The 57,671-nt window shown below is 70.6% G+C and carries 36 protein-coding genes, 1 tRNA gene and 6 pseudogenes (1 of these 43 running past the window's edge); 30 read left to right on the forward strand and 13 right to left on the reverse strand.

What is annotated here, in order from left to right:
• Positions 1–95: 95 nt before the first annotated feature.
• Positions 96–807: pseudogene (locus M2271_RS37450) on the forward strand (transposase); the annotation flags it as partial.
• A gap of 33 nt (positions 808–840) precedes the next feature.
• Here the strand turns inward: M2271_RS37450 and M2271_RS37455 are convergent.
• Positions 841–1,152 (reverse strand): annotated as a pseudogene (locus M2271_RS37455) (transposase); the annotation flags it as partial.
• A gap of 1,024 nt (positions 1,153–2,176) precedes the next feature.
• Between M2271_RS37455 and M2271_RS37460 the strand changes: the two are divergent.
• Complete coding sequence (locus M2271_RS37460) at positions 2,177–3,169, forward strand: aldo/keto reductase (protein WP_280891938.1); 993 nt, start codon at positions 2,177–2,179, stop codon at positions 3,167–3,169.
• 238 nt (positions 3,170–3,407) lie between these two features.
• Here the strand turns inward: M2271_RS37460 and M2271_RS37465 are convergent, their stop codons facing one another.
• Complete coding sequence (locus M2271_RS37465) at positions 3,408–4,613, reverse strand: site-specific integrase (protein WP_280891939.1); 1,206 nt, start codon at positions 4,611–4,613, stop codon at positions 3,408–3,410.
• A gap of 255 nt (positions 4,614–4,868) precedes the next feature.
• Between M2271_RS37465 and M2271_RS37470 the strand changes: the two genes are divergently transcribed.
• Positions 4,869–8,780, forward strand: coding sequence for a carboxypeptidase regulatory-like domain-containing protein (locus M2271_RS37470; RefSeq protein ID WP_280891940.1), 3,912 nt, complete (start codon positions 4,869–4,871; stop codon positions 8,778–8,780).
• Between the two features lie 357 nt (positions 8,781–9,137).
• Here the strand turns inward: M2271_RS37470 and M2271_RS37475 are convergent, their stop codons facing one another.
• A complete protein-coding gene (locus tag M2271_RS37475; protein ID WP_280891941.1) occupies positions 9,138–9,575 on the reverse strand; it encodes a hypothetical protein in 438 nt (145 codons plus the stop codon).
• Between the two features lie 130 nt (positions 9,576–9,705).
• On the opposite strand from M2271_RS37475, the gene M2271_RS37480 reads away from it, so the two are divergent.
• Positions 9,706–9,891 carry a hypothetical protein gene (locus M2271_RS37480; protein WP_280891942.1) on the forward strand — a complete coding sequence of 62 codons (186 nt, stop codon included), beginning with the start codon at positions 9,706–9,708 and terminating at the stop codon, positions 9,889–9,891.
• 183 nt (positions 9,892–10,074) lie between these two features.
• Entirely contained in the window at positions 10,075–10,629 is a 555-nt protein-coding gene (locus tag M2271_RS37485) for a hypothetical protein (protein ID WP_280891943.1), read from the forward strand.
• Positions 10,630–10,662: 33 nt separating this feature from the next.
• Here the strand turns inward: M2271_RS37485 and M2271_RS37490 are convergent, their stop codons facing one another.
• Together M2271_RS37490 and M2271_RS42670 are read right to left on the reverse strand one after the other, a co-directional pair.
• Complete coding sequence (locus M2271_RS37490; protein ID WP_280891983.1) at positions 10,663–10,797, reverse strand: hypothetical protein; 135 nt, start codon at positions 10,795–10,797, stop codon at positions 10,663–10,665.
• Positions 10,798–10,839: 42 nt separating this feature from the next.
• A pseudogene (locus M2271_RS42670) lies at positions 10,840–11,130 on the reverse strand (hypothetical protein); the annotation flags it as partial.
• 135 nt (positions 11,131–11,265) lie between these two features.
• On the opposite strand from M2271_RS42670, the gene M2271_RS37495 reads away from it, so the two are divergent.
• The 16 genes from M2271_RS37495 to M2271_RS37570 all read left to right on the forward strand — a co-directional run bounded on the left by M2271_RS37495 (position 11,266) and on the right by M2271_RS37570 (position 31,743).
• Positions 11,266–12,447: an ROK family transcriptional regulator gene (locus tag M2271_RS37495; protein ID WP_280891944.1), complete on the forward strand. Its 1,182-nt coding sequence runs from the start codon at positions 11,266–11,268 to the stop codon at positions 12,445–12,447.
• A gap of 190 nt (positions 12,448–12,637) precedes the next feature.
• Positions 12,638–14,155: a sugar ABC transporter ATP-binding protein gene (locus tag M2271_RS37500; RefSeq protein WP_280891945.1), complete on the forward strand. Its 1,518-nt coding sequence runs from the start codon at positions 12,638–12,640 to the stop codon at positions 14,153–14,155.
• Positions 14,152–15,171 (forward strand): ABC transporter permease, encoded by a 1,020-nt coding sequence (locus tag M2271_RS37505; RefSeq protein WP_280891946.1) that lies wholly within the window; start codon positions 14,152–14,154, stop codon positions 15,169–15,171. Before M2271_RS37500 ends, M2271_RS37505 begins: the two co-directional genes overlap by 4 nt.
• 17 nt (positions 15,172–15,188) lie before the next feature.
• The gene (locus M2271_RS37510; protein ID WP_280891947.1) at positions 15,189–16,238 is read left to right on the forward strand and encodes a substrate-binding domain-containing protein; all 1,050 of its coding nucleotides are present in this window, start codon (positions 15,189–15,191) and stop codon (positions 16,236–16,238) included.
• A gap of 379 nt (positions 16,239–16,617) precedes the next feature.
• Positions 16,618–17,766: a Gfo/Idh/MocA family oxidoreductase gene (locus M2271_RS37515; RefSeq protein WP_280891978.1), complete on the forward strand. Its 1,149-nt coding sequence runs from the start codon at positions 16,618–16,620 to the stop codon at positions 17,764–17,766.
• Between the two features lie 14 nt (positions 17,767–17,780).
• Complete coding sequence (locus M2271_RS37520; protein ID WP_280891948.1) at positions 17,781–18,785, forward strand: sugar phosphate isomerase/epimerase family protein; 1,005 nt, start codon at positions 17,781–17,783, stop codon at positions 18,783–18,785.
• 87 nt (positions 18,786–18,872) lie between these two features.
• A complete protein-coding gene (locus tag M2271_RS37525; protein WP_280891949.1) occupies positions 18,873–21,464 on the forward strand; it encodes a PQQ-dependent sugar dehydrogenase in 2,592 nt (863 codons plus the stop codon).
• 15 nt (positions 21,465–21,479) lie between these two features.
• The gene (locus M2271_RS37530) at positions 21,480–22,922 is read left to right on the forward strand and encodes a ThuA domain-containing protein (RefSeq protein WP_280891950.1); all 1,443 of its coding nucleotides are present in this window, start codon (positions 21,480–21,482) and stop codon (positions 22,920–22,922) included.
• A gap of 90 nt (positions 22,923–23,012) precedes the next feature.
• Positions 23,013–24,227, forward strand: coding sequence for an inositol-3-phosphate synthase (locus M2271_RS37535; RefSeq protein WP_280891951.1), 1,215 nt, complete (start codon positions 23,013–23,015; stop codon positions 24,225–24,227).
• Positions 24,224–25,363 (forward strand): UbiA family prenyltransferase, encoded by a 1,140-nt coding sequence (locus M2271_RS37540; protein ID WP_280891952.1) that lies wholly within the window; start codon positions 24,224–24,226, stop codon positions 25,361–25,363. The genes M2271_RS37535 and M2271_RS37540 overlap by 4 nt, the downstream gene beginning before the upstream one ends.
• Entirely contained in the window at positions 25,360–26,454 is a 1,095-nt protein-coding gene (locus M2271_RS37545; RefSeq protein ID WP_280891953.1) for a sugar phosphate isomerase/epimerase family protein, read from the forward strand. The genes M2271_RS37540 and M2271_RS37545 overlap by 4 nt, the downstream gene beginning before the upstream one ends.
• Positions 26,451–27,167, forward strand: a complete 717-nt coding sequence (locus M2271_RS37550; protein ID WP_280891954.1) for an EboA domain-containing protein — start codon at positions 26,451–26,453, stop codon at positions 27,165–27,167. The genes M2271_RS37545 and M2271_RS37550 overlap by 4 nt, the downstream gene beginning before the upstream one ends.
• Entirely contained in the window at positions 27,167–28,015 is an 849-nt protein-coding gene (locus M2271_RS37555) for a TatD family hydrolase (protein WP_280891955.1), read from the forward strand. Before M2271_RS37550 ends, M2271_RS37555 begins: the two co-directional genes overlap by 1 nt.
• A 3-nt stretch (positions 28,016–28,018) precedes the next feature.
• Positions 28,019–29,188 carry a metabolite traffic protein EboE gene (gene eboE / locus M2271_RS37560; RefSeq protein WP_280891956.1) on the forward strand — a complete coding sequence of 390 codons (1,170 nt, stop codon included), beginning with the start codon at positions 28,019–28,021 and terminating at the stop codon, positions 29,186–29,188.
• Positions 29,185–30,630 (forward strand): alkaline phosphatase family protein, encoded by a 1,446-nt coding sequence (locus M2271_RS37565; RefSeq protein ID WP_280891957.1) that lies wholly within the window; start codon positions 29,185–29,187, stop codon positions 30,628–30,630. The genes eboE and M2271_RS37565 overlap by 4 nt, the downstream gene beginning before the upstream one ends.
• A gap of 57 nt (positions 30,631–30,687) precedes the next feature.
• On the forward strand, positions 30,688–31,743 hold the full coding sequence (locus M2271_RS37570) for a sugar phosphate isomerase/epimerase (protein ID WP_280891958.1): 1,056 nt from the start codon (positions 30,688–30,690) through the stop codon (positions 31,741–31,743).
• A gap of 70 nt (positions 31,744–31,813) precedes the next feature.
• On the opposite strand, the gene M2271_RS37575 is transcribed toward M2271_RS37570, so the two are convergent.
• From M2271_RS37575 to M2271_RS37590, 4 genes are read right to left on the reverse strand one after another with little or no spacing between them, the layout of a single operon-like run.
• A complete protein-coding gene (locus M2271_RS37575; protein WP_280891959.1) occupies positions 31,814–33,217 on the reverse strand; it encodes an OFA family MFS transporter in 1,404 nt (467 codons plus the stop codon).
• Between the two features lie 42 nt (positions 33,218–33,259).
• Positions 33,260–35,392 carry an acetate--CoA ligase family protein gene (locus M2271_RS37580; RefSeq protein WP_280891960.1) on the reverse strand — a complete coding sequence of 711 codons (2,133 nt, stop codon included), beginning with the start codon at positions 35,390–35,392 and terminating at the stop codon, positions 33,260–33,262.
• 4 nt (positions 35,393–35,396) lie between these two features.
• Entirely contained in the window at positions 35,397–36,647 is a 1,251-nt protein-coding gene (gene frc / locus M2271_RS37585) for a formyl-CoA transferase (protein WP_280891961.1), read from the reverse strand.
• 10 nt (positions 36,648–36,657) lie between these two features.
• Entirely contained in the window at positions 36,658–38,355 is a 1,698-nt protein-coding gene (locus tag M2271_RS37590) for a thiamine pyrophosphate-binding protein (protein WP_280891962.1), read from the reverse strand.
• A gap of 438 nt (positions 38,356–38,793) precedes the next feature.
• Here M2271_RS37590 and M2271_RS37595 point away from each other — a divergent pair, with 438 nt between their 5' ends.
• A complete protein-coding gene (locus tag M2271_RS37595) occupies positions 38,794–40,335 on the forward strand; it encodes an aldehyde dehydrogenase family protein (RefSeq protein ID WP_280891963.1) in 1,542 nt (513 codons plus the stop codon).
• A 24-nt stretch (positions 40,336–40,359) separates the two neighbouring features.
• Here the strand turns inward: M2271_RS37595 and M2271_RS37600 are convergent.
• Positions 40,360–40,736, reverse strand: a pseudogene (locus M2271_RS37600) (DUF2254 family protein); the annotation flags it as partial.
• Between the two features lie 194 nt (positions 40,737–40,930).
• Here M2271_RS37600 and M2271_RS37605 point away from each other — a divergent pair.
• The 5 genes and pseudogenes from M2271_RS37605 to M2271_RS37625 all read left to right on the forward strand — a co-directional run bounded on the left by M2271_RS37605 (position 40,931) and on the right by M2271_RS37625 (position 44,254).
• Positions 40,931–41,015 (forward strand) — tRNA-Leu (locus tag M2271_RS37605).
• A 64-nt stretch (positions 41,016–41,079) separates the two neighbouring features.
• Positions 41,080–41,247 (forward strand): annotated as a pseudogene (locus M2271_RS37610) (alpha/beta hydrolase); the annotation flags it as partial.
• Between the two features lie 86 nt (positions 41,248–41,333).
• Entirely contained in the window at positions 41,334–41,456 is a 123-nt protein-coding gene (locus M2271_RS37615) for a hypothetical protein (protein ID WP_280891964.1), read from the forward strand.
• A gap of 387 nt (positions 41,457–41,843) precedes the next feature.
• Entirely contained in the window at positions 41,844–43,088 is a 1,245-nt protein-coding gene (locus tag M2271_RS37620) for an MFS transporter (protein WP_280891965.1), read from the forward strand.
• Positions 43,089–43,384: 296 nt separating this feature from the next.
• Positions 43,385–44,254, forward strand: coding sequence for a LysR family transcriptional regulator (locus tag M2271_RS37625; RefSeq protein ID WP_280891966.1), 870 nt, complete (start codon positions 43,385–43,387; stop codon positions 44,252–44,254).
• A gap of 467 nt (positions 44,255–44,721) precedes the next feature.
• On the opposite strand, the gene M2271_RS37630 is transcribed toward M2271_RS37625, so the two are convergent.
• Positions 44,722–47,247: a carboxypeptidase regulatory-like domain-containing protein gene (locus M2271_RS37630; RefSeq protein ID WP_280891967.1), complete on the reverse strand. Its 2,526-nt coding sequence runs from the start codon at positions 47,245–47,247 to the stop codon at positions 44,722–44,724.
• A gap of 520 nt (positions 47,248–47,767) precedes the next feature.
• Positions 47,768–48,808 carry a LuxR family transcriptional regulator gene (locus M2271_RS37635; protein WP_280891968.1) on the reverse strand — a complete coding sequence of 347 codons (1,041 nt, stop codon included), beginning with the start codon at positions 48,806–48,808 and terminating at the stop codon, positions 47,768–47,770.
• A gap of 234 nt (positions 48,809–49,042) precedes the next feature.
• Between M2271_RS37635 and M2271_RS37640 the strand changes: the two genes are divergently transcribed.
• Both M2271_RS37640 and M2271_RS37645 read left to right on the forward strand, forming a co-directional pair.
• Positions 49,043–52,807 carry a S8 family serine peptidase gene (locus M2271_RS37640; RefSeq protein ID WP_280891969.1) on the forward strand — a complete coding sequence of 1,255 codons (3,765 nt, stop codon included), beginning with the start codon at positions 49,043–49,045 and terminating at the stop codon, positions 52,805–52,807.
• A gap of 170 nt (positions 52,808–52,977) precedes the next feature.
• Positions 52,978–56,877 (forward strand): carboxypeptidase regulatory-like domain-containing protein, encoded by a 3,900-nt coding sequence (locus M2271_RS37645; RefSeq protein ID WP_280891970.1) that lies wholly within the window; start codon positions 52,978–52,980, stop codon positions 56,875–56,877.
• A 169-nt stretch (positions 56,878–57,046) separates the two neighbouring features.
• Here M2271_RS37645 and M2271_RS37650 read toward each other — a convergent pair.
• A pseudogene (locus M2271_RS37650) lies at positions 57,047–57,187 on the reverse strand (oxidoreductase); the annotation flags it as partial.
• A 290-nt stretch (positions 57,188–57,477) separates the two neighbouring features.
• On the opposite strand from M2271_RS37650, the gene M2271_RS37655 reads away from it, so the two are divergent.
• On the forward strand, positions 57,478–57,671 hold the 5' portion of the coding sequence (locus M2271_RS37655) for a serine hydrolase domain-containing protein (protein WP_280891971.1). 919 nt of this gene lie beyond the right edge of the window; 194 of the gene's 1,113 nt are visible here — the first part of the coding sequence; it begins with the start codon at positions 57,478–57,480; its stop codon lies beyond the right edge, outside the window.

Raw genomic sequence — 57,671 nt, forward strand, 5'->3', positions numbered from 1 at the left:
CTGGCCCATGGGGCGAGCTTGAGCCGTGTGCATTGAAAGGTGCACGCACGGTTCTGAGGGGGCCGGGATGCAGTAATGCATCCCGGCTACCCGACGTGTACCCGGACACCGGCCGGCGCATCGCATTGGCGAGGGCGTTCGGGTGCGCCCGCGTCGTCTTCAACGACGCCGTGCGCGCCCGCGAGGACGCCCGTGCGGCGGGGGAAGCCTTCCCGAAGGCGGGTGATCTCTCGAAGAAGCTGATCACTGCCGCGAAGCAGAGCCCGGCACGGTCCTGGCTGGGCGAGGTCTCCTCGGTCGTCCTTCAGCAGTCCTTGCGGGACGCCGAGACGGCCTACCGCAACTTCTTCGCCTCCCTCAAGGGCACCCGGAAGGGCCCGAAGCTGGGCCCGCCTTGTTTCAAGTCCCGCAAGGACAAGCGGCAGTCGATCCGGTTCACCGCGAACGCCCGTTGGTCCCTCACCGACCATGGTCAGCTGAGCCTGCCCAAAATCGGGGCGGTGAAGGTCAAGTGGTCGCGCACCCTGCCCGCCACCCCCACCACCGTCACCGTGATCAAGGACGCGGCGGGCAGGTACTTCGCCTCCTTCGTCATCGACACCGACCCCGCCGCCGACGCTGCCCGCATGCCCGACACGGACCAGGTCATCGGTATCGACCTGGGCCTTGCCCACTTCGCGATCCTGTCCACCGGCGAGAAGATCGACTCCCCCAGGTTCCTGCGCCGGGCGGAGAAGAAGCTCAAAAAGGCCCCAGCGGGAGCTGTCCCGCAAGAAGAAGGGAAGCAAGAACCGGGACAAGGCCCGTCGGGACTTCGGAGTCGTCCTTGTCGAACCTGGGCGGCCGGCCACGCTGGGAGCCGCGCTTCTTGCGGTTGGCGATCTGGTCGCGCTTCTCCGGGATCGTGCAGCGGATACCGGGCTTGCGCAGGTAGGCGCGGTTCGCGCGCGAGCCGCACGCCTTGTCGGCACGAACCTTGTCCGGCCGGGTGCGCGAACGGCCCGGCCCGGGTCTGGGCACCCGGATACGTCCCAGGACCACCTGGAACTGCGGGGAGTCACCACGTTGCCCCGCGGTGATCACCAGCGACATCGGCTTCTGGGCCTGCTCGACCGCCAAATGGAACTTGGTCGTCAGCCCGTCCCGGGAACGAGGTGTTGGCCGGACTACCGGACGACACGCCGGACGTGAGCGCATCCCTCGCACGGCCTAGTCGGTAGACCCTGCGCATCCGAACGACGAAGGAGCGCAAGGAAGTTGGACGCAGCCTCTCGTGACATCCAGTCGATCCGTTTGCCGCGATGGGGACGGGTAGCCGTCGGGGCCGGGGCAGTTCCCTGGCTGGTCTTCAACGAGGAGGGAAGGGCGGTGGACCCGATTCGCAGGTTCCTGATCGACTTCGTCGCTCGTGACAACCGGCCGGGCAGCGTCCGCAGTTATGCCTTCGATCTTCTGCGCTGGTGGCGGTGGCTTCTCTGCACCAAGCAAGACGGCACGCCGAGGAGATCTGTTCAGGAGCTTCCACAGCGTCCTGTCACGGCTACGGCCAGAACGACCCAACTCCCAGGTGATCGACAGGGTGCGCCGGGCAGCGCCGGCACTCCACCGTGCCTGACGGGGACGAGCGTGGACGGTCTAATCCAGTACCAGACGTCCGTTATGGACTCTGGTCCCGGCCTGCTTGAGGCGATGCAGAACCGGCACGACTTCGACTTGGCGCACGGCGGGGAGCACGCCGACCTTGGTAGTGATGAAGGTGTACAGGTCCTCGGTGTCCCTGCAGGTGACAGTGACCAGCAGATTGGCCGCGCCGGTGGCAGCGGCCGTGAACGTGGTCTCGGGATGCAGCGATAGTGCGGTGCCGGTCGCATCGAGATCGCCCGGGTGACGGTGAGCCAGAGGTATGCGGTGGCGTGAAAGCCGAACTGGGCCGGCGCGAGGTCCACCGCGATGTGCAGTGCCCCGGAGGACAGCCCTATGGCGACCTGTTGCCGGTGGACCGTTTCACCCGCCCCCGCCCCCGCCCCCGCCCCCGCCCCGCCCCCGCCGCGCCTGACCCGCCGGCGGGGGCCGGTCCTCCGGCTTGACTTCGAGCGCGCTCCAGGGCCTAGCGTCGGAGGCGTTCGTCAGCCCTCGAGGTACCGCCCGGTCCGCCGGGCAGGAGGAGTATCCGCGCATGATCACCCGAACCACGCTCGGCTCGCCTGGTCTCACCGTCAGCGCGATGGGCCTGGGGTGCATGGGGATGAGCGAGAGCTACGGCGCCGCCGACTGGGACGGCGGCCTGGCCACCATCAACCGGGCCCTGGAGCTGGGCATCACGTTCCTGGACACCGCCGACGCCTATGGCACCGGGCACAACGAGGTGCTGGTGGGCCGGGCCATCCACGGCCGCCGGGACCAGGTGCAGCTAGCCACCAAGTTCGGCATCGACCGCAGCGCCGGCGACCGGGCACGCCGCATCCGCGGTGCCCGGGACTACGTGCTGCGCTCCTGCGACGCCTCGCTGCTGCGGCTGGGCGTCGAGGTGATCGACCTGTACTACGCCCACCGCCCGCCCCAGGACGTGGAGATCGAGGAGACCGTCGGGGCGATGGCCGAGCTGGTCGAGGCGGGCAAGGTCCGCCATCTGGGCCTGTCCGAGGTCGACGGTGAGCTGCTGCGCCGGGCGCACGCGGTGCACCCGATCACCGCGGTGCAGAGCGAGTACTCGCTGTGGACCCGCGACGTCGAGGCGGTCACCCCGGTGATGGCCGAGCTGGGGGTCGGGTTGGTGCCGTACTCGCCGCTGGGGCGGGGGTTCCTGACCGGCGCCCTGGACCGCTCCACGCTGGGCGAGAAGGACTTCCGGCGCACCAACCCCCGCTTCGCCGGCGAGGCGGGCGAGGCCAACGAGAAGATCGCGCAGACCGTGCGCGAGGTGGCCGACCGGCTGGGTGCCACCCCGGCCCAGGTGGCGCTGGCCTGGGTGTACGCCCAGGCCGAGCGGCTCGGGGTGGCGGTGGCGACCATTCCGGGCACCCGCAGCCCTGCCCGGCTGGAGCAGAACGCGGCCGCGCTGGAGCTCACCCTGGACGCCGAGGCGCTGGCCGCGCTGGACCCGCTGAGCGACCGGGTGATGGGCGAGCGCTACACCCCTGCGCACACCGCTGAGGTTGCTCGGGGTTAGCCGGTGGGCCCGACGCGCACGACGTCCAGCTCGACGACGTCGTTGACGTCGCGCCCACCGGTGACCTCGCCGGTCACGACCAGCCGGGGTCGGGCCGGCGGTGCCCCGTCCTGCTCGACGGCCAGGATCGCCCCGGTTGCCGGAGCCCGGGGCGATCTCGCCGTAGGAGACCAGCGCCCGGTACCCGTCCGCGCCCACCGCGAGCACGCCGACGCTCAGCTGGGGTGTCGTCAACCGATCACCTGGCCGCTGAACGCGGCGCGATGCCGGGTATGCCGAGGTCGACCGGCGCGACCCTGGCGAGCCGACGGGTCTGGTCTCGCTTCTGGCACAGGAAGGACAGGGTGAGGTCGATCCCTTCGATCTCACCGAGCCACCCCTCTGCTTCGGCTCGGGCCCGGCGGGCCAGAAGGTCGACTTCAATCTCGTCGAGGCGGGACAGCATCTTCGGATTGATGTTGATCATGGGACATCTCAGACAGGCGTGCTCATGCTGGCAAGGTGTCGAGTAGGGGCGGGCGCATCCTCCCAGCTCGACTTTTGCGCTGGTCGAAGTGCTCCTCGAAGCCGAGCCATTCGGGTTCGGTGACCGGCCGGTACTCATCGGTGGCCTGGCCTGGCGGCGCCGGTCGAGAAATCCCTGGTAGTGCCGGACGACGTCCTCGTTGAACACGGCGACGTATCCACGAGTCGTTTGAAGATTCAAATGTCCGAGTGGGGCTGCTCCGATGTGGATCGGAAGCCCGCTGTTCACCAGCTCCGTGGCCAGGAGTCGGCGAAAATCGTGCGGGGTGAAGCTGGTCGCAAGGAAGCCAGGGTGTTGTTCGGCGAGCTCGACGCAGTGGCGCTTCAGCATGTTCACCACGGTGGTATCTGACATGACCTCGTGCTTGGTGCCGATCTTGCGTTGGAACAAGAACGGCATGGGTGCGCTGCTCTGCCGTTCCTTCGGGTCGTAACGAGGCAAGAGCGGGATGGTCTGGCCGCCGGTGGTGTGGCGGCGGACGATGGCCGCGACGACGGCGAACAGCTCGGCGGACATGGGGATGACGCGTTCTCGGTCGCTCTTCGAGGGAGCGACCACCAGCAAGGCGATGACCTCGCCGTTGGGCCGTTGATACTGCCGGATGCTGAGATGGGTGAGTTCCAGGGCCTCTTCTGTGCGCACGCCTGAATGCCGCAGGACCTCAACGATCGCCCACTCCCAGAAGGCGGCGTCCTCGGCATGCGTGACATTGATGTGCTTGCCGCTCTCCAGATCGAGGACGCGGACGTTCGCCAGCCCTCCGAGCCGGACGCGGCGTTCATCCACAACGAGCACCGCACCCACCGCTCCCTGCAGGCAGCCGCGCCGCTGCGCGCACTCCCCGAAACCATCACCGACCCCAGGGAGATCGCTCGCCTCGACATACGTCGACACGACCGCCTCGGCGGAGTGATCCACGAGTACCAACACGCCACTTGAGCTGCACGGACGTGATTCTCGGCACGCACAGCGACCACGGACGTGGACACCACCTCGGCCACCACTGACGATGCCCGGGCCCTGGCGAGCATCTGCAGGTCGGCGGTGCCAGTGCGGCGGGTGCCGTGGAATCGATCAATCAGGAGCGCACAATTTCACACACGTGACATGTGCATGAATTACGCTCCCGCCTGATCGTTTCCCTGCTACCCATGAAGGTCTGAAAGGACCCAGATGATCAAGGTGGGACTGTTCCGTACCCGACTGGCCGCGTTAACCGCCCTGTTCGGCATCCTGATGACACTGGTCTGGGCACTCCCCCAGACCGCCACCGCCACCGCCACCGCCACCACCGAGGCAACCACCACGACCGCCACCGCCTCGACGGCCTCGACTGTGCCGACGCACCCCCTCTGCGCGAGACCCGACAAACCCAACCAGATGGCCTGCTTCGCGGTCGCCCGCGATGATGTCCGGCAGACCGGCAAAGGCTTCCAACCCCTGCTGGCCCCCGCCGGGTTGGGCCCCGCCGACCTCCAGAGCGCCTACGACCTGCCGTCCGACGTTGCCGGGGCCGGGGTCACGGTGGCCATCGTCGACGCCTACGACAACCCGAACGCCGAGGCCGACCTGGCCGTCTACCGCTCCCAGTTCGGCCTGCCGCCCTGCACCACCGCAAACGGCTGCTTCCGCAAGACCGACCAGCGCGGCGGCACCGAGTACCCACAGCCCGACGCGGGCTGGGCCGGCGAGATAGCCCTCGACCTCGACATGGTCAGCGCCGCCTGCCCGCTCTGCCACATCCTGCTGGTCGAGGCCGACGAGCCGTCCATCGAGGGCTTGGGCGAGGCGGAGAACACGGCGGTCGCGCTCGGCGCCGCATACGTCTCCAACAGCTGGGGCGGGAGCGAGAGCGCGTTCGGCGACCTGCCCGATGACGACTACTACAAGCACCCGGGCGTGGCGATCACCTTCAGCACCGGCGACAACGGCTACGGCAACAGCTACCCGGCCACGCTCCCGTACGTCACGGCCGTCGGCGGGACGGCGCTGAGCCGGGACGCCGGGACGATCCGGGGCTGGAACGAGTCCGCCTGGACCGGGGCGGGCAGCGGCTGCTCGGCCTACTCCCCCAAGCCGTCCTTCCAGACCGACCGGGGCTGCGCCAACCGCGCCAACGCGGACGTGTCGGCCGTCGCCGACCCGGCGACAGGCGTCACCGTCTACAACACCTACGAGGACCGCGGCTGGGGCGTCTACGGCGGTACCAGCGCGTCCGCCCCGATCATCGCCGCCACCTACGCGCTCGCCGGGAAGCCGGGCGCGAAGACCTACCCCAACGCCTACCCGTACGCCCACACCGGTGCCCGCGACGGCGCGCCGAGCGGCGCTCTGAACGACGTGACCAGCGGCACCAACGGCACCTGCGCCACCGCCTATCTGTGCACCGCAGGCCCCGGCTGGGACGGCCCCACCGGCCTCGGCACCCCGAACGGCACCGCCGCCTTCACCACCGGCCCGTACGGCAGGTTGACCGGCAAGGTCACCGACCCGTCCGCCGGCGGCCCGGTGGCCGGAGTGCGGATCACGGCCGGCGCGAACGCCACGACGACCGGCACCGACGGCACCTACGACATGACGCTCCCGGCGGGCACGTACGACGTGACGGCCGCCAAGTTCGGCTACGGCAGCACCACACCGGCCGCCGTCGGGGTCGGCGACGACGCGACCGTGGCCCGGGACTTCACCCTCACCGCCCAGCCCCTGGTCACCGTCAGCGGTCGGATCCGGGACGGCTCCGGACACGGCTGGCCGCTCTCCGCGGGCATCCAAGTCACCGGTGAGCCGTCCACCCGGACGTACACCGACCCGGCGACCGGCCGCTACACCCTCGAACTGCCCGCCAACAGCACCTACACCCTGCAGGTCGACCCGGTCTACACCGGTTACCAGGTCACGACGGCCGACCTGACGGTGGGCGCCAAGGCCGGCCGCAAGGACTTCGGCATCCCGGTCGACGCGGCCGCCTGCGTGGCGCCCGGCTACAAGCAGACGTTCAGCGAGGCCACCGAGACCTTCGACGGCACTCAGGCGCCCGCCGGGTGGAGCGTCACCGGCAGCGGTCACACCTGGCGCTTCGACGACCCGGCCGGGCGCGGCAACCTCACCGGCGGCTCGGGCGACTTCGCCATCGCCGACAGCGGCTACTCCGGCGACCGGCAGAACACCTCCCTCCTCTCCCCGGTCCTCGACCTGACCGGCCACGACACGCCCGCGGTCCGCTTCGGCACCTTCTACAAGCCGTTCGACGACGACTCCAGGGCCGACGTCGACCTCAGCGTCGACGGCGGCACGACCTGGTCCACGGTCTGGCACCGCGACACCGACTCCGCCGGCCCCGGGACGCAGAGCATCGCCCTCCCGGACGCGGCGGGGAAGTCCGCCGTCCAGGTGCGGTTCCGCTACAACGGCGACTACGCCTACTACTGGCAGGTCGACGACGTCGCCTTCGGCGGCATGACCTGCAAGCCGGTGCCGGGCGCGCTGCTGTACGGGACGGTGACGGACCGCAACACCGGCCGGCAGCTGAGCGGTGCGACGGTGAGCGGCAGGACCGGCGCCAAGGCGCCCAAGGCGACCACGGCGGGCGACGGTTCGTACGTACGCTTCGCGCCGCGGACGGGCCGTCAGCAGGTCGCGTTCAGCGCCGAGCACTACACCACGGCGACGAGGAAGGTGAACGTCAAGGCCGACCACGCCGCCCGCCTCGACGCGGTGCTGCGCGCCGGACAGCTGGCGATCAGCCCGGCGGCGGTCGACAAGACCGTACGCAAGGGGAAAGCCACCACCGCCCAGTTCACCCTGCGCAACACCGGCTCGGCCCCGCTCACCGTCAGCCTCACCGAGCGGTCCGGGGACATCCCGACGGCGAAGACGGCCGGCGCGGCAGCTCCGAAGTACGTCCCCGGTGACTACACCCCAGACCGGCTGACGAAGACGAAGCCGAAGACGAAGACGAAGCCGAAGCCGAAGACCCCTTCCGCGTCCACGTCCACGGATGTGACCCCCGCCGCCTCGGCCTGGACCTCCCTCGCCGACTACCCCACCCCCGTCATCGACAACGCCGTCGCCACCGGCCCGGACGGCCGCGTCTACTCGGTCGGCGGCACCGACGGCACCTCCGTCCTGTCCGGCGGCTACGTCTACGACCCCGTCACCGCCGCCTGGACGGCGATCCCCGGCGGTCACCCCACCCCCCGTGAGTCACCCCAGTCCGCCTTCCTGAACGGCAAGTTGTACGTCACCGGCGGCTGGACAGCGGACGGCGACACCGTGACCACCACCGAGGTCTACGACCCGCAGCACCGCACCTGGTCCACCGCCGCCCCGGTGCCCGCCGGGTACGCGGCAGCGGCCTCCGCCACGCTCGACGGCAAGTGGTACCTGGTCGGCGGCTGCGGCCAGGGTTACTGCACCGGCGCCACCGCAGTGCAGGTCTACGACCCGGCCACCGACACCTGGGCCACCACCACGCCCTACCCCGAGGCCATCTCCTGGCTCGGCTGCGGCGCCGTCTCGGGCATCCTGTACTGCGCGGGCGGCACCACCGTGGTGGAGGGTACGCGGCACGGCTACGCCTACGACCCGGCCACCGCCGCGTGGACTCCGATCACCGACCTTCCCATCGACCTGTGGGCCTCGGCCGCCACCACCGCCGACGGCCGCTTCCTCCTCTCCGGCGGGGTCAGCAACCTGCTCGGCGCCGTCACCAGCGCCGGCTACGCCTACGACCCGGCCGCCCGCACCTGGACGGCCCTGCCCGCCGCCACCACGCCGCTCTACCGGGCCGGTGGCGCCTGCGGGTTCTACCGCGTGGGCGGCGCACCGAGCGTCTTCGACGCCCACGCGAACGTCGAGCAGCTGCCGGACCTCGACAGCTGCGTCCCGGCGACCGACGTCCGCTGGCTGTCCGCCACACCCGTCACGCATACGCTCGCCCCCGGCCAGCGCCTGACCGTCACCGTCCGGCTGGATGCGGGCGTGCCGGCGGTGGACACCGCCGGCACCTACACGGCCGCGCTCGCGGTCGGCACGGACACGCCGTACACGTACCCGTTGGTTCCGGTGCGGATGACCGTGCGCTGACGGGTCGTCATCCGGCTATGCCTTCCGCCGTGAGGCGACCGTGCTGGTCGCAGCCATCAAGGAGTGGCTGCGACCAGCACGCCTACGACTGACCAGAGCGGCCCTTTGCGACCAGCGACTTGAACGAGTGCACGTCCGCGGCCGCCGGCAGAATCCTGCTGCCCCACCTGTCTTTGCGACTGTCGTCGCGCACCCACAGGAGCTCGATGCCGCACAGGCCGCCCCAACTCCAGGCGGCCAGTCCGTCGACCAGTTCACCCTCCTCGTCGGTGACCTTGACCGAGAAGGTCCCGCGGTCGGCCGCACCGGTGGCGGCCGTGTTGAAGGCAATCAGTTCCTCGGTCAGTCGGTCGTGCCCTAGGGGATCCTGATGTTGTAGACACCGCTGGAGACGTCGGCGGCCGTGGGCTTGACGGTCACGCCGCCGAGGGACTGCCCCCCGCCCGAGTCACAGTTGCCGGTCTCCCAGGCGGAGACGCCGTAGGTGACGCCCGTGGTGACCCTGTAGTTGGTGGCGAATATGATCCGGCCGTTGCCACCTGAGGTGCTGGCGTTCGTCGTGTTCACGCAGGTGACGGAGGTGCCGTCGTCGATCCGGAGACTGCCGAAATACACGACGGAGTTCCCGGCGCCCCTGGCTGCCATCGGAACGTCGGCGGTGAGTGAGGCAGTGGGGGCTGCGGACGCTGTGGGCGCAGCGACGAGGGCGCCGGCGCCGGTGAGGGCGAGCAGGGCGGCCAGCGAAGCGGAACGGACCGTGCGGCGAGTGCGGTCGTGGGGGGACGTCAGGCGCATGTCTCTTCCCATCATCGAGAGGTTGTCCAAGTCTCAAGCAACTTGCGAGACCAGTGTTACCCGGGGGAACAACACCACAGGACCCCGGTTTCGGCCATGTTCGAGATCCGTCGCACCCAGGGAGCGAGGTGTGCCCGAATGGCCTCTCTATGCGTCCCCCGGACTGCTGCGCCTCACTGACCCCGGCGTCCGTGAGCAGTTGGAGGTCCTGCCCGACTCCCTGGTCCTGAACATAGAGACGTCGGCCCGGCCCACAACCAGCAGCAGGGGAAGCGCAGGAACCGAACGGCCGACCAGGGCGCAGGTGAACGGATAGCGTGCTGTCCGACAGCTCCGCCCTGGTAGGGCGACCGATCCACCTGCCGACCGCTGCGGTCGGCGGCCAGCACGGAGGCGCCACGTGGTGAAGGCCGCGAAGCCAGCTCCCCGCGATTCGAAGCCTGCGCCCGGCCGGGCCAAGCCCGGGAAGCCCGGGAAGCCCGGAAAGCTCGGGAAGCCCGTGAAGTTGGTGAAGGCCGGCGGGCCTGCGAAGGCCACACCGCGGCGTCGAGGCGGTGCGGCCCGGCCGCCGAGTCTGCGGCGCCTGCTGGGCAAAGCGGCGGTGCTGACCGTGCTGATGCTGCTGGGGCTGTGGATGGTCGGCCTGGGGGCGCAGAAGCTGGCGTACGCGGCGGGCTGGGCCGGGACCGCCGGAACGATCCGGGCCGCCTCGTGCCACGACGAAGGCGGGTCCGACTCCCCTTCGTGGGTATGCTCGGGCGTCTACCGCTCCGACGACGGGAGCACAGTCGACCAGCATGCCTGGGTAAAGCCGTCCGGGAACGAGCAGGGCCACACGATCGACGTCCGCCACATGTCCGGCCACGACTACTCCGCCACCGACGCTGGCGCGCTGGTGACGCCGATCGCCCTGATCGTCTTCAGCGGCCTGGTACTGACGGGCGCCTTGTGGGGCGGCCCGGCCGCACTGCGGCGATGGGCGAACGAAGTGAGGGCGGCGCGCGGGCGCACACGCCGGGCGGGACCTCAGGATGGTGCGGGCAACCGGGCTTAGCTCGACTCTGTCGGGGATCTTGGACGGTCGGACTCAGCTGCCGAGCGTTCGCCAGGACTTTGACCGGGGGATCTCGTTCTGGTCCAGGAAGGTCTGGTAGGCGGTCGGCGGTCTCGGCGGAGAGGGTTCCTCGGTCGCCGACTGGCCGCTGAGTCGTTCGATGTTCACGGCGATGGCCGTGAGTATGTGTTGCAGGTGGGTTTTCGGCTGTCCGCGGTAGCGGCAGTGGCGCATGCCGTGTCCGTGGGCGAACTCATTGCTTGCCCTCGACTCCGGAGCGGACCGCGTAGCGGGTCTTCCACTAAATGTGTTGCCCCACCCGCATTTGCCTACATGCGTTTGCCTACGCATGTAGGCGTGCCGGAGGCCGTCGTTCACCACACCTGCGTATGCGCCCCTGCTCATTGCCGTGCGAAGGTGCGCGGCGTTCGGAACCGTCTCGGGATCGCTCACGCCCGCCACGGCATCCAGGCCCGCCACCGCGCGGTACTGCGGGAGCATCTTTGTCCTGTGAGTGGAGAAAGCTTGCAGCAATCTGTGCACAGGTTCTTCCCAGGTTCGGCAGCCGCTGCTACGTTCCACTCGAAAGCACCACAGCAGGCGGCCGATTGAGGCGGGGAGGGGTTCGTGAGACGCATGACAGCGCGACCCGCGAACGCCCACCAGGCCCGGCTGCTCAAGCTGTTGCGTGACGGAGGCCCCAACTCGCGTGCCCAGCTGGGCGATCGTGTCGACCTCTCGCGGTCCAAACTGGCCGTCGAAGTGGACCGGTTGCTGGAGACCGGCCTGGTCGTGGCCGACGGACTCGCCGCCTCGCGCGGCGGCCGCCGCTCCCACAACATCCGGCTGGCCCCCAATCTGCGATTCCTCGGCGTGGACATCGGTGCGACCTCGGTCGACGTCGCCGTCACCAACGCCGAGTTGGAGATCCTCGGTCATCTCAACCAGCCCATGGACGTCCGCGAGGGCCCGGTCGCGGTCTTCGATCAAGTCCTGTCCCTGGCCGCGAAGTTGAGGGCTTCTGGGCTCGCGGAGGGTTTCGACGGCGCCGGCATCGGCGTCCCGGGACCGGTCCGCTTTCCCGAGGGCGTACCGGTCGCTCCACCGATCATGCCGGGCTGGGACGGCTTCCCTGTGCGGGAGGCGCTCAGTCAGGAACTCGGCTGCCCGGTCATGGTCGACAACGACGTGAACCTGATGGCGATGGGGGAGATGCACGCGGGCGTCGCACGCTCCGTGGGTGACTTCCTCTGCGTCAAGATCGGTACCGGTATCGGCTGCGGCATCGTCGCCGGCGGGGACGTTCACCGCGGGACGACGGGCAGCGCTGGCGACATCGGGCACATCCAGGCCGTGCCCGGCGGACGCCCGTGCGCCTGCGGCAACCGGGGCTGCCTGGAAGCTCACTTCAGCGGGGCGGCCCTCGCCCGGGACGCCATGGAGGCGGCCCAACAGGGCCGCTCGACGGAGCTCGCTACCCGACTGGAGGCGAACGGCGGCCTCACCGCCGTCGACGTCGCCGCCGCAGCCGCCGCGGGCGACGCCGTCGCGCTCGACCTCATCCGGGAGGGCGGCGACCGCGTCGGCCAGGTCATCGCCGGCCTGGTCAGCTTCTTCAACCCGGGCCTGGTGGTGATCGGTGGCGGAGTCACCGGCCTAGGCCACACCCTGCTCGCCGCGATCCGCACCCAGGTCTACCGCCAGTCGCTGCCGCTGGCGACCGGCAACCTGCCCATTGTGCTGGGGGAGTTGGGCCCCACCGCCGGAGTCATCGGCGCGGCCCGTCTCATCAGCGACCACCTGTTCTCACCCGCGTAGACGCCCACTTCGAACTGGCCCTCTCAGCATCGCGCCCTGCTCGGCCCGGCCCCCGCTCGGCCCGGCCCCCGCTCAGCCCTGACCTCCTCAGCCCTGCCCTCCTCAGCCCCGCCCCGCCCTGCCCTGTTCGGATCAGCCCTGCTCCGCCCTGCCCTGAACCGGCCCGCACGCCAGCCGAGGGGAACCACACATGGCACCAGAAGTACCGCTGCTCAACATGTCCGGCATCACCAAGTCGTTCCCCGGAGTCCGGGCCCTCGACGGCGTCGACCTCGACGTCCTGGCCGGCGAGGTGCACTGTCTGCTCGGCCAGAACGGGGCCGGGAAGTCCACGCTCATCAAGGTCCTGGCCGGGGCCCACCAGCCCGACACCGGCACCATCCGCTGGCGCGGCGAGGACGTCACCCTCCGCTCGCCGATCGCCGCCATGCGCCTCGGCATCGCCACCATCTACCAGGAACTCGACCTGGTGGAACACCTGTCCGTGGCCGAGAACGTCCACCTCGGCCATGAACCCACGGCCGCCGGGTTCATCGTACGAGGAAAAACCGCGCGAAGTTCAACAGCCGCTCTGCTCAGGCGACTTGGACATCCCGAGATCGATCCCGGGCGACTGGTGGGGGAGTTGTCGGCCGCCCAGCAGCAGATCGTGTCCATGGCGCGGGCGCTCTCGCACGACGTACGGCTCATCGTGATGGACGAACCCTCCGCGGCCCTCGATCCGGACGAGGTCGACAACCTGTTCAGGATCGTCGGCGACCTCACCGCCGACGGTGTCGCCGTCGTCTACATCTCCCACCGGCTGGAAGAGATCCGCCGGATCGGTGACCGGGTGACCGTGCTCAAGGACGGTCGGGCCGTCGCCGTCGGGCTGCCCGCCAAGTCGACGCCGACCCGCGAGGTCGTCGCGCTGATGACCGGACGCAACGTCGGGTACGTCTTCCCCGACCGGCCCGACTCGGTGCCCGAGGGGACCGCGGTCCTGGAGGTCGAAGGGCTGGCCCGCGAGGGCGAGTTCGAGCCTTTCGACCTGCGGGTGCGGCCCGGTGAGATCGTCGGTCTGGCCGGACTCGTCGGCTCCGGCCGCTCCGAGATCCTGGAGACGATCTACGGTGCCCGCAAGCCCACGTCGGGTCACGTCCGTGTCGACGGCAAGGCGTTGAAACCGGGCAGCGTCCGCGCCGCCGTGCGGGCCGGACTCGGACTCGCCCCCGAAGAGCGCAAGGCGCAGGCGCTCCTCATGCTGGAGTCGGTCACCCGCAACGTCTCGGTCTCCTCCATGTCCCGCTTCTCGCGGGGCGGTTGGATCGACCGGGGTGCCGAACACAAGGCCGCGCGGGCCGCCACCCGCGAACTGTCGCTGCGGCCCGACAACCCGGACGTGCCGGTGCGCACCCTGTCCGGCGGCAACCAGCAGAAGGCCGTCCTGGCCCGCTGGCTGCTACGCGGCTGCCGGGTGCTGCTGCTCGACGAACCGACCCGCGGGGTCGACGTCGGCGCCCGCGCCGAGCTGTACGCGGTGGTGCGCCGACTGGCGAACGATGGCCTCGCCGTGCTGCTGGTCTCCAGTGAGGTCCCCGAGGTGCTCGGCCTCGCCGACCGTGTCCTGGTGCTGCGCGAGGGCCGCGTCGTCCACGCCGCACCCGCCTCTGAGCTGGATGAACACCGCGTACTCGACCTCGTCATGGAAGGAAGCCCGGCGTCATGACGCAGCATGTCTCCCCGCCCAGGGACAGCGCCGACAAGGTGCCGTCGACGAACGAAGCCCCGGCCTGGCGTTCCCTGGTGTTCCGCGCCGACGTGCGCACCCTCTCCCTGCTCGGTGTGCTCGCCGCGCTGATCGTCATCGGCGGCATCACCAAGCCCGAGGAGTTCCTCGACACCCGCAACCTTCAACTCGTCCTCACTCAGGCCTCGGTGATCGGGGTCGTCACCGTCGGGATGACCTTCGTCATCACCTCCGGAGGCATCGACCTGTCGGTCGGCGCGATCGTCGCCCTCTCCTCGGTGTGGGCGACCACGGTCGCCACGCAGGAGTACGGCTTCGCGGGCATCCTCTTCACCGCGGTGCTCGTCGGCGTCGGCTGCGGCCTGGTCAACGGGCTGCTGATCGCGTACGGCGGGATGGTTCCGTTCATCGCCACCCTGGCCATGCTCGCCTCGGCCCGCGGTCTGGCACTCCAGATCACCGACGGCCGCACTCAGATCGTCACTGTCGAGAACATCCTCGACCTCGGCGAGCGCGACTCCTACGTGCTCGGCGTCCCGCCGCTGGTGCTGGTGTTCGCGGTCGTGACGATCATCGGCTGGCTGGTGCTGAACCGGACCACCTTCGGGCGCCGCACCGTCGCGGTCGGCGGTAACGCGGAGGCGGCCCGGCTCGCCGGCATCGACGTCCGGCGCCAGCGCCTGTACCTCTACCTGCTGTCGGGGCTGTGCTGCGGGATCGCCGCCTTCCTGCTGATCATCCTGTCCGGCTCCGGCCAGAACACCAACGGCAACCTCTACGAGCTCGACGCCATCGCGGCCGCGATCATCGGCGGCACCCTGCTCAGCGGGGGGCGCGGCACCATCACCGGCTCGGTGCTCGGCGTTCTGATCTTCACCACGATCACCAACATCTTCGCCCTGAACAACCTGCAGAGCGACGTCCAGCAGATCGCCAAGGGCGCGATCATCGTCGCCGCCGTGCTGGTCCAGCGCCGTACCGCGAGCACGACCTGAGGAAAGGGTTCACCACGATGCCAGACACCACGCCTTTCACGAGCCGCAGAGGAATGCTCTTCGGGGCCGCCGCCGTGTCCGCCGGTGCCCTCCTTACCGGTTGCACCAGCAACGAATCGAAGGACGACGAGCCCGCCGCGAACGAGCGGCCGGCCGCCGACGACAAGCCCGGCAAGGCGGTCACCATCGGCTTCGCCGGCCCGCAGGCCGACCACGGCTGGCTCAACGCCATCAACGACAACGCCAAGAAGCGGGCCGAGAAGTACTCCGACGTCACCCTGGAGATCACCGAGGGCTCGAACGACACCGCCCAGCAGATCGGGCAGATCGAGACCCTGATCAACAAGAAGGTCGACGTCCTGGTCGTCCTGCCAGCCGACGGCAAGGCCCTGACCCAGGTCGGACTCAAGGCGATGCGCGCGGGCATCCCCGTCGTCAATCTGGACCGGGTCTTCAACACTCCGCAGGCGTACCGGTGTTGGATCGGCGGCGACAACTACGGCATGGGCCTCAGCGCCGGCCACTACATCGGCGAGAAGCTCAAGGGGAAGTCGAACGCCCGGGTCATCGAACTGGCCGGACTGGACAACCTGGAGCTGACCAAGCAGCGCACCCAGGGCTTCGACGACGCGCTGAAGAACTACCCCGACATCAAGAAGGTGGCCCGCCAGGCCGCCGACTTCACCGTCGAGTCCGGGCAGGCCAAGATGGCCCAACTCCTCCAGGCCCAGTCGAAGTTCGACGCGCTGTGGAACCACGACGACGACCAGGGCGTGGGCGCGCTGCGCGCCATCGAACAGGCCGGGCGCGACGGCTTCCTGATGGTCGGCGGGGCGGGCGCCCTGTCCGCCTTCCAGGCCATCAAGCAGGACAACGGCGTCCTGAAGGCGACCGTCCTCTACCCGCCGACCATGGCCGCCTCCGCGATCGACCTCGCCCGCGCCCTCGGCCAGGCCAAGGGCGTCACCGGCCTCGCCGAGTACGAGATCCCCTCGTCGATCACGCTCTACTCGGCCGTGGTGGACAAGGAGAACGTCGACCAGTACATGTCCACCGGCTTCAAGTAGGCGTCCCGCCCAAGGCGCCCGGTCCCTCGACGGTCCGGGCTGTACCCCCCACCGCGCCACGACCAGGAGGGCATCGCTTATGGCACATCCGCAGCAGTCAGAAGAGGCGGAGGCACAGCGGCCGGAAACGGCCGAGGCGAGGCAGCCGGAGAGGGCTGAGGCGAGGCAGCAGGAGTCGGCTGAGGCGAGGCAGCAGGAGTCGGCTGAGGCGAGGCAGCAGGAGTCGGCTGAGGGGACGCGGCAGGAGTCGGCTGAGGGGAGGCAGCAGGAGTCGGCCGAGGGGACGCGGCAGGAGTCGGCCGAGGGGACGCGGCAGGAGTCGGCCGAGGCGAGGCAGCCGGGCGGTCCCGCGGCAGGGAAGCCGCCGCTGCGCGTCGGCATGATCGGCTACGCCTTCATGGGCGCCGCCCACTCTCAGGGCTGGCGCACCGCGGGCCACGTCTTCGACCTGCCCCGCGACCCGGTCCTGTCCGTGATCTGCGGGCGGAACGCGACCGCGGTGCGGGCGGCAGCCGACCGGCACGGCTGGGCGAACGTCGAGACCGACTGGCGGGCCCTGATCGAACGTGACGACGTCGACCTGGTCGACATCTGCACGCCGGGCGACAGCCATGCCGAGATCGCCCTGGCCGCGCTGGCCGCCGGCAAGCACGTGCTGTGCGAGAAGCCTCTCGCCAACACCGTCGAGGAAGCCGAAACGATGACCGCGGCGGCCGAATCTGCCTACGAACGCGGTCAGTTGGCGATGGTCGGCTTCAACTACCGGCGGGTGCCCGCCACCGCGCTGGCCCGTTCCATGGTCGCCGAAGGCCGGCTCGGCGCGCTGCGGCACGTGCGGGTGACGTACCTTCAGGACTGGCTGGTCAATGCGGAGTTCCCGCTGACCTGGCGGCTGCGCAAGGAGTCCGCGGGCTCCGGTTCGCTCGGCGACCTGGGGGCGCACATCGTCGACCTGGCGCAGTACCTGGCGGGGGAGCAGCTCGCCGGGGTCTCCGCGCTGACCGAGACCTTCGTCCGGGAACGCCCGCTGCCCGGCGGACCGACCAGCGGCCTGGCCACCGTCTCGGCCAACGGCACCGGGCAGGTCACCGTGGACGACGCCGCCGTGTTCACCGGCCGATTCACCTCCGGCGCCCTCGCCTCCTTCGAGGCCACCCGCTACGCCACCGGCCGCAAGAACGCCCTGCGCATCGAACTCAACGGTGAACGCGGCTCGTTGGCCTTCGACCTGGAACGCCTCAACGAACTCGCCTACCACGACGGTACGGAACCCGGAGCGCACGCCGGCTTCCGCCGCATCCTGGTCACCGAACCCGAGCATCCCTACCTGGAGGCATGGTGGCCGCCGGGCCACGGTCTCGGTTACGAGCACACCTTCGTCCACCAGGCCCGCGACTTCGTCCACGCCATCGCCGAGGGCCGCCGACCCGAACCCTCCTTCACCGACGGGCTGCAGGTGCAGCGCGTACTGGCGGCCGTGGAGGAGAGCGCCGAGAAGAACTCCGTCTACACACCCATCGCGGTCTGAGGAGGTGCACGTACATGCCGCGCAGGTTCACACTGTTCACCGGCCAGTGGGCGGACCTCCCGCTCGAAGAGGTCTGCCGACTCGCCCGCGACTTCGGCTACGACGGTCTCGAACTCGCCTGCTGGGGAGACCACTTCGAGGTCGACAAGGCGCTCACGGACCCCTCGTACCTGGACTCGCGTCATCAACTGCTCGACAAGTACGGCCTGAAGTGCTGGGCGATCTCCAACCACCTGGTGGGCCAGGCGGTGTGTGACGCCATCATCGACGAACGCCACCAGGCGATCCTGCCGTCCCGCATCTGGGGCGACGGTGACGCGGAAGGCGTACGGCAGCGGGCCGCCGCCGAGATCGCCGACACCGCGCGGGCCGCGGCCGCCCTCGGGGTCGACACCGTCATCGGCTTCACCGGCTCCGCGATCTGGCACCTGGTCGCCATGTTCCCGCCCGCCCCCGAGTCCATGATCGACCGCGGGTACGAGGACTTCGCCGATCGCTGGAACCCGATCCTCGACGTCTTCGACGCGGAGGGCGTGCGGTTCGCGCACGAGGTCCACCCGAGCGAGATCGCGTACGACTACTGGACAACGCACCGCGCGTTGCAGGCCGTTGGCCACCGACCCGCCTTCGGTCTCAACTTCGACCCCTCCCACTTCGTGTGGCAGGACCTCGACCCGGTCGGCTTCCTGTGGGACTTCCGCGACCGGATCTACCACGTCGACTGCAAGGAGGCGCGCAAGCGGCTCGACGGCCGCAACGGCCGCCTCGGCTCCCACCTGCCGTGGGGCGACCCGCGCCGCGGCTGGGACTTCGTGTCGGCCGGTCACGGAGACGTCCCCTGGGAGGACGTCTTCCGGATGCTGCGTTCCATCGAATACGAGGGCCCGATCTCCGTGGAGTGGGAGGACGCCGGGATGGACCGGCTCCAGGGCGCCCCCGAGGCACTCACCCGCCTCAAGGCGTACGACTTCGAGCCGCCGTCGGCCTCCTTCGACGCGGCGTTCGGCGGCAACGACTAGACCAACTCCCTGTTTCCTTTCCAGATCAACTCCCCTTTTTTTCAGTGAGTTCCGGGGTGACGGCGCACCCCGGCGCAAGGCACCCGCATGGAAAACCCGCCCCTTCTGGAGGCACCCGTGCACACGAACGACGGCACCACCAGCACCGACAGAAACCGGACCGACAGAAACCGGACCGACAGAAACCGGACCGACAGAAACCGGACCGACAGCCGACGCCCGTCCTTCCGTAAGGCAGCCGCCCTGCTCAGCGGGGCCCTGCTGGCGGGCGCGTCTCTCACTCTCACCGCACCGCAGGCCGGCGCAGCCGTCACCGGCACGGACGCTGCATCCGCGGCTCCGGCCGCCGCGGCCGAGGACTTCCAGCAGGTCACCCTCGCCAAGGGCGAACCTGAGGTCGGTGAGCCCATATCGCTCGCCGTCCTCCCGGACCGTTCGGTCCTGCACACCTCACGCGACGGCGAACTCCGCCTCACCGACGCCGCCGGCTCCACCCGTCTGGCCGGCAAGCTCGACGTCTACTCCCACGACGAGGAGGGCCTCCAAGGCGTCGGTGTCGACCCGAACTTCACCGAGAACCGTTTCATCTACCTCTACTACGCACCCCCGCTGGACACCCCGGCGGGCGACGCGCCCGAGACCGGCACCGCGGCCGACTTCGCCCCCTTCGACGGCGTCAACCGGCTCTCCCGGTTCGTGCTGAAGACCGACGGCACCCTCGACAACGCCAGCGAGAAGAAGGTCCTCGACATCCCGGCCTCGCGCGGCCTGTGCTGCCATGTCGGCGGCGACATCGACTTCGACGCGGCGGGCAACCTGTACCTGTCGACGGGCGACGACACCAACCCCTTCCAGTCGGACGGCTTCACGCCCATCGACGAGCGGGACGGCCGCAACCCTGCCTTCGACGCCCAGCGTTCGGCCGGCAACACCAACGACCTGCGCGGCAAGATCCTGCGCATCAAGGTGAACGCCGACGGCTCGTACGCGATCCCCGACGGCAACCTCTTCGCGCCCGGCACGGACAGGACGCGGCCCGAGATCTACGCGATGGGCTTCCGCAACCCGTTCCGCTTCAGCGTCGACAAGAAGACCGGCATCCTCTACGTCGGTGACTACGGCCCCGACGCCGGCGCCGCCGACCCGGCCCGTGGACCGGCCGGCCAGGTCGAGTTCGCACGTGTCACCAAGCCGGGGAACTTCGGTTGGCCGTACTGCACGGGCAACAACGACGCCTACGTCGACTACGACTTCGCGACCAAGGCTTCGGGCGCCGCCTTCGACTGCAGCGCCCCGAAGAACACCTCCCCGCACAACACCGGCCTGACCGACCTCCCGCCGGCCCAGCCCGCCTGGATCCCGTACAACGACGGATCCCTGCCCGAGTTCGGCACCGGCTCCGAGTCCCCGATGGGCGGCCCGGTCTACCACTACGACCCCGCGCTCGACTCGCCCGTGAAGTTCCCCGAGGCCTACGACGGCGACTTCTTCGCCGGGGAGTTCGGCCGCCGGTGGATCAAGCGGATCACCAGCGACGACAACGGCACCGTGCAGTCGATCAACGACGTCCCGTGGACCGGCACGCAGATCATGGACATGGCCTTCGGTCCCGACGGTGCGCTGTACGTCCTCGACTACGGCCTCTCCTGGTTCGGCGGTGACGAGAACTCCGCCCTGTACCGCATCGAGAACGCCACCGACGGCCACTCGCCGGTCCCACAGGCCGCGGCCGGCCGCACCTCGGGCCAGGCACCGCTGAAGGTGAGCTTCTCCTCCGCCGGCACGACCGACCAGGACGGCGACGCCCTCACCTACAGCTGGGACTTCGGTGACGGCGGGAAGTCGACGGCGGCGAACCCCACGCACAAGTACACGGAGAACGGCACCTACACGGCGACCCTGACCGCCAAGGACCCGTCCGGCCGCACCGGCAGCGCGAGCGTGCAGGTCGTGGTGGGCAACACCGCGCCCAAGGTCACCCTCGAACTTCCCCAGGACGGCCAGCTGTTCAGCTTCGGCGACGCGATCCCGTTCAAGGTGAGGGTCACCGACCCGGAGGACGGCACCATCGACTGCTCCAAGGTCAAGGTCACCTTCGTCCTCGGCCACGACAGCCACGGCCACCCGATCACCTCGGCCAACGGCTGCACCGGCACCCTCCAGACCAGCGCCGACGGCGGCCACGACGACGATGCCAACATCTTCGGTGTCGTCAACGCCGAGTACACGGACGGCGGAGGCGGCGGCCAGGCCCCGCTCACCACGCACGACGAGAGCGTCGTCCAGCCCCGGCACCGTCAGGCCGAGCACTTCAGTGACTCCTCCGGCGTCTCGGTCATCGCCAAGGACACCGCGCACGGTGGCAAGACGGTCGGCGACATCGACAACGGCGACTGGATCTCCTTCACGCCGTACGTGCTGAGCAACGCCCAGAAGATCACCGCACGCGTCTCCTCGGGCGGCGCGGGCGGCACGCTGGAGATCCGCGCCGGCTCCGCGCGGGGCACGCTGCTCGGCAAGGCGACCGTCCCGGTGACCGGCGGCTGGGACACCTTCCAGGACGTCACCGCCAACCTGTCCCGCGCCCCCAGGGGCACGACCACGCTGTTCCTGGTCTTCAAGGGAAGCGGCACCGGAGCCCTGTACGACGTGGACGACTTCGTCTTCACCACGAGCTGAGCGGAGGTGATCTTCATGCGCTCAACCGGGCGCTTCAGTACGGCGGTTGTGGGCGCGGCCCTGCTCCTGGGCTGTGTCTCGGAACCCGCATCCGCACAACCCGCATCCGCACAACCCGCCGCCTCGGAGGCCACCACCTCGGAGGCCACCACCTCGGCGGCCGCCTCCCCGGAGGCCGCCGACGGCGCACGGGTGCTGGTCTTCTCCAAGACGGCCGGCTTCCGGCACGACTCGATCGCCGAAGGCATCGCGGCGGTCAGGGAGCTGGGCGGGACGAGCGGCTTCAGGGTCGACGCCACCGAGGACGCGGGCGCGTTCACGACGCGCAACCTGCGGCGGTACGACGCGGTCGTCTTCCTCTCGACAACGGGAGACGTCCTCGACTCCGCCCAGCAGCGCGCCTTCGAGAGCTACATCCACCGGGGCGGCGGCTATGTCGGCGTCCACGCGGCCGCCGACACCGAGTACGACTGGGAGTTCTACGGCGGTCTCGCCGGCGCCTACTTCCAGTCGCACCCGGCGATCCAGCCCGCGACGGTGACTGTCGAGGACCGCGCACACCCGGCGACCTCGGGGCTCCCGCGGGCCTGGGAGCGCACCGACGAGTGGTACAACTACCGCTCCAACCCCCGGGACCGCGCCCACGTCCTCGCCTCCCTCGACGAGTCGTCGTACACCGGCGGCACGATGAGCGGCGACCATCCGATCGCCTGGTGCCAGACCTACCAGGGCGGCCGCGCCTTCTACACGGGCGGCGGCCACACGAAGGAGTCCTACGCCGACCCCGCCTTCCGCCGGCACCTGTTGGGCGGGATCCGGTACGCCGTGGGCGAGGCCCAGGCGGACTGCCGACCGGAGACCGGCTACCGCCCGCTCTTCGACGGCAGCCCGGCTTCCCTTTCCGGCTGGAAGCAGGCCGGCCCGGGATCCTTCACCCTGGACGACGACGGCACGATCACGTCGTCCGGCGGGATGGGCCTGCTCTGGTACGCCGGCCAGGACTTCGGGGCGTACTCCCTGAAGCTCGACTGGAAGACGGCCAGTGCCACGGGAGACGACAACTCCGGTGTCTTCGTGGGCTTCCCGCCCTCCGACGACCCCTGGTCGGCCGTGAACAACGGCTACGAGATCCAGATCGACGCCACCGACGTCCCGGAGAAGACGACCGGGTCCGTCTACGGTTTCCAGTCCGCCGACCTCGACCGGCGCGACCGCGCGCTGAATCCGCCGGGGGAGTGGAACACGTACGAGATCCGGGTGGAGGGCGAACGCCTGCGCATCTGGCTCAACGGCGTGAAGATCAACGATTTCACCAACACCGATCCGGCCCGGAGCCTGGCTGACGGACACATCGGCATCCAGAACCACGGAGCCGACGACCAGATGGCGTTCCGGGACATCCGGATCAAGGAACTGCCCACGAAGTCCCCGGCACACACGGCTTCGCAGGGCGACTGAGCGACGGCGGGCGGGGGACGCCGGACCTCCGCCCGCCGTCATCTTCCCCACCTCGGGGTGCGTACGTCGTGTTCGAGAAGGAGGCTGCCCATGTCCGCGTCCGTTTCCGCACCGCGCGTCGGTGTCTGGCTGATCGGCGCCCGAGGCTCCGTCGCCACCACCGTCGTCGCGGGCTGCGCCGCGCTGACCGCGGGTCTGCACCCGCCCACCGGCCTGGTCACCGAGACCCCGGCGTTCACCGACAGCGGCCTGCCGGCCCTGGAGTCGCTGGTCTTCGGCGGCCATGACACGGTGGACTGCCCCCTGCCCAAACGGGCGGAGGCCCTCGCGGCCGGTGGTGTCCTCCCGCCGGGCCTTCCGAAGGCGGTCGAGGCCGAACTCGCCGCCGCCGACCGGGAGATCAGACCGGGCGGCCCTCTTCCCGGCGACGCGCGCGACGAGGAGGAACTCATCACCGCGTTCGCCGCGGACCTCGAGGACTTCGTACGACGCCACGAGCTGGCGCGGGCCGTGGTGGTGAACGTCGCCTCCACCGAACCTCAGGCCACCGGGGCGGCTCTGCCCGCCAGTTCGCTGTACGCGGCGGCCGCGTTGCGCGCGGGCTGCCCGTACGTCAACTTCACCCCCTCCACCGGTCTCCACCACCCGGCACTGGCGGCCCCGGCCGCGGTGAGCGGCCTGCCGTACGCGGGGCGCGACGGCAAGACCGGCCAGACCCTGCTGCGCTCGGTACTGGGCCCGATGTTCGCGCAACGGGCGCTGGCCGTGCGGGCCTGGTCCGGCACGAACCTGCTGGGCGGCGGAGACGGCGCCGCCCTCGCCGACCCGGCCGCCGCGGCGGCGAAGAACGCGGGCAAGGAAAGGGTGCTGGCCGACACCCTCGGCACCGTCCCCGAGGGCGAGGTGCACATTGACGACGTTCCCGTCCTCGGCGACTGGAAGACCGCCTGGGACCACATCGCCTTCGACGGCTTCCTCGGCGCCCGCATGATCCTCCAGACCACCTGGCAGGGCTGCGACTCGGCCCTCGCCGCTCCGCTGATCCTCGACCTGGCCCGCCTGACGGCCCGTGCCCACGAACGCGGCCTGACCGGCCCGCTGTCCGAACTGGGCTTCTACTTCAAGGACCCGGTGGGCGAGGGGCCCGCGGCACTGGGGGAGCAGTACGCGGCGCTCGTGGGGTTCGCGGAGCGGCTGCGGAACTCTGCCCTGGGGGCTGCCGAGCGCACGGACGAGCGCACGGACCGCCGCAGGGACGACCGTACGGCCGAGCGTACGGCCGAGCGCACGGAGGAGGGCCGATGAGCGGGGGCGGGACGAGGTCCGCGCAAGCTCAGGCCTGGGCCGAACTGCTGCGTCTCCCGGCCCTGTTCACCGTGCCGGGCGACGTTCTCGCCGGCGCCGCCGCGACCGGGGCGCACGCTCAGCCCCGCACCCTCCTCGCCATCGGCTCCTCCCTGTGCCTGTACGAGGCCGGCATGGCCCTCAACGACTGGGCCGACCGGGCCGAAGACGCCGTCGAACGCCCGCACCGCCCCCTCCCGTCCGGCCGTGTCCGCCCCACCGCGGCCCTCGTGGCGGCCTGCGCCTTCACAGGCGCTGGCCTGACCCTGGCTGCGGGCGCCGGCCGCCCCGCCCTCGCCGTGGCGATCCCGCTGGCCGCGACCGTCTGGGCGTACGACCTCGCGCTGAAGCACACCCCGGCCGGCCCCTTCGCCATGGCGACCGCCCGCGGCCTGGACCTACTCCTCGGCGCCGCTGCGGCCAGGAGCACGACGCGCGTGGGGGGAGCGGGGTCCGTCGGGGGAGCGGGGACGACGAAGGTCGGAAGGACAGTGGGGAGGGCCGCGAGGGCGGGGACAGCGACGGCAGGACTCCCAGTGAGGACGGCAGCGACGGCGAGGACGGCAGCGACGGCGAGGGCAGCGGCCACGGCGAGGACGGCCGGGGACACGGCGGCCCGGCACGGCGTCCGCCAAGCCGTCCCGTCCGCTGTCCTGCTGGGCGCGCACACCCTCGCGGTCACCACCGTGTCGCGCCGGGAAACCCAGGGCGGCTCCCCCTTGGCACCCCTGGCAGCCCTGGCCACGGCCGCCGTACTGACACGGCTCCTGACCCGTAGGCCCGCCACGGGGTCCGCCGCCGGGTCCGCCACCCGGCCCGGTGCCGGGCCCGGTGCCACCCCCGCGCTCACCGTCGACGGCGCCCTGCGGGCAGCCCTCCCCGTCGCTTACGCCGCGACGGTCGCCCGCCCCTACGTCCACGCCGTCCTCAACCCCTCACCTCCGCTCACCCAACGAGCCGTCGGCGGAGGCATCCGCGCGATGATCCCGCTCCAGTCCGCTCTCTCCGCCCGCTCCGGCGCCACCGTCACCCCGCTGCTCATCACGGCTCTGGCCCCGCTCGCGGCGAGGTTCGCGAGGAAGGTGAGCGTCACATGACCCCTGAAGCCCCTCACCCGACGACTCACTCGACGACTCACGAGACCAGGGACAGGCTCACCCGGGACCTCCGCGCGGCGCCCGACGCCTCCACGGACGGGCCCGCCCGGCCCGCCCGGGTCGCGACCAGCGAAGCGACACAAGGCCTCGGTCGGGACGTCCGTGCCTCCGCGACCCCCGCACCCACCGCCGAAGCCCTCTCCCGTGCCCCCCTCCGCACCCCCCTCCGCACCCCCCTCCGCTTCGGCTACGGCACCAACGGCCTGGCCGACCTGCGTCTCGACGACGCCCTCGCCCTGCTCGCCGACCTCGGCTACGACGGCGTGGGTCTGACGCTCGACCACATGCATCTCGACCCGCTCGCCCCGGACCTCCCGGCCCGTACCCGGCGTCTCGCGCGGCGACTGAACGCGCTCGGTCTGGCCGTCACCGTGGAGACGGGTGCCCGCTATGTGCTCGACCCGCGCCGCAAACACGGCCCCTCGCTGCTGGACCCCGACCCCGAGGACCGCGCCCGGCGCGTGGATCTGCTGATCCGTGCGGTCCAGGTCGCCGCCGAACTCGGCGCCCACGCGGTGCACTGCTTCAGCGGGATCACCCCGGCCGGCACCGACGTGGACACCGCGTGGAAACGGCTGGCCGAGGCGCTCGGCCCCGTCCTGGACGCGGCCACCGCGGCCGGCGTCCCCCTGGCCGTCGAACCCGAACCCGGTCACCTCCTCGCCACCCTCGCGGATTTCCACCGGCTGCGCGGCACCCTCGGCGACCCGGAGCCCCTCGGCCTGACCCTCGACCTCGGCCACTGCCAGTGCCTGGAGCCGCTGTCGCCCGCCGACTGCGTACGCGCCGCGGCTCCCTGGCTGCGCCACGTCCAGATCGAGGACATGCGCCGCGGTGTCCACGAACACCTCCCGTTCGGGGACGGGGAGATCGACTTCCCGCCCGTACTCGCCGCCCTCGCGGCCACCGGCTACCAGGGCCTGACCGTCGTCGAACTGCCCCGCCACTCCCACGCGGGCCCCCATTTCGCCGAACTCTCCCTCCCGTTCCTCCATCACGCAGCGGCGCCCTCACAAGGGAGCACTCCATGACCCACGCGCACGCCCACCCGGCGTCCCCGGCGGCCGGCACCCAGGGCACCACCCCCGCCCGCATCCCGCCGTCCGACCTGCACCACCGCCTCGCCGCCGACCTCGGCGAAGCCGCCCGCGCCTGGCTGGACCAGACTCTCGACGAGGCCGCCACCCACCAAGGCACCCACGGCCCCCTCCCCGTGTGGGAGCTGCGGCTGGCCGAAGCCGGACGACGCTGCGGCCCTGAGCACGCCGACGCCGTTCGCGTCCTCATCCTCCACGCGGCCCGCGTCGACCCGGACGCCCTCACCCGCGTCTACGTCCAGGGCACCGCCGCCGAACGCCGCGCCGTCCTGTACGCCCTGCCCCACCTGGTGCCCGGCCCCGAGGCCCTCCCGCTCGTCGAGGACGCCCTGCGCACCAACGACACCCGGCTCCTGGCCGCCGCCGTCGGCCCCTACGCCGCCCGGCACCTGCCTGCCCATGCCTGGCGGCACGCCGTCCTGAAGTGCCTGTTCACCGGTGTGCCCGTGAACGAGGTGGCCGACCTGGAACGCCGCGCCCACGGCGACGCGGAACTCGCCCGCATGCTCGGCGACTACGCCGACGAACGCACCGCCGCGGGCCGTCCGGTGCCCGAAGACCTGCACCGCGTCCTGACCCTGACCGGCCCCACGCCCACGCCGCCCGCCGACCCCGGCCCTCGCGGCTTCGACGGCAAGGAGTCCTGATGCGCCTCTTCGACCCCCACATCCACATGACCTCCCGCACCACCGACGACTACGAGGCGATGCGCGCCGCCGGTGTCCTCGCCGTCGTCGAGCCGTCCTTCTGGCTCGGCCAGCCACGCACCTCGCCCGCCTCCTTCCTCGACTACTTCGACTCCCTCCTGGGCTGGGAGCCCTTCCGCGCCGCCCAGTACGGCATCGCCCATCACTGCACGCTCGCCCTCAACCCCAAAGAGGCGAACGACCCGCGCTGTGTGCCCGTCCTCGACGAACTGCCCCGGTATCTCGTCAAGGACCAGGTGGTGGCCGTCGGCGAGATCGGCTACGACTCGATGACCCCGGCCGAGGACACCGCCCTCGCCGCACAGCTCCAACTCGCCGCCGAACACGGCCTGCCCGCCCTCGTCCACACCCCGCACCGCGACAAACTCGCCGGCCTGCGCCGCACCCTGGATGTCGTCGGGGAGTCCGCGCTGCCGCCCGAACGGGTCCTGGTCGACCACCTCAACGAGACCACCGTCAAGGAGGCCAAGGACAGCGGCTGCTGGCTGGGTTTCTCCGTCTATCCCGACACCAAGATGGACGAGGAACGCATGGTCGCGATCCTCCAGGAGCACGGCCCCGAGAAGGTGCTCGTGAACTCCGCCGCGGACTGGGGAAGAAGCGATCCCCTCAAGACCCGCGGGGTCGCCGACGCCCTGTTGACGCACGGATTCACCGACGACGAGGTCGACCGTGTGCTGTGGCGCAACCCCGTCGACTTCTACGGACTCAGCGGCCGCCTGGTCCTGGACCTCCCGGACCCACCGGCCACCCACGAGGGCAACTCCGTCCTGCGCGGCGGGGAGTGAGCCATGCGCTTCAGGCATCCCGACGGCAGCGTCGTCCACCTCGCCTACTGCACCAACGTCCACCCCGCCGAAACCCTCGACGGCGTCCTCGCACAACTCCGCGACCACTGCGAACCCGTGCGCCGCCGCCTCGGCCGCGACCGACTCGGCATCGGGCTGTGGCTCGCCAAGGACGCGGCGCACTCCCTCGTCAGCGACCCGTCCGCCCTGCGCGGACTGCGCACCGAACTCGACCGGCGCGGCCTCGAGGTCGTCACCCTCAACGGCTTCCCCTACCAGGGCTTCGGCGCCGAAGAGGTCAAGTACCGCGTCTACAAGCCGGACTGGGCCGACCCCGAACGCCTCGACCACACCACGGCCCTGGCCCGGGTCCTGGCCGGACTCCTGCCCGACGACGTCACCGAGGGCAGCATCTCCACCCTCCCGCTCGCCTGGCGCACCGTCCATGACGAGCAACGCGCCGAACAGGCCCGCAGCGCCCTGGTCGTCCTCGCCGAACGCCTCGACGCCCTGGAGGAGCTGACCGGCCGCTCCATCCGGCTCGCTCTGGAACCGGAACCCGGCTGCGTCGTCGAGACCACTCACGACGCCATCGCCCCACTGACCGCGATCGCGCACGACCGGATCGGCATCTGCGTCGACACCTGCCACCTCGCCACCTCCTTCGAAGACCCGGACACCGCCGTCGACGCGCTCACCGCCGCCGGCATCCCCGTCGTCAAGTCCCAGCTCTCGGCCGCCCTGCACGCCGAACACCCGCACCTCCCCGAGGTCCGCGAGGCCCTCGCCGCCTTCGACGAACCCCGCTTCCTGCACCAGACCCGCACGTCCACCGCAGCGGGACTACGTGGCACCGACGACCTCGGCGAGGCCCTCACCGGCGACACCCTCCCCGACGCGGCACCCTGGCGCTCCCACTTCCACGTCCCCCTGCACGCCGCCCCCGCCGCGCCCCTCACCTCCACGCTCCCCGTCCTCAAGGCCGCACTGACCCGGCTCGTCGGCGGCCCGCGCCCGCTCACCCGCCACCTGGAGGTCGAGACCTACACCTGGCAGGCACTCCCGCCCGAGCTCAGGCCCCGCGGCCGGTCGCAGCTCGCCGACGGCATCGCCGCCGAACTGGCCCTCGCCCGCGACCTGTTGACCGACCTCGGCCTGAAGGAACTCCCATGAGCAGCCCCGCTTCCCGTGCTGCCGGCCCCGAGACCCAGGCCCCGCCGAGCCCCGGCCCGGGCGGCCCACACCCCGTCCCCCTCCTCGTCCTCGACGTCGTCGGCCTCACCCCCCGTCTCCTCGACCACATGCCCCACCTCAAGTCGCTCGGCCAGTCCGGCTCCCGCGCCTCCCTCGGCACCGTGCTGCCCGCCGTCACCTGCGCCGCCCAGTCCACCTTCCTCACCGGCACCCACCCGTCGGAGCACGGCATCGTCGGCAACGGCTGGTACTTCCGCGAGCTCGGCGACGTACTCCTGTGGCGACAGCACAACGGCCTGGTCGCCGGGGACAAGCTCTGGGACGCCGCCCGCCGCGCCCACCCCGGCTACACCGTCGCCAACATCTGCTGGTGGTACGCCATGGGCGCGGACACCGACTTCACCGTCACCCCCCGTCCGGTCTACTACGCCGACGGCCGCAAGGAACCCGACTGCTACACGCGGCCCGCCGCCCTGCACGACGAACTCACCGAGAAGCTCGGCACCTTCCCCCTCTTCCACTTCTGGGGACCCGGCGCGGACCTGGTCTCCAGCCAGTGGATCATCGGCGCCACCCGGCACATCCAGCACACCCGACACCCCGACCTGACGCTCTGCTACCTCCCCCATCTCGACTACGACCTGCAGCGCTACGGCCCCGACGACCCGCGCTCCCTGAAGGCGGCCGCCGCCCTGGACGCCGCCCTGGCCCCGCTGTTGGACGACGCCCGCGCCGAGGGCCGTACCGTCGTCGCGCTGTCCGAGTACGGCATCACCCGTGCGGACCGTCCCGTCGACATCAACCGTGCCCTGCGCCGCGCCGGACTGCTGGAGGTGCACACGCAGGACGGCATGGAGTACCTCGACCCGATGGCCTCCCGCGCCTTCGCGGTCGCCGACCACCAGATCGCCCACGTGTACGTCCGCCGGCCCGAGGATCTCGACGCGACCCGGGCCGCCCTCGACGGACTGCCCGGCCTCGAGCGACTACTAGACGACGAGGGCAAGAAGGACCACCACCTCGACCATCCACGCTCGGGCGAACTGGTCGCCATCGCGGAACCGGACGCCTGGTTCACGTACTACTACTGGCTCGACGACGCCCGCGCTCCCGACTTCGCGCAGCTCGTCGAGATCCACCGCAAACCCGGCTACGACCCGGTCGAACTGTTCATGGATCCGCTCGACCCCTACGTGAAGGTCAAGGCGGCGACGGCACTGGCCCGCAAGAAGCTCGGGCTGCGCTACCGCATGGCGGTCGTCCCCCTGGATCCCTCACCTATTCGAGGCAGCCATGGCCGCCTTCCCGCGAGCGACGACGACGGTCCGCTCCTCATCTGCTCCACCCCCCAGGCTGTCGGTGACCGCGTCGCGGCCACCGACGTGAAAGCACTACTGCTCCAACTGGCCGGTCTGTCCTGACTGGTCACCAGTGAAGCACCCACCACTGACAACGCCCCGACACATGGGAGTTCAGGCATGAGCCGCATGTCCCAGACCGACCCCGAACTCACCCACCGCCTCAGCCGACGCGGCATGCTCGGCGTGGCCGCAGGCACCACCGTCGCCGCCCTGCTGGGCGCGGCAGCCACTCCCGCGACCGCAGCCACCGACACGGCGACCGCAGCCACCGACACCGCGACCGCCGGCCGCGGCCGCCCCGTCCTGCCCCCCGGCCGGCTCGGCATCCAGCTCTACAGCCTGCGCGACAAGGTCTCCACGCTGGGCTTCGCCCCCGTCTTCGCCGAACTGGAGAAGTACGGGTACGACGAGGTCGAGTTCGCCGGGTACACCCAGGGCTCGGCGGGTCCGATCACGCTCGCCCAGCTCAAGCGGCTGGCACGCGACCACGGTCTCCACCCGATCGGCAGCCACGTCGGCTACTACGCCGACGACCCGAACGCCTACACCTTCGCCCAGAACCTCACCAAGGTCCTCGACGACGCCCAGGCCCTCGGCCTCAAGCACATCGGCACCGCCTCCGGCCCGTTCCGCTACGGCTCCACGGTCGACGCGTGGAAACGGGCGGCCGAGGAGTTCAACACCTACGGCGCGGCGGCGAAGGCGCGCGGCATGAAGTTCTACCAGCACAACCACTCGGAGGAGTTCTCCTTCGCCACCGACAACCCCAAGGTCCGGCTCTACGATGTGCTGCTCGCAGAGACCGACCCCGACCTCGTCTACCTGGAGATGGACATCTTCTGGGCGTACTCGGGCCAGTTCCGCTTCTCGAAGCGGCCCGACGGCACGCCCGCGCCCTTCGAGCCGCTCGACTACGTCCTCCGGCAGCCCCACCGTTACCCGCTCTTCCACGTCAAGGACGGGGTGAGCGACCCGGCGAACACGTACGGCTACCGCATGACCGACGTCGGCGACGGTGACATCGACTACCAGCGGTTCCTCTCCGCCGTGACCCGGCTGCGCGGTGAACGGCTTGCGCACCACTGGCAGGTCGAACACGACAACCCGGCCGAGTCCTTCACCTTCGCCCGCCGTTCGAGTGCTCACCTGCACTCGCTGCGGGAGAAGTGCTGACACCTCACCACCAGACATACGAGGAGGCCCTCCCCGGCTTTGGGGAGGGCCTCCTCGTATGTCCTGCGGATCAGCCGGCGGGCTGGGGTTCCGAGGCGGCTGATCCCTCGGACGTCCCCGGCTGCTGCAGCAGCAGCGCGATCGCCGCCGCCACCATCGACACACCGCCGGCCAGCGCGTACGCACCGTTGTAGCCCCAGGCCGCGACCACCATGGAGCCGAGACCACCCCCGAACAGGCCGCTGATCAGCTTGCCGCTGTACACCAGCCCGTAGTTGGTGGCGTTGTAGTTCTCCCCGAAGTAGTCGGGCGTCAGTGCTGCGAACAGCGGATAGAAGGCACCGCCGCCAAAGCCGGAGAGGAACGCGAAGAACAGGAACAGCCACTCGCTCTTGACGGCCCCGGCCCAGATCACGCCGAACTGGGCCAGCCCCAGGACGACGATCACGAACACCAGGGTGGGTTTGCGGCCCCACTTGTCGGACAGCCAGCCCACCACACCGCGGCCGACGCCGTTGATGACCGCCATGACACCCATCGACGACGCAGCGACCAGCGGCCCGAACCCGACCTCCTTGGCGAAGTCGACCTGGAAGGAGATCCCGAAGATCGACACCCCGGCGGTCAGCACGATCGACAGCCACATCAGCGGCAGCATGCCCGTCCTGATGGCCTCCTTCGGCGTGTACTGCCGTGCCGCGGGAGGGTTCTTGACGAGGCTGGTGGCGTTCTTCAGGTCGCCGGAGAACGTCAGCGGGTCCACGTCCGCGGGCCACCAGTTCTTCGGCGGGTCCTTGAAGAAGAAGGCGCAGCCGAAGACCACGATCACGATGTAGCACCCGATGAGGTCCAGCACACGGTGGTAGTTCGCGGTGTCGAAGCCGTAGTTGAAGATGAAGATGAACGGCAGCGATCCGTACGCGAATCCTCCGTTGACGAAGCCGGTCCGGGCGCCCCGCCGCTCGGGGAACCACTTGCCGACCATGTTGATGCAGGTTGCGTAGACCAGGCCGGCGCCGAGACCGCCGACGACGCCGAACCCGATGATCGCGAGCCACACGTTGCTCATGTGCGACAGGGCGAGGAACCCGACGAAGCACAACAGGGAGCCGATGTACATCGCCTTGCGGGCCGTCAGAATGCCCTTCTCACGCAGCCAGCCCGCCGGGAAGGCGATGCCGGCCTGGAAGAACACCCAGACGCTGAGGATCCAGAAGGTGTTGCCCTGCGTCCAGCCGTGCGCCCGGGACAGCGTGTCCTCCGCCGAGCCGTACGCGTATTCGAAGACGCTGATGGCCATCATGGCGGCCCAGGGCAGGTACACCATGAGCTTGCGGGAGTGACCGAGGATGTCCTGGTCGGTCTCGCCGACGCGGTAGACCCGGCCGCGGGCGTCGGTCACCTCACGGTAGGGACGGTCCGCGGCGTCGACGTGCGCCGACGTGCTGTTCGCCGCGTAGGGATCTGCCGTCATGTCACGCCATCTCCTCGCCTGACGGGTGGGGGTCGGGAGCCTTCACAGAAGCCCCGCCGCCCGCGCCCACCGATACTTCGCGCCGAGCACGGCCACCGGCTTCTCGGTCGTGTACGGGTACGCCACGACCCCTCGCTCGTACAGGTACTGGCAGGCCTCCTCGACCTCGACGTCGCCCGCGAGAGACGCCACCACGGGCTTCTCGACGCCGCGCTCCCGGAACTCGGCCACCACGCGCGCGGTGAGCTCCGCGAAGACCATCGGGGGAGTGACGATGGTGTGCCAGTAGCCGAGGACGAGCGCGTGGATGCGCGGGTCCTCGAGACCGAGCCGGATCGTCGCCTCGTACGTCGACGGCGGCTCGCCCCCGGTGATGTCCACCGGGTTGCCCGCGGCCCCGAAGGGCGGGATGAACTTCCGGAACGCCTCGTCGAGGTCCGGCGGGATCTCCATCAGGGTGAGGCCGTTGTCGGTCACCGCGTCGGAGAGCAGCACGCCGCTGCCGCCGGCCCCGGTGATGATGACGATGTTGTCGCCCTGGGGAGCGGGAAGAACGGGCAGCCCGCGCGCGTACTCCAGCATGTCGTTCAGACCGGGAGCCCGGATGACACCGGCCTGCTTCAGGATGTCGTCGTACACGGCGTCGTCGCCCGCCAAAGCCCCGGTGTGCGACCCGGCGGCTTTCGCCCCCGCCGCCGTACGGCCCGCCTTGAGGACGACGACCGGCTTCTTCGGTACGGTCGCGCGCGCGGCCTCGACGAAGGCCCGACCGTCCTTGAGGTCCTCCAGGTGCATCGCGATGCACTCGGTGTGCGGGTCCTCGCCGAACCAGGTCAGCAGGTCGTCCTCGTCCAGGTCCGACTTGTTGCCCAGGCCCACGATCGCCGACACGCCCGTCTTCGTGGTGCGCGCAAAGCCCAGGATGGCCATGCCGATGCCGCCGGACTGCGAGGTCAGCGCGACCCCGCCCTTGACGTCGTACGGCGTGCAGAACGTGGCGCACAGGTCGTGCCACGTCGAGTAGTAGCCGTAGATGTTCGGACCGAGCAGTCGTACGCCGTGCCGTTCGGCGATCGCCACGATCTCCGCCTGGAGTTCGTGCTCGCCGGTCTCCGCGAACCCGGAGGGGATCAGTACGGCGTTGGGGATCTTCTTGCGTCCCACCTCCTCCAGGGCCGCGGCCACGAACGTGGCGGGGATCGCGAAGACCGCCACATCCACCTCACCGGGAACGTCCGTGACACTCTTGTACGCCTTGCGGCCCAGAATGTCGTCGGCCTTGGGGTTCACCGGATGGATCTCCCCGGCGAACCCGCCGTCGACGAGGTTGCGCATCACCGAGTTGCCGATCTTGCCCTGCTCGTTGGAGGCGCCGATCACGGCGACCGCGCTCGGCTGCATCAGGCGGCGCATGGAGGTGAGGATCTCGTCGCGCGTGTACTGGCGGCGCGGTGGCGGCTGGGATTCGGCGAGGATGATCCGGATGTCCGCGGCGAGCGCCCCTTCGGGGGTCGCGATCACCGGGTTGAGGTCCACCTCCGCGATCTCCGGGAAGTCCGCGACCAGTTGGGACACCCGTCGGATCTGCTCGGCGACCGCCCACCGGTCCACGGCCGGCGCGCCGCGCACCCCGCGCAGGATCTCCGCCGCCCGGATCGAGTCCAGCATGGACAGCGCCTCGTCGGCGTCCACGGGAGCGAGCCGGAAGGTGACGTCCTTGAGGACCTCGACCAGCACTCCGCCGAGCCCGAACGCCACGACCTTCCCGAACGTCGGATCCGTCACGGCGCCGACGATGACCTCCTGCCCTTGGGGCAGCAGTTCCTGGACCTGTACACCCTCGATCCGGGCGTCCGCGTCGTACGCGCGCGCGTTGTCGACGATCTGGTGGAAGGCGGCCCGTACGTCCGTCGCGCCCTCGACCCCGACGATCACGCCGCCGGCGTCGGTCTTGTGCAGGATGTCCGGGGAGACGATCTTCATCACGACCGGCCCGCCGAAGCGCGCCGCGAACGCCACCGCCTCGTCGACATCGGTCGCCAACTCCTCGCCGGGTACGGCGATCCCGTACGCGTCGGCGATCACCTTGCCCTCGGGCGCGGTCAGCGCGGTGCGTCCCTCGGCCCGCACGGAGTCGAGGAGCGTGCGCACCCTCAGGGCGAGGTCTTCGGCCATCACGTCAGATCACTCCGTTCGACTTGAGCAGGCGCAGCTCCTCGCCGCCGAGACCGAGCTCGCCGACGTACACCTCTTCGTTGTGCTCGCCCAGCAGCGGTGAACTGGTCACGTCCACGGGGGAGTCGGAGAGCTTGAGCGGGCTGCCCACGGTCTTGAACTCGCCCCGCTCGGGGTGTGGCACGGTGACGACCATCTCGTTGGCGACCAGCGACCGGTCCTCGATGATCTCCTTGGTGGACAGGATCGGCCCGCACGGGATGTTGTGCGCGTTGAGCTTCTCCAGCACCTCCCACTTCGGGAGCGTGGCGGACCACTCCTCGATCAGCTGGAACATCTTGCCCAGCTTGGGCAGCCGGGCCTCCGGGGCCGCCCACTCGGGGTCGCCGGCCAGCTCGGGCCGGCCGATGAGCTCGCTGAGCGGCTGCCAGCCGACGGGCTGCACGATGACGTACACGTAGTCGTTGGGTCCGCCCGGCGCGCACTTGACCGCCCAGCCGGGCTGCCCGCCGCCGGACGCGTTCCCGGACCGGGGAACCTCGTCGCCGAAGTCGTCGTTGGGATATTCAGCGAGCGGGCCGTGTGCCAGGCGCTGCTGGTCGCGCAACTTCACCCGGCAGAGGTTGAGCACAGCGTGCTGCATGGCCACATTGACCCGCTGACCGCGCCCTGTGTTCTCCCGCTGGTACAGCGCCGCGAGAATCCCCGCCACGGCGTGGACGCCCGTGCCCGAGTCCCCGATCTGGGCCCCCGTCGCCAGCGGCGGCCCGTCCTCGAAACCGGTGGTCGCCATCGACCCGCCCATGGCCTGAGCGACGACCTCGTACGCCTTGAAGTTGGTGTACGGGCCGTCCCCGAACCCCTTGATGGAGGCATAGACGATCCGCGGATTGATCTCCTGGATGCGGTCCCAGGTGAAGCCCATACGGTCGACCGCGCCCGGCCCGAAGTTCTCGACCATGACGTCGGAGCGCCGGATCAGCTCGGTGAGGATCTCCTTGCCGCGCTCGGTCTTGGTGTTGAGGGTGATGCTCCGCTTGTTGCAGTTGAGCATCGTGAAGTAGAGGGAGTCGACGTCCGGGAGGTCGCGCAGTTGCTTGCGCGTGATGTCACCGGTCGGCGCTTCCAGCTTCACGACGTCCGCGCCGAGCCAGGCGAGGAGTTGGGTCGCGGAGGGCCCGGACTGGACGTGCGTCATGTCGAGGACGCGGATGCCTTCAAGAGCCTTGGGCGGTGTTGCCGTCGTGCCGGTCATGGCGGCCACCTCACTTGTACATGGTCTGGTTCATGGTTCCGGGGGCGTACGCGTCCGGGTCGACCCAGACGTTGATCAGCGACGGTTTGCCCGACTCACGGGCGCGCTGCAGCGCCGGGCCGATGTCGGCGGGATCCCGGACCTCCTCGCCGTAACCGCCGAGCATCTGGGCGAACTTGTCGTAGTGGACGTCGCCGAGGGTGTTGCCGACCCGCTGGCGCTCCTGGCCGTACTTCTGGGCCTGGCCGTAGCGGATCTGGTTCATGGAGGAGTTGTTGCCGACGATGCCGACGAAGGGGAGGTCGTAGCGGACGAGGGTCTCGAAGTCCCAGCCGGTGAGGGAGAAGGCGCCGTCGCCGAAGAGGGCCACCACCTCCTTGTCGGGCCGCGCCTGCTTGGCCGCGAGCACGAAGGGGACGCCGACGCCGAGGGTGCCGAGCGGGCCCGGGTCCATCCAGTGGCCCGGCGACTTGGGCTGCACGACCTGACCGGAGAAGGTGACGATGTCGCCGCCGTCGCCGATGTAGATGGAGTCCTCGGTGAGGAAGTCGTTGATCTCGCTGACCAGGCGGTACGGGTGGATGGGCGAGGCGTCGGACTTCAGACTGGGCAGCCGCTTCTCGATGGCGGTCTGCTCGGCGGCCCGCAGCTCGTCCAGCCACTCCTTGCGCCGGGACGCGCCCCCATTGCCGTATCCATGAAAAGCGAGCCCGGAGGCGGCCTCGGTCACCGACTTCAGCACCAGTCCGGCGTCGCCGACGATCCCGAGGTCGATGTCCCGGTTCTTGCCGACCGTGCGGTAGTCGAGGTCGATCTGCACGACGGTCGCGTCCGGGGAGAGCCGCTTGCCGTAGCCCATGCGGAAGTCGAAGGGCGTACCGACGATGACGATGACGTCGGCGTTGGAGAAGGCATAGCGGCGTGACAGCTGGAAGTGGTGCGGGTCGCCGGGCGGCAGGGTGCCGCGGCCCGCGCCGTTCATGTACGCGGGGATGTTGAGGGTGCGGACGAGGTCGATGGCCGCCTCGGTGCCCCGGGTCGTCCACACCTGGCTGCCCAGCAGGATGGCCGGTTTCTCCGCGTGCACCAGCAGATCGGCGAGCTTCTCGATGGCCTCGGGATCGCCGGCCGAGCGGGTGGAGGCGCGGTAGGCGCCGGGCTTCGGCACGCGTGCCCTGTCCACCGGCACCTTGGCGTCGAGGACGTCGCGCGGGATCTCCAGGAAGGAGGGGCCGGGCGCGCCGTGGTAGCACTCGCGGAACGCCATCGACACCATGTCCGCCGCGCGGGCCGTGTCCGGCACGGCTGCCGCGAACTTGGTGATCGGGGTCATCATGTCGACGTGCGGGAGGTCCTGCAGGGACCCCATCTTGTGCTGGGTGAGGGCCCCCTGACCGCCGATCAGCAACATCGGGGACTCCGCGCGGAAGGCGTTGGCGACACCGGTGACGGCGTCGGTCGTACCGGGACCCGCGGTGACGACCGCGCAGCCGGGCCTGCCGGTGAGCCGCGCGTAACCGTCGGCGGCGTGGGCGGCCACCTGTTCGTGCCGGACGTCGACGACTTCTATGCCCTCGTCGACGCAGCCGTCGTAGATGTCGATGATGTGGCCGCCGCACAGGGTGTAGATGCGGTCGACCCCCTCGGCCTTCAGCGCCTTGGCTACGAGATGACCACCGGAAATGACGTCCTGGGTGTCGTCGGGCATGGGGAAGTCCTGTCCCTTCGTAGGGGTGGAGCTCTCTCGCGGTACATTGCATACAGTCGACGAATACTGTATGAAGCTTGTTATCCCGCATCCGGTGGGTGGTGTCCAGGGGGCGTACGGCACTTTCGGTCATCGGAGTTCGGCCTCGCGATGACGTCACAGACGGGAGCCGCAATGGGCCTGTACGAACATCAGGCAAGGGGACTGTTCGAGGAGCACGGCCTCCTGGTGCCGAGGGCCGAGGGTCGAAGTCACCGACTCGCCCGGGGAGAGTCCGCGCGAGGAGATGGCCCGACTGGTGCTCGCCCGGTTGGAGGCGCAGCCTTTCGTCACTCATAGTTGAGATGAAGTTACTTTCAGCAGTCGCGGCACCTCGCCGGCGTCCTCCGTAGCCACGTACGACCGCCGCCGAACGTGCACCGAGAGCGGAGAACCCTGATGGTCGCCACCCTCACCCTCAAATCAGGCACGTCCTGGACCGACGCCTGGCAACGCTGCCTCGCCGTCGCCCCCGAGGCGTTCCGCGACGACCGCACCCTCAACCTCTGGGGAGCCGTCTGGCGAGCCGACGGCAGGGCCCTGCCCGCCACCAGCCCCGTCGACGGCAGCCCGATCGCCGGCCCGCCGCGCCTGGACCGCGACACCGCCCACCAGGCCGTCCGCGCCTCACTCGATCAGCACCGCGCCTGGCGGCACACGCCCCTCGACGAGCGCCGCGCCCGCGTCGCCGCCACCCTCGACCGCCTCACCGACCACCGTGAACTGCTCGCGCTGCTGCTCGTGTGGGAGATCGGCAAGCCCTGGCGGCTCGCACAGGCGGACGTCGACCGGGCCATCGACGGGGTGCGCTGGTACGTCGACGGCATCGACCCCATGCTGGACGGTCGGGCCCCGCTGGACGGGCCGGTGTCCAACATCGCCAGCTGGAACTACCCGATGAGCGTGCTCGTTCACGCAGTGCTGGTACAGGCACTGGCAGGCAACGCGGTCATCGCCAAAACCCCGACCGACGGCGGTGTCGCCTGTCTGACCCTGGCCTGTGCGCTCGCCGCCCGCGAGGGGATCCCTGTCACCCTGGTCAGCGGCAGCGGCGGCGAGCTGTCCCAGGCGCTGGTGCGCGCGCCCGAGATCGGCTGCGTCTCCTTCGTCGGGGGCCGCGACACCGGCGCCGCGGTGGCCACGGCCGTCGCCGACCTCGGCAAGCGGCATGTACTCGAACAGGAGGGACTCAACACCTGGGGCATCTGGAACTACACGGACTGGGACGCGCTCACCACGGTCGTGCCCAAGCTCTTCGACTACGGCAAGCAGCGGTGCACGGCCTACCCGCGCTTCGTCGTCCAGCGACAGCTGTTCGACGAGTTCCTCGCCGCCTACCTCCCGCCCGTCCGCGCCCTGCGCGTCGGCCACCCGCTCGCCGTCGAGAAGCCGGCCGACCCGTACCCGGAGCTGGACTTCGGGCCGGTGATCAACGCGACCAAGGCCAAGGAACTGCACGACCAGGTCGCCGAGGCAGTGGAGCGCGGCGCCGTACCGCTGCACCGTGGCAAGCAGGCCGACGCCCGCTACCTGCCCGGCCAGGACACATCGGCGTACGTCCAGCCGGTCACGCTCCTCAACCCGCCGCCGTCCTCCCCGCTGCACCACGCGGAACCCTTCGGCCCGGTCGACACCATCGTCCTGGTCGACACGGAGGCGGAGCTGCTGGCCGCGATGAACGCGTCCAACGGAGCGCTGGTGGCCACGTTGTCCACGGACGACCGGGCGACCTTCGACCGGCTGGCCCCGCAGATCCGCGCGTTCAAGGTCGGCCACGGCACGCCGCGTTCGCGGGGCGACCGCGACGAACTGTTCGGCGGGTTCGGGGCGTCCTGGCGCGGCGCGTTCGTCGGCGGCGAGTTGCTGGTGCGTGCCGTGACACGAGGGCCGGTCGGAGAGCGGCTGCCCGGAAACTTCCCGGACTACCACCTCATGCCGTGAGGGGGGACGTACGAGCGGGGCGCGTCAGCCGATCCCCTGTCGGTCCGGCCGCAGCGCGAACGTCCGGTCCGCGGCCGCCGGGGTACCGCGCGCGACGGCCTGCGCGAGCAGCGTCCGGTGGCGGAGCAGGGGGCCCGCCGCTCCTCCGGAGCCAGCAGGGCGAGATCGTCGAGCCCGATCAGCAGCCGCCGGCTGACCTGCGGACTTCCCACCGCACAGCCTCGCACCTCGGTGAACCCCAGATCCACCAGATCGGTCCACGCCGGCACCCGCTGCACGAGCCGCACCGCGCCCCGCCGGTCCCGGTACGGTGCCGCGTCCAGCGGGCGCCGGGACACCGCGGCGAGAAACTGCACGATCTGGTCCAGCGCGTGCACGGCGGTCGTCGGATCGTTGACCGCGGGGGGCCCTGAGCCCCGCGGCCGGGCCGTGCGTAGCCATCCAGTCGCTCATGGTGAGACCTTGGGGTCACCCCCGCCGCCCGTCCGGGAACGCCGCTCGGGCGACGGAAACGCAGGTGAAAGGCACTCCGAAAGCTTGGTATTGTTGTCCATGTCGCCGCACGGAACACCTCCGTCAAGGCGACGGACACCTCGTCCGGGTGGCGGAATGGCAGACGCGCTAGCTTGAGGTGCTAGTGCCCTTTATCGGGCGTGGGGGTTCAAGTCCCCCCTCGGACACCGACTGGTAGCCCACGGGTTGCCGCGAAGTTCTGGTTGAAATTCTAGGCGTCGTAGGAGATCCCCCGGCTGGTACCTCGTGGCCACCGACGACCGCAACATCCCCCCGGCCGCCGAGCGGTGGATGGCCGAACGGGCCGGCGCCCGCACCATCACGGTCCGCGCACCCCACGCGGTCGCCGTGAGCGACCCCGGCCCTGTCACCGATCTGATCTTGAGCGCTGCCCGCTGAACGGACCGAGGCGGCGATCACCCACGTGAAGAACCGACCAACAGGGGCCCCTGCGGACGCGGTGCCGGCTCAGGACGGAGACCCGGTTGAACGCGTTGATGGTGATCGCCACCCATACGTGGCAGAACGCATCCGACCGCTTCGGCAGCCTGGACGGCTGCGACGGCGACCGCCTTCCCGCGCCCGCCCTTCCGATGCCGACCCAGTGACCCCCGAAGTCCTGCAGTGGTTGGAGACCGTGCCGTCGACGTGACCGCCCGCACCGTCGTCTTCTCCGGCGCCTGCCGGAACGTCCGGACTGCCGTACCGGTTCATACCGGCAGCCCACGGCTTCTGGCCTCGCGGCGTCTGTGGTCACTCTCAGCAGGACGGCACGACCCCCGTCATCGCGGGGACTCCAGGCGCCGGTGGTACGGCCTCGGACATGCTCATCTCGGACAGAGATGACTGACATCCTGAACCATCGCCGTAGATGAGGAAGCACCCGAGGCGGCTCGGCGCTTGTCCCTGTGTGACGGCATCGAAGAAGCTGCCGGTCACCGCACAGCGCTTCCGCCCGAGCCGGCTTCCCGGCACAGTCCGTCAAGAAGGTGCACATGTCCGCATCATCCGACGTCCAGAACCCGCGCCGGCCCACGACCACAAAGGCCCCGCACGGCGTGCCGGGTTGGCTGATCGCACTCCTGGCCGTCGCCTCCGGCATGACGGTCGCCAACCTCTACTACGCCCAGCCCCTGCTGTCCTCGCTGAGCGACGTCTTCCACACCAGCACGGCCACCGCCGGCGCACTGATCACCCTCACCCAGGTCGGCTACGTGATCGGCATGCTCTTCCTGGTCCCGCTCGGCGACCGGTTGGAGAAGCGCAACCTGGTCACCGTCCTGCTGACGGTCACGACCCTCGCCCTCGTGGCGGCGGGACTCGCCACCAGCTTCCCCATGCTGCTGATCGCCTCCCTGGTCAGCGGCGCCACCTCGGTCGTCGCCCAGATCCTGGTGCCCTTTGCCGCCGGCCTCGCTCCCGACCACGCCAGGGGTCGTGTGGTCGGCCGGGTGATGAGCGGGCTGCTCACCGGCATCCTGCTCTCCCGCACTCTGAGCAGTCTGGTCTCCGACCTCGCCGGGTGGCGCGTGGTCTTCCTCGGCTCCGCCGCCCTGATGGCCGTGCTCGCGGTGGCCCTGTACGCGGCCCTGCCGCGGTCCGCGCCGACCACGACCATCCCGTACCACCACGTGCTGCGCTCCACCGTCCGGCTGGTACGCACGCACCCGGCGCTGCTGCGCCGTGGCCTCTACCAGGCGGCGATGTTCGGTGCCTTCAGCGCGTTCTGGACCACGGTCTCCTTCGTCCTGACCGGTCCCCGATTCCACTACTCACCGATCGGGGTCGGTGTGTTCGCCCTCGTCGGCGCGGCCGGCGCGGCCATCGCACCGCTCGCCGGACACTGGGCCGACCGGGGCCTCGCACGCCCCGTGACAGGTGTCGCCTTCGTGGTCGCCACCCTGGCCTTCGCGCTCGCCGGGTTCGGCGGACACAGCGTCGTACTGATCGCCCTGGCCGCGATCGTCATCGACATGGCCGTCCAGACCACCCTGATCCTGGGCCAGCACACTGTGTACCAACTCGACCCTGCCGCCCGCGCGCGCCTCAACAGTGCCTTCATCGCCATGTTCTTCGCCGGCGGTGCGGTCGGCTCCCAGCTCGGCTCCGTCGTCTACCACGCCGGAGGCTGGGCTCCCCTGACCGTCCTGGGCGCCGCCCTCCCCTTCAGCGCGCTTCTCTACTGGACCACCGAGCGACGCCGGCGTGCGGCGGCGAAGCAGGGCACAGCGAGCCGGTAACGGTGCGCACCAAGGGCGTCGGGTCGGGTCGGGTTGTGTCGAGGCGGAACCCGAGGGGTGGACTGCCCGGCAGAGCCGGCGAGTTCATCCGCGCCTGAGGAACGGCCTCGGCCTGCCGCCTCGGTGTACGCGAGCCTCGGTGTACGCGACCCCCGGTGTACGCGAGCGGGTACCTGGAGGTGCACAGGTCGGCGTCCGCACGACGCACGCCCTTCCGCGTACGATGCAGCGAAGATCGAAGATCGAAGACCGTCGCCTTCGCACCAGACGGAGCGTTGCCTGACCGGGAGCGGATGATGGATCTGCGCCAGATGGAGGTCGTCGTCTCGGTGGCCGACGCGGGTGGTTTCACGGCAGCGGCAAGGCGGCTGAACGTGGTCCAGTCCGCTGTGTCCAGCACGGTCCGCGCCCTCGAACGCGAACTGGGCGCCCCCTTGTTCGACCGCACCACGCATCGCGTCGCGCTCACCCCGGCCGGCGAGGCGTTCGTCCCCGCCGCACGCGCGGCACTCCGGGCCGCCGAACTGGCACGGGAGGCCGTCGATGCCGTACGGGGGCAGCTGCGCGGACGGGTGACGGTCGGCACGATGCAAGGGGTATGGGCGGGGCTCCATCACGCCCTGGCCGCGCTGCGGGCGGAGCATCCGGGCGTGGTCGTACGGCTGCGGCAGGCGGCGGTCGCCGACATCCGGCAGGCTCTGCGCGAGGGCACGGTGGACCTGGCCGTGGTGGCGCTCGACCGCCAGCAGCAGCGTGGGTTGACGACCCGGTTGCTGTCCCGAGAGGACATGGTGCTGGTGGCGTCGCCCGGGCGGTCGCTCGCCGGGGCGACGCCGAACGGCGAGGCCCATCTCGCCGACGTGGCCCGGCTGCCCCTGGTGGACTTCACACCCGGCTGGGCCATCCGCTACGAGGTCGACCGGGCCTTCCGGGCCGCGGGCGTCGATCGCGGCACGACGTTCGAGGTGAACGACATCGTCGCGGCGGCCGAACTGGTCCGCAACGACCTGGGCGTCTGCATCATGCCCAAGTCGATCGCGGACCGCTTCCCCGATCTGCCCCAGTACCGGTTCGGCCGGCACGCGCCGAGCTGGAAGATCATGGTGGTACGACCTCCAGGCGAGGCGCCCCCGGCGGTCGCCGCGCTGCTGCGGCACATCGCCTGACGGCGACCAGGGCCCTCTGGGCCCTCCCGGGCCGACGCCGCGCCCACCGTCATGCGGGCTGCGTGCCCCTGTCGGGCTGACGGGGCTCCACGCGGCAGGGCGCGGAGCGCTGCTGCGGCGAACTGGGTGAACGGCCGACGACGAGTCACACCGGCTGCGATGACATCGCCTTGACGCGCCGAGCGGGAAACAACCCCCTCGGCGAGCACCGCCTCCTCCAGTCGCAAGCACGGCCGGCGATGCGGAACCTCCGCTCCGGCGGACCGGGCAGGAGGGGGGAACGCTGCGGGACCACTTCGTGCGGTTCGACTCCCGAAGTGACCGGGCTCCGCGGTATTGCCACGCGCCGCGAAAGGACCGCCGCCCACAAAGTGGCGGTCCTTTGGCGGCGTTCGAGCTCCGGCAGGCCCGTTCCGAGGCGGGACCCTAGCCGTACGCCTTGACCTGCAAGGTCGCCGGTACCGTGGTCATGCGTCCGGCTTGAGGGCGAGATCCATGCGGCGGACCCGATCGGGCGGCACTGTCGTCCTCCGGCGCAGCTCCGCGTAACCGGACGCGGTGACCTGGAGGACGTGCGGGCCCGGTTTCGCCGAGAACACGGTGTAGAAGCCGTCCCTGACGGCCGGGTCCTCGGGCGTGGCCGTGGTGAGGGTGGATTCGTCCGGGTCCGCGGTGTCGCTGACGGTGGCGCCGACCAAGCCGGCGCCGGTTGTGCCGTCCCGGACCGTGCCGACGGTCAGGCCCCCGGGGGTGGGCACGAGGACGCGGGTCTGGACGTTCACGTCGTCGAGTGACCAGAAGTAGCCCCAGTTGGCGACGAAATGGAAGCGCAGCCGCACGGCTTTGTGCCCGGCGAACTGCCGGAGTGACACGGGCACGGTCAGGAGCTGCGCGGAGTCGCTGACCTTCGGCCCGGTCCAGACATTCTCCCAGGTGGCGCCGTCGTCCGTGCTGGCGTCCACGGTCATGTGCTGCTGGGTGGGGTTGGCCAGGTACGCGGTCCTGAAGGTGAGTTCCGCCGACTGCGCGGCGGACAGGTCGTATGCGGGGCTGATGAGTTGGCTGTCCTGATGGGGGCCGATCGGCCCGTTGTCGCTCTCGACGACGGCGAAGGCGCCTTCGCCGCCGGTGGAGTTGCCGCGTTGGGCCGGGTCGTCGAACTCCCATCCGTTGTCGGTACCGGCCGCGTTCACCACGCTCCAGCCCTGGGGCGCGGTCGCGGTGGACCCGAACGTCTCGGCTCGGTCGGCGAGTTCGAGCCGGTAGCCGACGGCAGTGGCGGTGTCGGGATCGGCGGTCAGTGCCACGTCCGCGGTGACGGCCTTGTTGTGGACCGTCACCGGCCGTGCGAGGAATTCGTAGCCGGGCAGGGCGGCGGTGACGTTCAGCGTGTAGTCGCTCCCCTTCGGCAGGGTCATTTCGTATGCGCCGGTGACCGGGTCGGTCCAGACCGGGGCTTCCGGGGACCCGCTCACGGCGAGTCGGGCGTAGAGCGGCCAGCCATGTCCTGACCCGTCTCTGACGGTGCCGTGGACGCGCTTGCGGGGGATCGGAGAGAGTCCGAAGTCGCGGGTGAGGGTCTGGCCGTCCGCGAGGTCGAGGGTGACCGGTGTGGTCGTCGTGTAGCCGAAGGCCTTCACCGTCAGGGCGTTGACCGCACCCGCGGGGAGGTCGAGCGTGTATGCCCCCTGCGCGTCGGTCGTGGCGATGTCGAGCCCGGACCCGACGGTCGCGTGGGCGACCGGCTTGCCGGTTGCGGCGTCCTTGACCGTACCGGAGAGGGTGCCGTGCGGTCCGCTGCGGAAGGCGGCCAGGCCCGCCGGGGTGCCCAGGCCGGTCGGACCGTCGTAACCGGTGCCGGCGTTGCACAGGTACGCGACGGAGCAGGTTCCGTTCGACCCGGTGGTGATGTCGTTGAGACCGACGCCGTTCGCCGCGTAGGGATAGGAGTTGGGGGAGGTGCCGGGGCGCGGGGGCCCGGCCAGCGCGTAGACGGAGGCGATCACCGGCGTCGCGACGCTGGTGCCGCCGTAGCGTTGCCAACCGGTGCCCTGTGAGCCGTAGGTCAGGTAGACAGCAACGTTGTCGGCGACGGCTGACACGTCGGCGACGCTTCGCCCCGTGCAACCGGTGTCCTGCTGGAAGTCCGGCTTCGTCTGCTGGGACGCGCACCCGGAGCCCGGTCCGTAGGAGCCCCTGGCCCAGACGGTCTCCGACCAGCCGCGGGCGCTGGCCGCGTCGGCCGTCAGGGTTGTGCCGCCGACCGCGGTCACGGACGGGAGGGTCGCGGGGAAGGAGACGCCGTATTTGTTGTCGCCGCTGGCCGCGACCACGGCGACGCCGGGATGGTCGTAGGAGGACCCGTAGGTGGCCAGGTCGGTCGGGTCGTCACCAGTCCTGCCATAGGAGTTGGAGACGTACTTGGCGCCGAGGGACACGGCCTCGTCCACACCGGCGGCGAGGTTTTCCAGACCGTCGTTGTCTGTCTCCACCAGCAGGATGTCGGCGTTCGGTGCCGCCGCGGAGACCATGTCCAGGTCGAGGGCGATCTCACCCGCCCAGGCGTTGTTGGAGAGCGGGTAGTGGGTGCCGCCGCGCTGGTCCACCTTCCTGAAGCAGCCGTTGGCCGTGGTGCAGGGAGGCAGGCCGTACTGGGCGCGGTAAACGGCCAGGTCTGCCTCGGCGTTGGGGTTGTCGTAGGCGTCGACGATCGCGATGGTCTGGCCGGCGCCCCCGTCGGCGGGCAGGCTGTAGGCGCTCTGAATGTCCTGCGGACCGAGGCCCGCGGGAACCTCGGACGCGCTCAGCCGCATCCTGGCCGGCTGGTCCGTCGCGCGCATGGCATAGCAGGTCGCGTGCCCCTTGGCCGGGGTGCCGCAGACGGGTGCCAAGTCGGGCTCGGCGTCGGATGCGTCCTGAACTGTGCCGGCCGTGGCCTGCGCGACCGCGGGTGGTGCGGCGTGCGCAAGGGGCTGGACGCTCAGGAGTGCCAAGGTCGCGACACCGAGAATCGCCGCGCCGCGATGGAATGTGCGAAAGGCTGGGAACACACCTCTCGCACGAGTGGATATCGACACATGACGCCAATCATGACTGGGCCCTCAATCCGGGCCGGACGAAAGTGAATACGCCTGATGTGCGGGCGATCAATTAGCCGATGCCAATTGGCAACCTGTCAACCCCCGAATTGTTGCGCGCATGTGTCGTCGTCGACCCGATCGAGACAAACCCACAGCAACGCATCCGACCCGGTCCGTGGCCTGCGCCCTCCTCGTTCAACATGCCATGCGCAGCCTCGGGGACCAAGCCGCCGAGGGGTTTCTCATTTGCGCAGGATCACATATTCCGCACGGTTCACCCTTGCCGGGCCGGGTGGGCAGGCAACAGAATGAAATCGCTCTCCCAGTTCTGAACTCCGCCCCATCCGGGCGTGTTTGTCTTCCGCCGGGAAAAGCGTCAAATCGAGTCGGGGAGAATAGCGAGAACGGATCGGACGAGGTTGTGCTCCGGCCCTTACTCGTTCGCGTTCGGTGTCTCCAGCGGCAGCCAGCCTCGTTCGGCTGCGCGGAGGGCGATCTGGAAGCGTGTTCTTGCGCCCAGCGCGGTGCCTGCCTCGCTCACGTGCTTCTGCACGGTGCGGCGGCTGATGTCGAGTACCCGGGCGATGGCGTCGTCCTTCATCCCGGTCGCCATCAGGTCGAGGATCGCCTGGGTTCGTTCGTCGATCCGTGTCCTCTCCCGAATCCGGCGGGGGGCGGGCCAGTCCTGCCGGCTTTCGAGTGATACCGGCACCGCGTGTTTCCAGATGGCCTCGAACAGGGCGGCGAGTGCGGCGACGAGGGCAGGTGAGTGGACCACGAGTGATCCTGCCGAGGGGCGGTCGTCGTGCACGGGCAGGAGGGCGGTGGTCCGGTCGAACAGGACCAGTTTGACGGGGAGCCGGGAGCTGAGCCGGAACTCGCCGCCGGCGGCGCTGCCCCGCAGCGCCGTCTCCAGTGACACCGTGTCCGTGAACCCCTCGGTGTCGTAGACCGACCGCAGCCGTATTCCCTCGCGGTACTCCGGCTGTGCGGTGCCCCCTTGACCGGAGGCAGCCGTGGGCCCGCTCACATAAGGCGGCTTGGCCAGGTGCAGTACTTCGTGGGTGCTGCCCTTGAGGAGGTGCGCATAGCGTGCGGCGACCTCCTCGTTGTCCTCCAGGACCTCCACCAGGTGCGGAGCCTGCGGGTGGGCCGCGAAGTCGTAGATCTCGTGAAGCTGCTCCATGTACAACTCGGCGTGGGCCAGTTCGGCGCGCCGGCGGGCCAGCAAGGAGCCCAGGGACGAACGTGGCGGGCCGGCCCTCCACCGCGGGGGCCGGCCCGCGATGGGGATGATCAGAAGCGCGTCCTCCAGAGACCGCAGTGCCGTCTCGGCCTCTTCGCGTGACGCGCCGACCGCTTCCGCCACGGTGAGGGCACTGGCGGAAGCGTGCCCCACCAGATACTCCAGGACTCGGCCGCTGAGCGAGTCCAGCCCGATGCCGGCCCAGGGGCTGTCCGACGTCACATCCATGCAGCCCGACGCTCCCGCTGTAGTGCGCTTCAGTGTTGAACGTGTCGCTGCCGTATCTCCGCGCACCGCCCGCGAGACGCAAGCGCATGTGCGCAACTGCGCGAAGCCGCGACAGCCGGATCTTGTCGCGCATGACGCGACACCGTCAAGGTGGGCACGCTCCCACCAGTCCCAAGGACGCGACTGGCCCTGCGCATCAACTGGCAGTACGCGCATTCAAGTCGAGGGAATCCTTTGACACGCCACTCCTCCGGAAGACGGCGCCGCCTGCTCGTGGTCGCGACCGCCCTCCTGGTCACCGCGGCGACCCCGCACGTGGCCTCCTCCGCAGACACCTCGCCGACCGACAACTCGGCCCGTGCCACCCGCACTTCTGACAACGTTGCCCCTTCCGTCGTCACCCTGGTGACCGGCGACAAGGTCACCGTCGCCCCCGGCGCGGGCGGCGGCCCCGGCACGATCACCGTGCAGGGACCCGACGGCGAGCCCACCGGCGCCCGCGTACTGACCGTGGGCGGCGACACCTACGTCTATCCCGACGCCGCCCGCCCCTACCTGGCGTCCGGCGCCCTGGACGCCCAACTCTTCAACGTCTCCCGGCTCGTGGCCGACGGCTACGACGACGGGAAGCTCAAGCACCTGCCCCTCATCGTCACCTACGGCGGCAAGGAGGCCCCCGCCTCCGCCCTGCGCAAGCGCGCCGTCGCCATGCCGGGCGATGTCACCGACGTGCGCCCCCTCACCAGCGTCAACGGGGTGGCCCTCGCCGCCGACCGCGAGGACACCGGCGCCCTGTGGAGCGCGCTCACCGGCACCGCGTCCGGCTCCGCGAAGGTGCCGGACGCCAAGGCCGACGCGGCCTTCCGCGGCGGCGTCGCCAAGGTCTGGCTCGACGGCAAGGCCGAGGCCACCCTCAGCGACTCGGTCGCCCAGATCGGCGCCCCCGAGGTCTGGGCGGGCGGCAACAGCGGCGACGGCGTCGACGTGGCCGTCCTCGACACCGGCTACGACCAGGGCCACCCCGACCTGAAGGACGCGGTCGAGGACAGCGCCAGTTTCGTTCCCGGCCAGGACGTCACCGACCGCCACGGCCACGGCACGCACGTCGCCTCCACGATCGCCGGCAGCGGTGCCGCCTCCGACGGCAAGGAGAAGGGCGTCGCACCCGGCGTCGACCTGTACGTCGGCAAGGTCCTGGCCAACGAGGGCTACGGCTACGACTCCTGGATCCTGGCGGGCATGGAGTGGGCCGCCCGCGATGTTCACGCCCGGGTCATCAGCATGAGCCTGGGCAGCAGCGAGAACGCCGACGGTGAGACCGTCCTCGCCCAGGCCGTGAACGAGCTGAGCGCCGAGACCGGCGCCCTCTTCACCATAGCCGCCGGCAACGACGGTCCCGGTGCCCAGACGGTCCGCTCGCCCGGCACCGCCGACGCGGCCCTGACCGTCGGCGCGGTCGACTCCTCCGACGCCCTCGCTGAATTCTCCAGCCGTGGCCCCCGCTACGGCGACGACGCCCTCAAGCCGGAGATCACCGCGCCCGGTGTCGGCATCCTGGCCGCCCGCTCGCAGTACGCGGCCAACGGCAGCGGCTCCTACATGACCGCCAGCGGCACCTCCATGGCGACCCCGCACGTGGCGGGCGTGGCCGCGCTGGTCGCCGCCGCGCACCCCGACTGGACCGGCAGCCGCATCAAGGACGCCCTGATCAGCACCGCCAAACCCACCCCCGACATCAGCGCGGACGACGGCGGCAACGGCCGGGTGGACGCCGCCGCCGCGGCCTCGGCGACGCTCACCGCCACCGGCAAGATCGACGCCGGTATCCACTCGCCCGGCACGGACACGGGCACGGTCCGGTCCACGGCGACCTGGACCAACACCGGCGACCAGGCCGTCACCGTGGACCTCGCGATGGACGCCCCCGGCGTTCCCGACGGCGTCTTCACCGTCTCCCCCAGCCGCGTCGAGGTCCCCGCGCACGGCACCGCGACCGCCACCGTCACCACCGACCTGGACAAGGCGGGCGACCTCCAGCGCCGGACCGGACGGCTGACGGCGACCGCCGCGGGCACCACGCTGACCCGAACCCTGCTCGGCGTCAGCACCCGCCAGCAGTTGTTCCACGTCCGCACCAAGGTCACCGGCCGCTCCGGCGAGGCCACGGACGGCGTCCTGACCTTCTACCGCAAGGGCGACGAGTACGCGGGCACCTACCTCTACAGCGACGGCCGGTCCGACGAACTGCTGCCGCCCGGCACCTACACCGTCTACGCCGACTTCCGGGTGGAGGGCAATCACGGCCCCGCCTCGGCCGGATACGCCCGCACGGTCATCCCCCAGGTGAAGGTGACCGGCACCACCGACCTCGTACTGGACGGCACCAAGCTCAAGGAGGTCAAGATCGTCACGCCGAAGAAGACCGAGAACTTCTCCCGGCGCCTGGACTACTACCGCACGTTCGAGGACGGCTCCTCGGTCGCCGACACCTCGCTGATCGGCGACGGCTACGACAGCATCTGGACGGCGCCCACCTCCGCGCCGGTTGACGGCGAGCAGTACGTCTCCGCCCGCTGGCGCAACCAGGAACCGCTGCTGTCGGTGACCGCCGGCGGGCACGAGTTCGACGACCTGTGGATCATGCCCGGCTCGACGAAGCTGCCCGAGGACGACTACGCCCTCGACCTGATCCACCCGGGCGACGGTCTCGCGGAGGACTACAAGGGCGTCGACGCCGTCGGCAAGGCCGCCGTGGTGCCCTGGGACTCCAGTGACGAGGACACGGCGGACTACCAGATCAGGGCCGCGCAGACCGCGGGCGTGAAGCTGCTGCTGTTCGTCAACGACCTCGACGGGCGACTGCGTGAGCCCATCATCAAGTCCTCCATCGAAGTGGTCGGCCTGTCCCGCACGGACGGCGACCGGGTGATGGCGAGCGTGGACGCGAGCACGAAGGGCAGCGTTCCGCTGCGAGCCGTCTCCCGCCCCGACACGGACTACCTGTACGACCTGGTCCGCACCTGGAAGGGCCGCATCCCCGCCAACCCCGTCTACGCGCCCACGACCGGTCAACTGGCCCGGGTGGAGACCTCCTTCCGCAATCCCACCGGCCGTGAGGTGTACGAGAACCGCTACGACATCCACCCCTGGACCGCGTACCAGGTCGGCACCAACCGGCTGAGCACGGCCGGCGCGCACCGCACCGACTACGTCAGCAGCGACAGCACCTTCTCGTGGACGGAGGAGGGCGAGCTCCAGTCCCTGTCCTACAGCGCGTCCGGATCCGTCACCTATCCGGCGGGCAGCACCACGGACGTGGAGTGGTTCGGACCCGTGGTGCGACCCCGCATCAACGGCAGCGTCCAGCCGCCCGTGCGCACCGGCGACCAGCTGGACGTCGTCATCCCGTCCTGGGGCGACTCCGGCGGCGACCACGCCAACTACGTGGCCTTCGGCAGCACCGACACCACCCAGGAGACCTCGCTGTACCAAGGCACGACCCTGGTCGCCGAGGGTGGCGCCGGGGTGAGGGCGACCGTGCCGGCGAAGAAGGGCACCTACCGTCTGGTGCACACCGCGACCCGTGACGCCACGGCCGCTTTCCCCTACTCGACCGCCACGCGCACCGAGTGGACGTTCACCTCCGCGGCGCCCAAGGACCTCGACGCCGGCGAGCAACTCCCGCTCGTCCAGGTGGACTACACCCTGCCGACGTCGCCGGACGGCAAGGCAGCCGCCGACGCCACCCTGCTCGTCACTCCGCTGCACCTGGAGGGCGGCTCCAACGCGGCGCCGCACACCAGCAAGGTGGAACTGTCCTACGACGACGGCGCCACCTGGACGACGGCACGCCTCAGCGGCAGGGGCAACGGCAAGGTGAGCCTGCTCCTGCACGCGCCCGCCTCCGCGCGGTACCTCACGCTGCGCGTCCAGGCCGGTGACAGCCGCGGCAACACCGTGACGCAGACCGTCGTACGCGCCGCGGGAATCGCCGGATGACCTCGGCATGAACAAAGCCGCCCGGCGGTCCCGCACGACCGCCGGGCGGCACTTGTCCATGCCCAATTCCCCACTGCACGAGCTGAGTTGACGTTCCGTCATCTCCCGTCCGTGCAAGCGGTCCACGCATGCCGACGCACCCCTGGCGGCGATTCGGCACGGGGGTGCTCATGAGAGAGAAGAAGAAGTCGGTGCACATACCACCCCTCAGACGTCCCGACCCGAGCGGCCTGCGCCTCGGGAATCGGATCGCGGCGGTCGCCCTGAGCGCCGCGATCGTGGCCATGTCCGGTGCGGCGGACGCCTCCGCAGACGATCGGACAGCGCTCTCCACCACGTCCTCCTCCGCTTCATCCTCCTCCGGCAAGGCCGACGGCACCGAGTCGTTGTGCGGTACGCCCTCGCCCGGCGAGGCGACCTGCTTCGCCATCCGGCGCACCGGTCCGTCCGCGAAGCGGCCCGGTGCCGTGGCCGCGCAGGCGCCCCCTGGTTTCGGCCCGGCCGACCTGCGCACGGCCTACGCGTTGCCCGGCGACGGCGGTGAGGGCCTGACCGTCGCCGTGGTCGTGGCCCAGGACGCCCCCACCGCGGAAGCCGATCTGGCCGTCTACCGCGCCCAGTTCGGCCTCCCGGCCTGCACCAGCGCGGACGGCTGCTTCACCAAGGTCGACCAGCGCGGCGGCACCGACTACCCGGATCCCGAGGCGGGCTGGGCAGGCGAGGCCGCGCTCGACCTCGACATGGTGTCGGCCGCCGCTCCGCACGCCCGCCTGCTGCTCGTGGAGGCGGACGACACCACCATCGACAACCTCGGCGCGGCGGTGCAGCAGGCCGTCACCCTGGGCGCCGACGTCGTCTCCAACTCCTACGGCACCCGGTACGACCTTTTCGACGAGGACCCGGCCGAGACCGCCTGGGACGCCTACTACGACCACCCCGGGGTGGCGATCGTCGCCTCCTCCGGTGACGACGACGCCGGCGTGTCCTTCCCGGCCGCCTCACCCCACGTCACCGCGGTCGGCGGCACCAGTCTGCGCCGGGACACCGGCACGGCACGCGGCTGGTCGGAGTCGGTGTGGTCGCACGACGGCTACGGCGCCGGATCGGGCTGCTCCCGCTACCTGCCCAAGCCGGCGTTCCAGCACGACTCGGGCTGCGATCACCGGACCGTGGCCGACGTGTCAGCCGTGGCGGACCCGGACACCGGCGTCGCGGTGTACGACAGCTACGGCTCGGCTGGCTGGGGCGTCTACGGCGGCACCAGCGCCTCGGCGCCCCTCATCGCGGGCGTGTACGCCGCCGCCGGTGCCCTCGCCGAGGACACCGAGCCCAACGCCTACCCGTACGCCGCCCCCGACGAAGCGCTCAACGACGTCACGGCCGGCTCCAACGGCACCTGCGATCCCGCCTACCTGTGCACCGCGGCCACCGGCTACGACGGCCCCACCGGACTCGGCACGCCGAACGGACTCACCGCCTTCCGCATGGGCCCGCACGGCCGGATCAGCGGCACGGTCACCGACGCCCGCACGGGCCGACCGGTGCCCGGCGCCGCCGTCCTGGCCGACGACGACCACCGCACCAGCACCGACACCCAGGGCCACTACGCCCTGACACTGCCCACAGGAACGTACGACCTGACCGTCGACGCCTACGGCTACGCCACCGCCGCACTCGGCAAGGTCCGCGTCGACGACGGCACCGACCTCGCCCGCGACCTGCCCGTCACTCCGGTGCCGAGCCGGACCGTCTCCGGAACCGTCACCGACGGCTCGGGACACGGCTGGCCGCTGTACGCGTCGATCACCGTGGACGGCACGCCGCTGGACCCGGTGTGGACCGATCCCGCCACCGGCCGGTACTCGGTGTCCCTGCCGACCGCTCGCACCTACCCGCTGCACATCGCCGCGGCCTACCCGGGATACCGGGCGGTGACCCGGGAGGTGAAGGTCACCGGGCGCGCGGTGAAGGCCGACATCGCCGTAGCGGTCGACGAGGAAGCGGCCCTGGCCCCCGGCTACGCGGTGCACCGCTCGGGCCCGACCGAGCCGTTCACCGAGACCACCGCCGCGCCGGCCGGCTGGTGGGTCGCCGACGCCGACTCGTCCACCGGCGGCTGGACCTTCGACGACCCCGGTGCGCGCGGCAACACCACCGGCGGCGAGGGGGCGTTCGCCGTCGTGGACAGCGACCACTACGGGGGCGGCGTCTCCCAGGACAGCCAACTCATCAGCCCCGTCTACGACTTCACCGACCGTACGGCCCCCCGGGTCGCCTTCGACACCGCCTACCGCGGTTACGAAGGGCAGAGCGCGGCCGTCGACGTCAGCACCGACCACGGCACCACCTGGACCACCGTCTGGCGGCACACCACGGACTCGGTGGACGGCCCGGCCCACGTCGAGATCCCCCTGTCCGACTACGCGGGCCGCGCCACGGTCCAGCTGCGCTTCCACTTCACCGGCAGCTTCGGCTGGTGGTGGGCCGTGGACGACGTCTTCGTCGGCGACCGTACCTACGACAAGGTCCCGGGCGGGCTGGTCGTCGGCCACACCCGGGACGCCAACACCAAGGAGCCGGTCAACGGCGCCGAGGTCACCGGCGGCGCCACGGGCACCTCGCCCGCCGTGTCCGTCGCGACGCCCGCCGACCCGGCCACCGCGGACGGCCTGTACCGGCTGTTCGCGCCGGCCGGTGACCACGGGCGCACCGGCACCGTGAAGCTGACGGCCTCCAAGTCCCTGTACGCGGACCGCACCGTGACCGCCCGCGTCGTACCCGACCGGGTCCGGACCACGGACCTCGCCCTGCCGGCCGGCCGTCTCACCGTCACCCCGGCCGCCGTCGCCGCCTCGGTACGGCAGGACAGCACGGCCCGCGCCACGGTCACCGTCCGCAACACCGGCGGCGCCCCGGCCAGCGTCCGGATCCAGGAGTCGGCCGACGTGTCCGCGACACCGCCGCAGGGAGAGGAGTGGCAGCCCGCTCCCGACCTCGCCTACGGAGTCATCGACAACGCGGCCGACACCTACCGGGGAACGGTGTACACCGGTTTCGGAATGGAGGGCGACGACACCGTTCAGGACGGCCTGTGGGCCTACGACACGACGGCGGGCGACACCGCCGGCTGGGTCCGGCGCGCCGACGCCCCACAAGCACGGCGCGGTCCGGTCCACGGCTTCATCGACGGCAAGTGGTACGTCGCCGGCGGCAAGGACGAAGCCGACCAGGCCGTCACCTCGGTCGCCGTCTACGACCCGGCGGCCGACACCTGGTCCACCGGTGCCGCCGCTCCCGAGGCATACTCCCTGGCGGGCAGCGCCGTTCTCAACGGCCGGCTGTTCATGGTCGGCGGCTGCGGTGTCAGTTGCGGCGTCACGGCCGTCCAGTCCTACGACCCGGCGACCGACAGCTGGCGGAGCCTGGCACCGTACCCGCTGCCGATCGCCTATCCCGCCTGCGGCGGACTGGACGGTCACGTCGTGTGCGCCGGCGGGCAGTCGCCCGGCACGGGCGTCGTCGACGACGTCTACTCCTACGACCCGGCCGACGACACCTGGTCACCGGTCGCCTCCCTGCCCACCGGCGTGTGGGGCGCGGCCTACACCACCGCGGCCGGCCGGCTGCTGCTGACCGGCGGCTCCGTCGGCACCCAGGACACCGCGGACATCACGGCCGCCACCTGGTCCTACGACCCCGGCGCCGACGCCTGGCAGCGGCTCCCCGACAACACCACCCCCACCTACCGCGGCGCCGCGGCGGCCGGCCTGTACAAGATCGGCGGCAGTACCGGATGGGGCGACAGCAATGCCGTCACCACCACTGAACTGCTGCCCGGCTACGGTCAGACGGAGGCCGCCGACATCCCCTGGCTCAGCGAGGAGACCACCACGCTCACCGTCCCGGCGCACTCCGCCGTCACCCTGCGGCTCACGCTCGACGCGACGCTGCCCGAGACCCGGACCCCCGGCCGCTACACGGCCGCACTCGGTCTCGTCCACGACACGCCGTACACCGTTCCGCCGGTGCCGGTCTCGATGAAGGTCACCGCGGTCCGACCGCACTCCTGACCGGGAGGGAGCCGGGCCGGCACACGACCTCCGGGCCGGCCCGGCTCCCTCGTCGAGCACCACTTCCGGAGCATCCGGGCGGACACCCAGGCCGCACCCTTGTGGATCTTGATGCCGTTGGCTCCCAGGAAACCTGCGGCTTCCAGCGGAAGCCGGTCCTCATCGCGGCCACGGGGGTCACGGCGATCAGACCGTTGGCGCCCGTCAACGCGTCGATGGCGGCGGCAAGTTGAGGTGGTGGGAACCCGGTCACGAGGTTGTTGGCGATGGCGACGGCCAGCTCGCGCAGTTCGATGATGACGGTCTCCACGGCGTGGCCCTGAGCGGAGATCCCGCATGTCATCGGCGAGGCATTCATCAGCTTCCTCGAAGTGTCCTGCGTCTTTCTGGCCGAGGTTTCCACGGCGGCGGACGGACGGTGCAGCACCGCACGGGCGAGCAGTCCGCTTACGGACCCAGATGACGCCCTCGAACCGGACGGGTGGAGTCGCGCAGGGTGCGTTCGAACTCAAGGGACGCGGACTCCTGCGTGCCCAGGAGGTCGGCAAGATCCGTGAATTCGGTTGACCGGGGCGGTGCGGTGCGGGCTGAATGCGGGGCATGGCCGACATCGAGGGCGCGTACGACGATCTGTTCACGGCAGTGCCGAGCGCGCTGTCCGACCTGCTGGACGAGGGAGACGTAGGGGGCTCGGTCGCCGTCTTCGTGGACGGTGAGCCGGTGGTGGACGTGTGGGGCGGGTTCGTGGACGCGGACCGTACGGTGCCGTGGCAGCGCGACACGATCGTCAACGT

The sequence above is a fragment of the Streptomyces sp. LBL genome (genome assembly GCF_029893585.1).
GTDB lineage: Bacteria > Actinomycetota > Actinomycetes > Streptomycetales > Streptomycetaceae > Streptomyces.

Coding starts and splice junctions, on each gene's coding strand:
- M2271_RS37460 (WP_280891938.1), top strand. CDS start 2,177: ATGATCACCCGAACCACGCTCGGCTCGCCTGGTCTCACCGTCAGCGCG.
- M2271_RS37470 (WP_280891940.1), top strand. CDS start 4,869: ATGATCAAGGTGGGACTGTTCCGTACCCGACTGGCCGCGTTAACCGCC.
- M2271_RS37475 (WP_280891941.1), bottom strand. CDS start 9,575: ATGCGCCTGACGTCCCCCCACGACCGCACTCGCCGCACGGTCCGTTCC.
- M2271_RS37495 (WP_280891944.1), top strand. CDS start 11,266: ATGACAGCGCGACCCGCGAACGCCCACCAGGCCCGGCTGCTCAAGCTG.
- M2271_RS37500 (WP_280891945.1), top strand. CDS start 12,638: ATGGCACCAGAAGTACCGCTGCTCAACATGTCCGGCATCACCAAGTCG.
- M2271_RS37505 (WP_280891946.1), top strand. CDS start 14,152: ATGACGCAGCATGTCTCCCCGCCCAGGGACAGCGCCGACAAGGTGCCG.
- M2271_RS37510 (WP_280891947.1), top strand. CDS start 15,189: ATGCCAGACACCACGCCTTTCACGAGCCGCAGAGGAATGCTCTTCGGG.
- M2271_RS37515 (WP_280891978.1), top strand. CDS start 16,618: ATGATCGGCTACGCCTTCATGGGCGCCGCCCACTCTCAGGGCTGGCGC.
- M2271_RS37520 (WP_280891948.1), top strand. CDS start 17,781: ATGCCGCGCAGGTTCACACTGTTCACCGGCCAGTGGGCGGACCTCCCG.
- M2271_RS37525 (WP_280891949.1), top strand. CDS start 18,873: ATGGAAAACCCGCCCCTTCTGGAGGCACCCGTGCACACGAACGACGGC.
- M2271_RS37530 (WP_280891950.1), top strand. CDS start 21,480: ATGCGCTCAACCGGGCGCTTCAGTACGGCGGTTGTGGGCGCGGCCCTG.
- M2271_RS37535 (WP_280891951.1), top strand. CDS start 23,013: ATGTCCGCGTCCGTTTCCGCACCGCGCGTCGGTGTCTGGCTGATCGGC.
- M2271_RS37540 (WP_280891952.1), top strand. CDS start 24,224: ATGAGCGGGGGCGGGACGAGGTCCGCGCAAGCTCAGGCCTGGGCCGAA.
- M2271_RS37545 (WP_280891953.1), top strand. CDS start 25,360: ATGACCCCTGAAGCCCCTCACCCGACGACTCACTCGACGACTCACGAG.
- M2271_RS37550 (WP_280891954.1), top strand. CDS start 26,451: ATGACCCACGCGCACGCCCACCCGGCGTCCCCGGCGGCCGGCACCCAG.
- M2271_RS37555 (WP_280891955.1), top strand. CDS start 27,167: ATGCGCCTCTTCGACCCCCACATCCACATGACCTCCCGCACCACCGAC.
- eboE (WP_280891956.1), top strand. CDS start 28,019: ATGCGCTTCAGGCATCCCGACGGCAGCGTCGTCCACCTCGCCTACTGC.
- M2271_RS37565 (WP_280891957.1), top strand. CDS start 29,185: ATGAGCAGCCCCGCTTCCCGTGCTGCCGGCCCCGAGACCCAGGCCCCG.
- M2271_RS37570 (WP_280891958.1), top strand. CDS start 30,688: ATGAGCCGCATGTCCCAGACCGACCCCGAACTCACCCACCGCCTCAGC.
- M2271_RS37575 (WP_280891959.1), bottom strand. CDS start 33,217: ATGACGGCAGATCCCTACGCGGCGAACAGCACGTCGGCGCACGTCGAC.
- M2271_RS37580 (WP_280891960.1), bottom strand. CDS start 35,392: ATGGCCGAAGACCTCGCCCTGAGGGTGCGCACGCTCCTCGACTCCGTG.
- frc (WP_280891961.1), bottom strand. CDS start 36,647: ATGACCGGCACGACGGCAACACCGCCCAAGGCTCTTGAAGGCATCCGC.
- M2271_RS37590 (WP_280891962.1), bottom strand. CDS start 38,355: ATGCCCGACGACACCCAGGACGTCATTTCCGGTGGTCATCTCGTAGCC.
- M2271_RS37595 (WP_280891963.1), top strand. CDS start 38,794: ATGGTCGCCACCCTCACCCTCAAATCAGGCACGTCCTGGACCGACGCC.
- M2271_RS37620 (WP_280891965.1), top strand. CDS start 41,844: ATGTCCGCATCATCCGACGTCCAGAACCCGCGCCGGCCCACGACCACA.
- M2271_RS37625 (WP_280891966.1), top strand. CDS start 43,385: ATGGATCTGCGCCAGATGGAGGTCGTCGTCTCGGTGGCCGACGCGGGT.
- M2271_RS37635 (WP_280891968.1), bottom strand. CDS start 48,808: ATGGATGTGACGTCGGACAGCCCCTGGGCCGGCATCGGGCTGGACTCG.
- M2271_RS37645 (WP_280891970.1), top strand. CDS start 52,978: ATGAGAGAGAAGAAGAAGTCGGTGCACATACCACCCCTCAGACGTCCC.